The sequence below is a fragment of the Oceanicola granulosus HTCC2516 genome (assembly GCF_000153305.1).
Taxonomy (GTDB): Bacteria; Pseudomonadota; Alphaproteobacteria; order Rhodobacterales; family Rhodobacteraceae; genus Oceanicola; species Oceanicola granulosus.
The window spans coordinates 113,147-169,593 of record NZ_CH724108.1 but is presented as its reverse complement, the minus strand read 5'-3'; the positions used below and the strand labels follow the sequence as shown (position 1 = coordinate 169,593).

Annotated in this window: 52 protein-coding genes and 2 pseudogenes (2 of these 54 running past the window's edge); 31 read left to right on the top strand and 23 right to left on the bottom strand. The window is 68.5% G+C overall.

What is annotated here, in order from left to right; translation table 11 throughout:
- The 4 genes in view from OG2516_RS13215 to OG2516_RS13200 are tightly spaced (at most 6 nt apart) and all read right to left on the bottom strand, a layout consistent with a single transcriptional unit that may run on beyond the window.
- Positions 1-114 carry the start of an SDR family NAD(P)-dependent oxidoreductase gene (locus OG2516_RS13215; RefSeq protein WP_007256197.1) on the bottom strand. Its footprint begins 624 nt before the window's first position, so the window shows 114 of its 738 coding nt (coding positions 1-114); its start codon is at positions 112-114; its stop codon lies beyond the left edge, outside the window.
- A complete protein-coding gene (locus OG2516_RS13210) occupies positions 111-1,496 on the bottom strand; it encodes an amidase (protein WP_083788606.1) in 1,386 nt (461 codons plus the stop codon). The genes OG2516_RS13215 and OG2516_RS13210 overlap by 4 nt, the downstream gene beginning before the upstream one ends.
- Positions 1,493-2,584, bottom strand: a complete 1,092-nt coding sequence (gene atzD, locus OG2516_RS13205) for a cyanuric acid amidohydrolase (RefSeq protein WP_007256195.1) — start codon at positions 2,582-2,584, stop codon at positions 1,493-1,495. Before atzD ends, OG2516_RS13210 begins: the two co-directional genes overlap by 4 nt.
- A gap of 6 nt (positions 2,585-2,590) precedes the next feature.
- Entirely contained in the window at positions 2,591-3,268 is a 678-nt protein-coding gene (locus tag OG2516_RS13200; protein ID WP_050769179.1) for a GntR family transcriptional regulator, read from the bottom strand.
- Between the two features lie 78 nt (positions 3,269-3,346).
- Between OG2516_RS13200 and OG2516_RS13195 the strand changes: the two genes are divergently transcribed.
- The 3 genes from OG2516_RS13195 to OG2516_RS13185 are packed head-to-tail and all read left to right on the top strand — an operon-like array spanning position 3,347 to position 6,077.
- Complete coding sequence (locus OG2516_RS13195; protein WP_007256193.1) at positions 3,347-4,522, top strand: CaiB/BaiF CoA transferase family protein; 1,176 nt, start codon at positions 3,347-3,349, stop codon at positions 4,520-4,522.
- Positions 4,519-5,310 carry an enoyl-CoA hydratase gene (locus tag OG2516_RS13190; RefSeq protein WP_007256192.1) on the top strand — a complete coding sequence of 264 codons (792 nt, stop codon included), beginning with the start codon at positions 4,519-4,521 and terminating at the stop codon, positions 5,308-5,310. Before OG2516_RS13195 ends, OG2516_RS13190 begins: the two co-directional genes overlap by 4 nt.
- Complete coding sequence (locus OG2516_RS13185; protein WP_040615842.1) at positions 5,307-6,077, top strand: hypothetical protein; 771 nt, start codon at positions 5,307-5,309, stop codon at positions 6,075-6,077. Before OG2516_RS13190 ends, OG2516_RS13185 begins: the two co-directional genes overlap by 4 nt.
- 74 nt (positions 6,078-6,151) lie before the next feature.
- Here the strand turns inward: OG2516_RS13185 and OG2516_RS13180 are convergent, their stop codons facing one another.
- Genes OG2516_RS13180 through OG2516_RS13170 form a run of 3 tightly spaced genes read right to left on the bottom strand, consistent with a single transcriptional unit; the run spans position 6,152 to position 9,792 of the window.
- The gene (locus OG2516_RS13180) at positions 6,152-7,195 is read right to left on the bottom strand and encodes a substrate-binding domain-containing protein (RefSeq protein ID WP_007256190.1); all 1,044 of its coding nucleotides are present in this window, start codon (positions 7,193-7,195) and stop codon (positions 6,152-6,154) included.
- Between the two features lie 31 nt (positions 7,196-7,226).
- A complete protein-coding gene (locus tag OG2516_RS13175; RefSeq protein WP_007256189.1) occupies positions 7,227-8,243 on the bottom strand; it encodes an ABC transporter permease in 1,017 nt (338 codons plus the stop codon).
- Positions 8,244-8,271: 28 nt separating this feature from the next.
- On the bottom strand, positions 8,272-9,792 hold the full coding sequence (locus tag OG2516_RS13170) for a sugar ABC transporter ATP-binding protein (RefSeq protein ID WP_007256188.1): 1,521 nt from the start codon (positions 9,790-9,792) through the stop codon (positions 8,272-8,274).
- 128 nt (positions 9,793-9,920) lie between these two features.
- On the opposite strand from OG2516_RS13170, the gene mtnK reads away from it, so the two are divergent.
- Genes mtnK through OG2516_RS13150 form a run of 4 tightly spaced genes read left to right on the top strand, consistent with a single transcriptional unit; the run spans position 9,921 to position 15,233 of the window.
- Positions 9,921-11,156, top strand: coding sequence for an S-methyl-5-thioribose kinase (gene mtnK, locus OG2516_RS13165; protein WP_007256187.1), 1,236 nt, complete (start codon positions 9,921-9,923; stop codon positions 11,154-11,156).
- Positions 11,153-12,241, top strand: a complete 1,089-nt coding sequence (mtnA, locus tag OG2516_RS13160) for an S-methyl-5-thioribose-1-phosphate isomerase (RefSeq protein WP_007256186.1) — start codon at positions 11,153-11,155, stop codon at positions 12,239-12,241. The genes mtnK and mtnA overlap by 4 nt, the downstream gene beginning before the upstream one ends.
- Positions 12,238-14,283 (top strand): bifunctional aldolase/short-chain dehydrogenase, encoded by a 2,046-nt coding sequence (locus OG2516_RS13155; RefSeq protein WP_007256185.1) that lies wholly within the window; start codon positions 12,238-12,240, stop codon positions 14,281-14,283. The genes mtnA and OG2516_RS13155 overlap by 4 nt, the downstream gene beginning before the upstream one ends.
- Positions 14,283-15,233, top strand: coding sequence for a sugar-binding transcriptional regulator (locus OG2516_RS13150; protein WP_007256184.1), 951 nt, complete (start codon positions 14,283-14,285; stop codon positions 15,231-15,233). The genes OG2516_RS13155 and OG2516_RS13150 overlap by 1 nt, the downstream gene beginning before the upstream one ends.
- A 57-nt stretch (positions 15,234-15,290) precedes the next feature.
- On the opposite strand, the gene OG2516_RS13145 is transcribed toward OG2516_RS13150, so the two are convergent.
- Entirely contained in the window at positions 15,291-16,235 is a 945-nt protein-coding gene (locus tag OG2516_RS13145) for a hydrogen peroxide-inducible genes activator (RefSeq protein WP_007256183.1), read from the bottom strand.
- An 89-nt stretch (positions 16,236-16,324) separates the two neighbouring features.
- On the opposite strand from OG2516_RS13145, the gene OG2516_RS13140 reads away from it, so the two are divergent.
- Positions 16,325-17,296 carry a sodium-dependent bicarbonate transport family permease gene (locus OG2516_RS13140; protein WP_007256182.1) on the top strand — a complete coding sequence of 324 codons (972 nt, stop codon included), beginning with the start codon at positions 16,325-16,327 and terminating at the stop codon, positions 17,294-17,296.
- A 76-nt stretch (positions 17,297-17,372) separates the two neighbouring features.
- Complete coding sequence (locus OG2516_RS13135) at positions 17,373-17,789, top strand: GFA family protein (protein WP_007256181.1); 417 nt, start codon at positions 17,373-17,375, stop codon at positions 17,787-17,789.
- A gap of 30 nt (positions 17,790-17,819) precedes the next feature.
- Here the strand turns inward: OG2516_RS13135 and OG2516_RS13130 are convergent, their stop codons facing one another.
- The 6 genes from OG2516_RS13130 to OG2516_RS13105 form a co-directional block, all read right to left on the bottom strand.
- Positions 17,820-18,740: a PLP-dependent cysteine synthase family protein gene (locus tag OG2516_RS13130; RefSeq protein WP_007256180.1), complete on the bottom strand. Its 921-nt coding sequence runs from the start codon at positions 18,738-18,740 to the stop codon at positions 17,820-17,822.
- Positions 18,741-18,858: 118 nt separating this feature from the next.
- Positions 18,859-19,854: an ABC transporter ATP-binding protein gene (locus OG2516_RS13125; RefSeq protein ID WP_007256179.1), complete on the bottom strand. Its 996-nt coding sequence runs from the start codon at positions 19,852-19,854 to the stop codon at positions 18,859-18,861.
- Positions 19,855-19,871: 17 nt separating this feature from the next.
- On the bottom strand, positions 19,872-20,729 hold the full coding sequence (locus OG2516_RS13120; protein WP_007256178.1) for a carbohydrate ABC transporter permease: 858 nt from the start codon (positions 20,727-20,729) through the stop codon (positions 19,872-19,874).
- Positions 20,726-21,637, bottom strand: coding sequence for a carbohydrate ABC transporter permease (locus tag OG2516_RS13115; RefSeq protein ID WP_007256177.1), 912 nt, complete (start codon positions 21,635-21,637; stop codon positions 20,726-20,728). The genes OG2516_RS13120 and OG2516_RS13115 overlap by 4 nt, the downstream gene beginning before the upstream one ends.
- Positions 21,638-21,706: 69 nt before the next feature.
- Complete coding sequence (locus OG2516_RS13110; RefSeq protein ID WP_040615973.1) at positions 21,707-22,987, bottom strand: ABC transporter substrate-binding protein; 1,281 nt, start codon at positions 22,985-22,987, stop codon at positions 21,707-21,709.
- A gap of 29 nt (positions 22,988-23,016) precedes the next feature.
- Positions 23,017-25,359, bottom strand: coding sequence for an alpha-L-rhamnosidase (locus OG2516_RS13105; protein WP_007256175.1), 2,343 nt, complete (start codon positions 25,357-25,359; stop codon positions 23,017-23,019).
- A gap of 273 nt (positions 25,360-25,632) precedes the next feature.
- Between OG2516_RS13105 and OG2516_RS13100 the strand changes: the two genes are divergently transcribed.
- A complete protein-coding gene (locus OG2516_RS13100; RefSeq protein ID WP_007256174.1) occupies positions 25,633-26,415 on the top strand; it encodes a phytanoyl-CoA dioxygenase family protein in 783 nt (260 codons plus the stop codon).
- Positions 26,405-27,283 carry a helix-turn-helix transcriptional regulator gene (locus OG2516_RS13095; protein WP_156799380.1) on the top strand — a complete coding sequence of 293 codons (879 nt, stop codon included), beginning with the start codon at positions 26,405-26,407 and terminating at the stop codon, positions 27,281-27,283. The genes OG2516_RS13100 and OG2516_RS13095 overlap by 11 nt, the downstream gene beginning before the upstream one ends.
- A gap of 98 nt (positions 27,284-27,381) precedes the next feature.
- On the opposite strand, the gene OG2516_RS13090 is transcribed toward OG2516_RS13095, so the two are convergent.
- A complete protein-coding gene (locus tag OG2516_RS13090; RefSeq protein WP_007256172.1) occupies positions 27,382-28,278 on the bottom strand; it encodes a LysR family transcriptional regulator in 897 nt (298 codons plus the stop codon).
- A gap of 216 nt (positions 28,279-28,494) precedes the next feature.
- On the opposite strand from OG2516_RS13090, the gene OG2516_RS13085 reads away from it, so the two are divergent.
- The 4 genes from OG2516_RS13085 to OG2516_RS13070 all read left to right on the top strand — a co-directional run bounded on the left by OG2516_RS13085 (position 28,495) and on the right by OG2516_RS13070 (position 34,780).
- Positions 28,495-29,184: an isochorismatase family protein gene (locus OG2516_RS13085; RefSeq protein WP_245544321.1), complete on the top strand. Its 690-nt coding sequence runs from the start codon at positions 28,495-28,497 to the stop codon at positions 29,182-29,184.
- Between the two features lie 107 nt (positions 29,185-29,291).
- Positions 29,292-31,376 carry a hydantoinase/oxoprolinase family protein gene (locus OG2516_RS13080; protein ID WP_040615840.1) on the top strand — a complete coding sequence of 695 codons (2,085 nt, stop codon included), beginning with the start codon at positions 29,292-29,294 and terminating at the stop codon, positions 31,374-31,376.
- Between the two features lie 13 nt (positions 31,377-31,389).
- Positions 31,390-33,177, top strand: coding sequence for a hydantoinase B/oxoprolinase family protein (locus OG2516_RS13075; protein WP_007256169.1), 1,788 nt, complete (start codon positions 31,390-31,392; stop codon positions 33,175-33,177).
- Between the two features lie 91 nt (positions 33,178-33,268).
- A complete protein-coding gene (locus tag OG2516_RS13070; RefSeq protein WP_007256168.1) occupies positions 33,269-34,780 on the top strand; it encodes an NCS1 family transporter in 1,512 nt (503 codons plus the stop codon).
- Positions 34,781-34,834: 54 nt separating this feature from the next.
- On the opposite strand, the gene OG2516_RS13065 is transcribed toward OG2516_RS13070, so the two are convergent.
- Positions 34,835-35,839, bottom strand: coding sequence for a GlxA family transcriptional regulator (locus OG2516_RS13065; RefSeq protein ID WP_040615837.1), 1,005 nt, complete (start codon positions 35,837-35,839; stop codon positions 34,835-34,837).
- A gap of 104 nt (positions 35,840-35,943) precedes the next feature.
- On the opposite strand from OG2516_RS13065, the gene OG2516_RS13060 reads away from it, so the two are divergent.
- Genes OG2516_RS13060 through purU form a run of 7 tightly spaced genes read left to right on the top strand, consistent with a single transcriptional unit; the run spans position 35,944 to position 44,678 of the window.
- Entirely contained in the window at positions 35,944-37,197 is a 1,254-nt protein-coding gene (locus tag OG2516_RS13060; RefSeq protein ID WP_007256166.1) for a sarcosine oxidase subunit beta family protein, read from the top strand.
- 25 nt (positions 37,198-37,222) lie between these two features.
- A complete protein-coding gene (locus OG2516_RS13055; RefSeq protein WP_007256165.1) occupies positions 37,223-37,525 on the top strand; it encodes a sarcosine oxidase subunit delta in 303 nt (100 codons plus the stop codon).
- The gene (locus OG2516_RS13050) at positions 37,522-40,512 is read left to right on the top strand and encodes a sarcosine oxidase subunit alpha (protein ID WP_007256164.1); all 2,991 of its coding nucleotides are present in this window, start codon (positions 37,522-37,524) and stop codon (positions 40,510-40,512) included. The genes OG2516_RS13055 and OG2516_RS13050 overlap by 4 nt, the downstream gene beginning before the upstream one ends.
- A gap of 10 nt (positions 40,513-40,522) precedes the next feature.
- A complete protein-coding gene (locus OG2516_RS13045; protein ID WP_007256163.1) occupies positions 40,523-41,086 on the top strand; it encodes a sarcosine oxidase subunit gamma in 564 nt (187 codons plus the stop codon).
- A 20-nt stretch (positions 41,087-41,106) separates the two neighbouring features.
- A complete protein-coding gene (gene glyA / locus OG2516_RS13040; protein WP_007256162.1) occupies positions 41,107-42,375 on the top strand; it encodes a serine hydroxymethyltransferase in 1,269 nt (422 codons plus the stop codon).
- Positions 42,376-42,378: 3 nt separating this feature from the next.
- A complete protein-coding gene (locus tag OG2516_RS13035) occupies positions 42,379-43,785 on the top strand; it encodes an L-serine ammonia-lyase (RefSeq protein ID WP_007256161.1) in 1,407 nt (468 codons plus the stop codon).
- Positions 43,786-43,799: 14 nt separating this feature from the next.
- Positions 43,800-44,678 (top strand): formyltetrahydrofolate deformylase, encoded by an 879-nt coding sequence (gene purU, locus OG2516_RS13030; RefSeq protein ID WP_007256160.1) that lies wholly within the window; start codon positions 43,800-43,802, stop codon positions 44,676-44,678.
- 94 nt (positions 44,679-44,772) lie between these two features.
- On the opposite strand, the gene OG2516_RS13025 is transcribed toward purU, so the two are convergent.
- The 3 genes from OG2516_RS13025 to OG2516_RS13015 all read right to left on the bottom strand — a co-directional run bounded on the left by OG2516_RS13025 (position 44,773) and on the right by OG2516_RS13015 (position 46,861).
- Positions 44,773-45,333, bottom strand: a complete 561-nt coding sequence (locus OG2516_RS13025) for an NADPH-dependent FMN reductase (RefSeq protein ID WP_040615835.1) — start codon at positions 45,331-45,333, stop codon at positions 44,773-44,775.
- 552 nt (positions 45,334-45,885) lie between these two features.
- Positions 45,886-46,326, bottom strand: a complete 441-nt coding sequence (gene rnk, locus OG2516_RS13020; RefSeq protein WP_040615833.1) for a nucleoside diphosphate kinase regulator — start codon at positions 46,324-46,326, stop codon at positions 45,886-45,888.
- Positions 46,327-46,393: 67 nt separating this feature from the next.
- Complete coding sequence (locus OG2516_RS13015; RefSeq protein ID WP_007256157.1) at positions 46,394-46,861, bottom strand: hypothetical protein; 468 nt, start codon at positions 46,859-46,861, stop codon at positions 46,394-46,396.
- A gap of 253 nt (positions 46,862-47,114) precedes the next feature.
- Between OG2516_RS13015 and OG2516_RS20445 the strand changes: the two genes are divergently transcribed.
- The 6 genes and pseudogenes from OG2516_RS20445 (at position 47,115) to ugpC (ending at position 52,000) form a co-directional block, all read left to right on the top strand.
- Complete coding sequence (locus OG2516_RS20445) at positions 47,115-47,252, top strand: hypothetical protein (protein WP_007256156.1); 138 nt, start codon at positions 47,115-47,117, stop codon at positions 47,250-47,252.
- A pseudogene (locus OG2516_RS20995) lies at positions 47,249-47,587 on the top strand (extracellular solute-binding protein); the annotation flags it as partial. The gene OG2516_RS20445 and the pseudogene OG2516_RS20995, both read left to right, overlap by 4 nt.
- An 89-nt stretch (positions 47,588-47,676) precedes the next feature.
- Complete coding sequence (locus tag OG2516_RS20785) at positions 47,677-48,105, top strand: type 2 periplasmic-binding domain-containing protein (protein WP_342626096.1); 429 nt, start codon at positions 47,677-47,679, stop codon at positions 48,103-48,105.
- A 34-nt stretch (positions 48,106-48,139) separates the two neighbouring features.
- Positions 48,140-48,886, top strand: coding sequence for a carbohydrate ABC transporter permease (locus tag OG2516_RS13005; RefSeq protein WP_156799379.1), 747 nt, complete (start codon positions 48,140-48,142; stop codon positions 48,884-48,886).
- A 384-nt stretch (positions 48,887-49,270) separates the two neighbouring features.
- Positions 49,271-49,867 (top strand): ABC transporter permease subunit, encoded by a 597-nt coding sequence (locus OG2516_RS19070; protein WP_083788603.1) that lies wholly within the window; start codon positions 49,271-49,273, stop codon positions 49,865-49,867.
- On the top strand, positions 49,868-52,000 hold the full coding sequence (gene ugpC, locus OG2516_RS20780; protein WP_245544320.1) for a sn-glycerol-3-phosphate ABC transporter ATP-binding protein UgpC: 2,133 nt from the start codon (positions 49,868-49,870) through the stop codon (positions 51,998-52,000).
- Positions 52,001-52,019: 19 nt separating this feature from the next.
- Here ugpC and OG2516_RS20895 read toward each other — a convergent pair whose 3' ends face one another.
- Positions 52,020-52,148, bottom strand: a complete 129-nt coding sequence (locus tag OG2516_RS20895; RefSeq protein ID WP_281004393.1) for a hypothetical protein — start codon at positions 52,146-52,148, stop codon at positions 52,020-52,022.
- An 87-nt stretch (positions 52,149-52,235) separates the two neighbouring features.
- Here OG2516_RS20895 and OG2516_RS20990 point away from each other — a divergent pair, with 87 nt between their 5' ends.
- Entirely contained in the window at positions 52,236-52,556 is a 321-nt protein-coding gene (locus OG2516_RS20990) for a transposase (RefSeq protein WP_425357551.1), read from the top strand.
- Positions 52,557-53,128: 572 nt separating this feature from the next.
- Here OG2516_RS20990 and OG2516_RS12990 read toward each other — a convergent pair.
- From OG2516_RS12990 to OG2516_RS20775, 3 genes and pseudogenes are all read right to left on the bottom strand, one after another.
- A pseudogene (locus OG2516_RS12990) lies at positions 53,129-53,434 on the bottom strand (hypothetical protein); the annotation flags it as partial.
- 353 nt (positions 53,435-53,787) lie between these two features.
- On the bottom strand, positions 53,788-54,093 hold the full coding sequence (locus OG2516_RS20545) for a hypothetical protein (protein ID WP_202795421.1): 306 nt from the start codon (positions 54,091-54,093) through the stop codon (positions 53,788-53,790).
- 548 nt (positions 54,094-54,641) lie between these two features.
- Positions 54,642-54,869 carry a hypothetical protein gene (locus OG2516_RS20775; protein WP_245544319.1) on the bottom strand — a complete coding sequence of 76 codons (228 nt, stop codon included), beginning with the start codon at positions 54,867-54,869 and terminating at the stop codon, positions 54,642-54,644.
- Positions 54,870-54,878: 9 nt separating this feature from the next.
- On the opposite strand from OG2516_RS20775, the gene OG2516_RS20985 reads away from it, so the two are divergent.
- Positions 54,879-56,321: a DEAD/DEAH box helicase gene (locus OG2516_RS20985; RefSeq protein ID WP_425357550.1), complete on the top strand. Its 1,443-nt coding sequence runs from the start codon at positions 54,879-54,881 to the stop codon at positions 56,319-56,321.
- Positions 56,322-56,409: 88 nt separating this feature from the next.
- Positions 56,410-56,447 carry the 5' end (the start) of a UvrD-helicase domain-containing protein gene (locus OG2516_RS20980; protein WP_007256147.1) on the top strand. The gene runs 859 nt beyond the window's last position, so only the first 38 of its 897 coding nucleotides appear in the window; it begins with the start codon at positions 56,410-56,412; its stop codon lies off the right edge, out of view.

Here is a 56,447-nt window from a genome sequence, read left to right as displayed (position 1 = left end):
GTCCACCAGCACGAGGTGCGCGCCGGCCTCGGCGAACAGCCGCGCCGCGGCCCGTCCGATGCCGTCGCCCGCGCCCGTGACGAGGATGCATTTGCCAGCGAGGTCGTCGGTCATGGGATCTCCTTCTCCGGATCGTGGGCCGCGAGGGCGGCGAGCGCGGGGTGGGTGATCATCAGGTCGAGCAGCGCGTGGTCGCGCCCCGGCGGGGTGATGAGCTGTGCGCCAATGCCGCCGGCGTCCGGCGTCTCCCCGAGCGGGACGGACGCGGCGGGCAGGCCGGCGATGTTGACCCACGTGGTGAACAGGGCGTGGCCCCTGGCATCGGCGGGACGTCCGGCGATGATCGGCGGATAGATTCCGGTGGCGGGCCAGGCGAGGGCGGCGGTGGTTGGGCAGAGCAGCAGGTCGCAGGCCTCGAACGCCGCCCGCGCCTGCCAGCGCATCGCATGACAGGCCGCCATCGCCGCATAGACCTGCGCGCCGGTGAGCGCCGCGCCGGCGCGCGCCATCTCGGCCAGCGGAGCGCCGACCTGCGCCTCCCAGCCGTCCACGCCGTCCAGGTGCCAGGCCAGCCCGGCCTGCGCGATGGTGCCGAAGGCGGCATTCATGCTCTCGGGCTCGAAGGGCGCCGCCACGGGCGTCACCTCGGCCCCGGCCGCCGCGAAGGCCTCTGCGAGCCGCTCGACGGCCGCGGCGATGCGCGGCTCGACCGGCCGGCCGCCGGCGGCGGTGAAGAGCCCGATGCGCAGGGGTTGGGCGAAGCGGTCCGTCCGGGGCAGGCCGATGTCGCTCAGCAGGTCGATCGCCGGCAGGAGGTCGGCGGCGGCGCGGGCGAGCGCGCCGATGACCTCGAAATCGGCGAGGATCTGGGGAAACCCGCCCCGGCGCGACGTGAGGCCGACCGACGGCTTGAAGCCCCACAGCCCGCAATGCGCCGCGGGCCGCCGCGTCGAGCCGCCGCCGTCGGTGCCGATAGCGATGGCTCCGATCCCCGCCGCGCAGCCCGCCGCGCCGCCGCCCGTCGATCCGCCCGGCGTCAGCGCCGGCGCGAGGGGATTGCGGCTCGGGCCGAAGAGGGGGTTGTCGGTGTAGCCGTGCAGCGTGAACTCGGGGACGTTCGTCTTGCCCAAGAAGACCGCGCCGCGCTCCCGCAGTCGGGCCAGCGCGGGCTCGTCGGCTTGGGGCCGGTGGCCGTCGTGGAGACGGCTGCCCCACGTCGCGGGGAGGCCGGCGGCGTGGAGGTTGTCCTTGATCGTGATCGGCACCCCGTCGAGCAGGGAGAGCGGCGCCTGCGCCGCCCAGCGCTCCGTGGCGCGTCCGGCCTGCTCCGCCGCGAGCGCGCGATCCTCGGCGACGAGCGCGGTGAGGCGTCCGTTCACCTCGTCGGTGCGCGCGTGACAGGCCTCGAGCGCGTCGAGCGGTGTGAAATCGCCTGCGGCGTAGCCGGCGCGCAGGGCATGGGCGGGCAAGGCCCAGAGGGGACGGGAGCCACTCACGTCCGCTCCGCGATCACGGCGACGAGCCCGCCGCCGGCCGGTCCCTGGTGCTCGGCGCCGCCGGAGACGAAGAGCTGCGTCTCGCCCAGCGTCGCCGCCACCACGGCCCCGAGTGCGGCACGGATGTGGCGCTGCTGGTCGATGTCGCCGTCGTTGAGCATCGTGTGGCCGCGCCCCCGGATCAGCCCCGACCGGGCCGCTTCCCCCTTCACGAACACCGCGCGCAGCCGAGCGGCGTCACCCGCCGCGAGCTGCGGCGCCGCCGCGAGCCCCACTCCCGCGAGGGCATGGTGGACGGCAGCGACGTCGAGCGCGTCGGCCATCGGCGCGTGGGCGATGGCCAGCGGCCCGCTCCAGCCGGGGGCCATGCCGATCACGATGACTTCGTTGCACGAGACCTCCAACCCCGCGGAGCAGCTCGCGACGTTGGAGCGGACGGAGAAATCCCGCAGCACCGCAGCTTCGTTCGCCTCCGCGGCAGGCACCTCGCCCAGCGCCCGGGCGACCCCTATGGCGGATGCCGCCCGGCAGAATCCCATCAGCTTGCCCGGATCGTCGGAGGCCAGGCCATCTGCCGCGCCGGCCAAGTCCGCCTGTGCGAAGGCCGGCCCCTTCACCTGCACGAAGTGCACGTCGTCCGGCGAGTGGATGTCGGCGCGGGCCATCGCCTCCTCCACGGCCGCGGCGGTCAGGTCGATCTGGCGCTGGCGGCCCAGGTCCTCGGGGCCGAGCGGCGGCGTCATCGCCGTCGCGACCGCGAGCCCGGGCTCGGTGGGCGCATCCTCGTCGTCATGCACCGCGAAGACGATGAAGTGCGGCGACAGCACCCCTTCGACACCGCCGGAGAACACCATCGGGATCCGGGCCTGCAGACCGGCCTCCGCCTCGCCCGTCCGGGCGGCGAGGAGCTTCAGCAGCGACTGCGTCAGGTAGCCCCGCGTGTAGTCGTTCACCAGGCCGTTGCCGTGCGTCTTGCCGATGATCGCGACGATGCGCCCCGGATCGACGCGCCCGGCGTCGATGGCCCCGGCCAGCGCGGAGACGTCGCCCGGGTCGGGCAGGTCGAACCTGATGACGTCCGCGCGCATGGCCGCCTACTCCTCCGCCCGGCTTCGCTCGAGCGCCCGCCGCATGGCATCGGCTGCCGTGACGCTCAGGTGCTCCCGCAGCAGCTGCCCGGCGCTCTGCGCGTCGCGCGCCTCGAGCGCGCAGACGATCCGCTCGTGCTCCGCAACGGCCCTGTCCCAGTCGGCCGGCGCCTTCGACAGGATGAAGCGCGCGGCGTGGATGCGCCGGTGCAGTTGCTCGTAATAGTCCCGCAGCGCGCCGTTGTCGGCGAGGTCGACAAGCCGGGCGTGGAAGGTCCGGTTGGTCCGCCGATAGGCGACCTCATCGCCTCGCGCATGCTCGGCGCGCATCGTCTCGTGCAGGTCCCGCAGCGCCGCGATGTCCTCGGCGCTTGCCGTCGCGCAGGCCAGCTCCGCCGCCAGCGCCTCGAGAGCGCCGATGATCGGAAAAAGCTCGCCGATCTCCGCCTCGGTCAGCACCGCGACCACCGCGCCCCGGTTCGGCCGCAGGACGAGGAGGCCCTCCGCGCCGAGGGTCTTCAGCGCCTCGCGCAGCGGGGTCCGGGAGATCCCCATCTGCCCGGCGAGCGCCTGCTCCGGCACCTTCTGACCCGGCTGCAGCGTGCCGTCCTCGATCATGGTCCGGAGCCGCGCGACGATCTCGTCGTGCAGGCTCTTGCGGTGGATCGTCTGCGTCACGTGCACGGCCAAGCGTCCGTTCCCGAATCCGTTGCCTGATCCTGCATACTGTGTATTGTATTCAAAATGCAAAGGGAGATTGCGATGCCGGGTTCGGAAGAGGCGGCGCGCCTGCCGCTGGAGGGGCTGCGCGTGCTCGACGTCAGCCAGGTCATGGCGGGGCCGTTCTGCTGCATGATGCTCGGCGACATGGGCGCCGACGTCATAAAGGTCGAGCCGCCGGGCGGCGGCGACCAGACCCGCCGGGCCATGGGCTTCAAGATGAAGGGCGACGACAGCTTCGGCTTCCTCAACATGAACCGGAACAAGCGCTCCGTGGTTCTCGATCTGAAGTCGGAGGAGGGGCGCGAGGCGTTCCTCCGGCTCGCCGAGACGGCGGACATCATCGTCGAGAACTACCGCCCCGGCGTCGTCGCCAAGCTCGGCATCGACTACGCCAGCGTCCGGGCCCGCAATCCCCGGATCGTCTATGCCAGCATTTCCGGCTTCGGGCAGACCGGGCCGTGGGCGGACCGCCCCGGCTTCGATCTCATCGCGCAGGCCGCCTCGGGGATCATGAGCATCACCGGCCATTCCGACGGCCCGCCGGCGAAGTCGGGCGTCCCGGTGACGGACATCGGCTGCGCCCTATTCACGCTCTATGCCATCCTCTCCGCGATCATCGGTCGGCAGGCCTCGGGGGAGGGCCAGTACATCGACGCCTCCCTGCACGAGGCCGGCTTCGCCTTCGCCATCTGGGACATCTCCGAGTACTGGGGCACGGGCCGCGTGCCCGGCCGGATCGGAACGGCCAACCGCATGGCCGCGCCCTACCAGGCGGTCCGGGCGTCGGACGGGCACTTCGTCTTCGGCGCCAACAACGACAGGCTGTTCGCGCGGCTCTGCGCGGTCATCGAGCGGCCCGATCTGCCCGAGGACGCGATGTTCGCCACGAACGCGCTGCGCATGGAGCACCGCGAGCGGCTGATCGGCCATCTCGAGGCGACGTTCATGGGCCGGACCCGCGCGCACTGGGTCGAGCGCCTGCTCGCCGCCGGCGTTCCGGCGGGGCCGATCAGCGACTACGGCGAGGCGCTCGACAGCCCGCAGGCGCAGGCGCGCGGCGTGGTGATGGAGGTCGAGCACCCGGTGGAAGGGCGCTACAAGTCCATCGGCTTCCCCGTCCACATGAGCGGCACCCCGCAGCGGGTCCGCCTGCCGCCGCCGCTGCTGGGCGAGCATACCGACGCGATCCTCGCCGAGCTGGGGCTGCGCCCGTGAGCGCCGAACCGGGGCAGGTGACGCTGGCCGTGGCTGACGGGATCGCGCGCATCACCCTCGACCGGCCGAGCGCGCGCAACGCGCTGTCCTTCGCCATGTACGACGAGCTCGCCGCCCACTGCGCGGCCCTCGCCGGCCGCTCCGACGTCACCAGCGTCTGGCTGACGGGCGCGGCGGGCGCCTTCGCCGCCGGAACGGACATGGCGGACCTCGCCAGCGTCACCGACGGCCCCGGCGGCCTCGCCTACGAGGCGCGGGTCGAGGAGGTCGTCGCTGCGCTCGAGGCGTTGCCCGCGCCGACGGTCGCGCTCGTCGATGGACCGGCGGTCGGCGGCGGCCTGATCCTCGCGGCGGCGTGCGACTTCCGGCTCGTCACCCCCGCGGCACGGCTCGGGGTGCCGGTGGCCCGGACGCTTGGCAACATGCTGTCGGCGCGCAACCTGGCGCGGCTGGAGCGCGAGTTCGGCGTCAACCGCGTGCGGCGCATGTTGCTGCTGTCGGAGTTGATCGGCGCCGACGAGGCCCGCGCCTGCGGCTTCGCGCTCGATCTCGTCGAGGCCGACGCGCTGGAGGGCGCCGCCCGCGACCTCTCCGCCCGCCTCGCCGTCGGCGCACCGGCCACGCTCGCCGCGACCCGCACCCTGTTGCGGCGTCTGGCCCCGGGCGAGGCCGAGGACACGGACCTGGTCGCCCAGACCTACGGAGGGCCGGATTTCGCCGAAGGCATCGCCGCGTTCCGGGCCCGCCGACGTCCCGTCTGGCCGCGCCGCCGCGAGGGCCGGTCGTGAGCCGCGATCCTGCCGCCCTGGCGGCAAGGCTCGTGGCCGCACGCCGCACGCGCACCGCGCTGCGCCTTTCGCGGAACGAGATCCCGACCGATCTCTCGGACGCCTACGCGGTGCAGGACCTGACGCTGCGGGAGGCCACGCCCGCCGCGTGGAAGGTCGGCTACGTGCAGCCCGATCGCCGTTTCGGTCTGCCGCTCGAGCGCTTCTGCGGGCCGACCCCCGCGCTGTTGCAGGCGCCCTCGCACGAGCTGTCGTTCGACCCGATCCCCGGAGGCTTCGCCGCCATCGAGGCGGAGATCGTCCTGCGGCTCGCCCGGGACTTCGTGCCGGACGAGCCACCCGATGGCGCCGCGGACCTGCGGGCCATGGTCGACGGCCAGTTCGCCGGCGTCGAAATCGCCGGCAGCCCGTGCTCCGAAATTCTCGCCCTCGGCCCCCTCGGCGCCATCTGCGACCACGGCAACAGCCTCGCCGTCGGCGTCGGGCCGCCGCTCCCGGACGCGGTTCTCGACGCCCCCGCACGGCCCGAGGTTACGGTCGCCGTCGGGGAGAGGAGCTACCCATCCGGTTCCCCCGCCTGCCTGCCCGGCGGGCCGCTGGCGTCGCTCGCCTTCCTGTTCGCGAACCTCGCCGCCCGCGGCCGGTCCCTCCCGGCGGGCACCTGGGTCGCGACCGGTGCGCTGACCGGCGTTCACCCGATCGCGCCGGGCGAGCAAGCCACGGTCACCTTCTCGGGCCACCCGCCGTTGCGCGTGCGCTGCGCCTGAGCGCGCTAGTGGCCGCTCGGATTACTGCCGGAGGCCCCGCGGCCGGGGCCTCCGGTCGTGCTGTCCGCGCGGGATCAGTTCCGCGGGGGCAGGGGCATCCAGTCCGGTACCGACACGTCGGAATGGGCGAACTGCGGCATCATCGCGGCCAGCTCGTCCATGTTCGAGATGTCGTTCTCGTTCAGGAAGTCCTGCGTGATCAGCGTCGGCGGCACCACGACGCTCTCGCCCGGCTCCTCCCCGGCGAGCATCATCGCCAGCGTCCGCACCGAGACCTCGCCCACCACGGCGGGGTTGGTGGCCACGGTCGCGACCCAGGCGCTGCCCGGCTCGCGCATGGCCGAGATGTCGGCGGTGGAGACGTCGGCGGAGTAGATGTCGATCTGGTCGCTCATCCCGCTTTCATCCACGGCGATCTTCACACCCTTGGCGAACTCGTCGTAGGGGGCGAAAACAACGGTGATGTCGGGGTTGGCCTGCAGGACCGAGCGCGCCTGGTTGGCGACGGAGTTGGCGATCGGGTTGTCGAGCGTGCCGAACTGCGCGACCTCCTCGATGCCGGGGTTGGCCTCGCGCACGTCCTGCCACGCGACGTCGCGCCGGTCGAGCGGCGCGATGCCAGGCACGTATACATACGCGGCGCGGAAGGCGTCGCCGTTGTCGGCGATGGCCTGCTCGAGCGCGAGGCTGCCCAGCATGTAGTCCGACTGCTCGATCTGCGGGATCGCCTCGTTCTCCACGTCCACGTCGAAGGCCACGACGGGAATGCCGGCATCGACCGCGCGCTGGGCTGCGGCCTGCATGGACTCGGTCAGGCCGTGCTGGATGATGATGCCGTCCACGCCCAGCGCGATCGCCTGGTCGACCATGTCGGATTGCAGCGCCGCGTCCTGCCGGCTGTCGAGCACGCGCAGGTTCACGCCCAGAGCCTCGGCCTGCGCCTCCACGCCGCCGAGATAGGCCTGGAAGAAGTCCCCCGTGGACAGGTAGCGCACCAGCGCGATCTCCACGTCGTCGGGGTTGTCGAACGGAGCGGGCATGTCCTGCGCCGAAGCGGCGCCTCCGGCGAAGATCGCGCCGGTGGTGAGGGCCAGCAGGGCCCGTCTGGAAAGTGTCATCGCTTTACCTCCTGTTGCGATTCGTGGTCGTTCAGTGGCCACCCGACTTCTTCCGCTCGGACAGGGCGAAGGTAAACATCAGCGCGATGACGAGCACCGCGCCCTTCACGAAGTCCTGCGTGTAGTAGGGCGCGTTCATCATGGTCAGCCCCTGCAGCAGCACGCCCACGAAGAGCGCGCCGATGGCGGTGCCGAAGGCATTTGGCTTGGCCGCACCCAGCACGGCGAAGCCGATCAGCGCGGCGGCGACGCTGTCGAGCAGCAGGTTGTTGCCGCTCGCGATATCGCCCCGGCCCAGGCGCGCGGCCAGGAGGATGCCGCCGATCGAGGCGGTGACGCCCGAGATCATGTAGGCGGCGATCTTGTAGCGGTTCACGTTGGCGCCGGCGAGGCCCGCGGCCCGCTCGTTCGAGCCGATCGCGTACATCAGGCGCCCGTGCTTGGTCAGTTCGAGGAACACCCAGATCGCCAGCGCCACGACGAGGAAGACCACGACGGGTGCGGGCAGCAGGTTCTCGATGAACAGGTCGAACCGGTGGCGGCCGAGCTGCAAGAAACCGGGCGAGAAGGTGCCTTCCGCGGTCCCGCCGCCGGGAAGCGTCATGCCCGTGGCGATGGAGCGTCCTTCGGTCGGAATGCGCTGCAGGCCGATCAGCAGGAACATCATGCCCAGCGTGGCGAGGAGGTCCGGCACCTTGAAGCGCACGATCAGGATGCCGTTCACCAGCCCGACGACGGCCCCCATGACGAGGCAGAGGATCACCGCCGTCACGGCCGACATCTCCAGCACGACCATCGCGTAGGCCGAGAGCATCAGCGAGCTGGTGGCGACCGAGCCGATCGACAGGTCGAAACCGCCGACGACGAGGGTGCAGGTCACGCCGAGGGCCAGGATGCCGGTGATCGCCACGGACTGGAAGATGAACACCGCTGAGTAGGCCCCGGCGAAGCCCGGGGCCACGACGGAGAACAGCACGACGAGGCCCGCGAGCAGCACGAGAAAGCCGTAGCGGATGGCAAGGTCGATCAGGCGGCTCTCGGACTTCATGCGGGGGCGCCTTCGTGTTGTGCGGTGTTCATACGGTGTGGGTGCCTTCGGCTGCTTCGGGGGCGGGGCGGCCGGAGACGGCGGCGAGCACGGCGCCGAGATCCAGGCCTTCGTTGCGGTAATCTGCGACGATGGTGAAGTCGTGCAGGACGAGGATGCGGTCGGCGATCTCGACCGCCTCGTCGAGCTCCGCGACCAGCACCAGCGTCGCGCGTTCGGGCGCGGTCTCGCGGATATGGGCGCCGATGTCGCGGCGGGCGCGGATGTCGACGCCTTGGAACGGCTCATCGAGGATCAGCACTTCGCTGACCTGCGACAGCCAGCGGCCGACCATGACCTTCTGCTGGTTGCCGCCCGACAGCGACAGGATCGCATCCCGCGGCCCCTGGCAGACGATGCCGAGCCGGTCGATCATGTCGCGCGTCGCCGCCAGCTCCGACCTGCGGCGCAGCATCCAGCCGGTGGAGTGGCGCGCGGTGAAGGGCAGGGTGAGGTTCCGGGTGATGTCGAAATCCGGCACGACGCCGTTGCTGGCCCGGTCGCGCGCGCAGAGGAACACCCCCGACCGGATCGCCTCCGCCGTGCTCTCGGGGGCGTAGGGCGTGTCGTTGAGCACGATCTCGCCCGCATCGGGCCGTTCCAGCCCGTAGAGGACCGAGGCCAGGCGCGACTTGCCCGACCCCACGAGTCCGACGACCGCGACGACTTCTCCCTTCGCGAGCGTCAGATCGAAGGGGGCCGCGTCGGGGGCGAGGCGCAAGCCGGTCGCGGTCAGCACCGGGGCGCCGGGAGTCGCGGGCTCCAGGTCGAGATCGGTCATGGACACGCCGAGCATCGCGGTGACCGCGCCTTCGGTGTCGAGCGGCTTCTCGGTGAAGGTGCCGGTGATGACGCCGTCGCGCATCGCCACGATCCGGTCGGCGATGCGGCGAATGTCCGACATGCGATGCGAGATGTAGAGGATCGCCACGCCCTGGTCGCGCACCCGGTCGATCAGGGCGAAGAGACGCTCCGCCTCGCGTGCGGAGAGCGAGGAGGTCGGCTCGTCGAGGATCAGCACCTTCGGTTCGCGCGTCATGGCCCGCGCGATGGCGATGAGCTGGCGTTCGGCAAGGGTCAGGTCGCGCACCGGGCGGGAGACGTCGAGGTCGAGCTGCATGGTGTCCGCGATGGCGCGGGCCTCGGCGCGCATCCGCCGCCCGCGCAGCCACAGCGCGGCACCGGGCTCGGCCATGCGGTCGAGCATCAGGTTCGAGGCCACGTCGAGGTCCGGGATCACCCCGTCGTCGATCGACTGGTGGACCGTCGCGATCCCGGCGCGCATCGCGGCTGAGGGACTTTGTGGCGCGAAGGGTGCGCCGTCGAGCGTGACGGTCCCGCCGCCGGCCGCGTGGATGCCGCTGAGCACCTTGACCAGTGTCGACTTGCCCGCCCCGTTCGCGCCCATCAGCACCGTGACCGCGCCCGCGACGAGATCGAGGTCGACGCCGCGCAGTACGCGGTTCGGCCCGAAATCCTTGGTCAGATGTCGTATTTCGCAGACTGCCATGAGTGTGCGGCTCCCCCTCGCCTGCGACCCTGCAGCGACATTTCGCCTGTTGTCAACCGCCTTGACTTATGGCGAATGAGCCCTGACCCTCCGGTCCGAATTCGACCGCGTTCGGGGAGGGACAGTTGATGCAGGACGACCGCTACGAGGCTCTGACGCCGGAAACGCTTCCCGACCGGCTGGGCGGGCTGGACGCGCTGATCTCGCGGGTCGGGTCGGCTGCGGGCTGGCAGGTGCAGGAAGTGGGGGACGGCAATCTCAACCTCGTCTTCATCGTGCGCGGGCAGGGGGCGGCGGTCATCGTCAAGCAGGCGCTGCCCTACGTGCGGCTGGTGGGCGACTCATGGCCCCTGCCGCTGACCCGCGCCTTCTTCGAGCACGAGGCTCTCGTTCGGCAGGCCGCGCGCGATCCGGGCCGGGTGCCCGAGGTGCTGCATTTCGACAAGGCCCAGGCGCTGATCGTGATGGAGTTCCTGTCGCCCCACACCATCCTGCGCGGCAAGCTGATCGCCGGCGAGCGGGTGGAGGGGCTGGCGGAGGCCATGGGCCGCTTCTGCGCCCGCACGGCCTTCCGCGGCTCCGACCTGTCGATGGAAGCTGGGGAGAAGAAGGCCGACGCCGCCCTGTTCCTCGACAACGTCGCGCTCTGCGACATCACCGAGCAGCTCATCTTCACCGACCCTTACTGCGAGGCGGAGCGCAACCACCACACGCCGGAACTCGCCCCCATCGTCGCCAGCCTGCGCGCCGACGAGGCCGTCCGCGATGCCGCGCAGGCCATGCTGATGCGCTTCACCGCCGGCGCCGAGACGCTGTGCCACGGGGACCTGCACACCGGCTCGATCATGTGTACCGACACCGAGACCCGGGTGATCGACCCCGAGTTCGGCTTCTACGGGCCGATGGGTTTCGACCTGGGGATGCTGCTCGCCAATTTCCTGATGGCCTTCTTCAGCCAGCCTGCCCATCGCGACGAGCCCGGCGAGATGCAGGATTGGCTCCTGTCCGTGGTGACCGAAACCTGCGCGGCCTTCGAGGCGGAGTTCGCGCGGCTCTGGGCCGAGGAGCGGGCCGGCATCCTCTATCCCGCGCGGCTGGGTCACGGGGACGCTGCGCTGCGCGGGCTGATGGCGCATATCTGGAACGACGCCCTGGGCTTCTGCGGCTGCGAGATGCATCGCCGCTGCCTGTCCCTGGCGCACAACGCCGATTTCGAGACGATCTCCGACACGGGCCTTCGCGCCCGGCTGGAGGCACGCAACATTGAGATGGGGCGGCAACTGCTCGTCGCGCGGGGGCAGGTGCCCGACGCGTCGGCGTTGGCCGAGCTCGCTCGCGAACACGACGGAAAGGACTTCCTGTGAAGGTCAACGGCACCGATTACCGCTCCATCTGGGACCGCGACGGTCAGGTGGAGATCATCGACCAGCGCTGGCTGCCGCATGACTTCCGGACGGTGGCCATCGACAGCCTCGACGAGTTCGCGGTCGCGATCCGCGACATGTGGGTGCGCGGCGCGCCGCTGATCGGCGTGACGGCGGCCTACGGCATCGCCCGCCAGATGTCGCGCGATCCCTCCGACGGGGCGCTGCAGGACGCGTACGAGACGCTCGACGCCACGCGGCCTACGGCGATCAACCTGCGCTGGGCGCTCGACCGGGCGCGGGCGGACCTGATGCCGCTGGCCCCCGGCGAGCGGGCCGAGGCGGCGCTGGCGCTCGCGCGGCGGCTGGCCGACGAGGACGTGGAATGCAACCGCCTGATCGGCGTGCACGGGCTGAAGCTGATCCGCGAGATCGCTGCGAAGAAGCCCGAGGGCGAGCCGGTGCGCCTGCTCACGCATTGCAACGCGGGCTGGCTGGCCACGGTTGACTGGGGCACCGCGACGAGCCCCATGTTCCACGCCAAGGATGCCGGCATCCCGATCCATGTCTGGGTCGACGAGACGCGTCCCCGCAACCAGGGCGGCCTGACGGCGTGGGAGCTGGGCGCGCATGGCGTGCCGCACACCTACATCACCGACAACGCGGGTGGGCACCTGATGCAGGAGGGGATGGTCGACCTGGTGATCACCGGCACCGACCGCACGACCTCCCAGGGCGACGTCTGCAACAAGATCGGCACCTACCTCAAGGCACTGGCCGCCAAGGACAACGGCGTGCCGTTCTACGTCGGCCTGCCGTCCTCCACCATCGACTGGACGGTGCGCGACGGGCTGAAGGAGATCCCGATCGAGGATCGCGGCGGGCGCGAGGTTACGCATATCCAGGGCACGCTGGACGATGGCTCCATCGGCTGGGTGCGGGTGACGCCCGAGGGGACCGAAGGCGGCAACCCGGCCTTCGACGTGACGCCCGCGCGGCTCGTGACCGGTCTGATCACCGAGCACGGCATCTGCGAGGCGAGCACGGAAGGGCTGGCGTCGATGTTCCCGGAGCGGGCCGCATGAGCGAGCAGCCGGGCATGATCGCGAACCGCTGGTCCGACGCCGACTGCGCGGCGTGGGTGAACGAGGCCGGAGACGATCCCGCCGACCGCACCCTGGCCGAGCGGGTCTATTCCAGCCGCATCATCGGGGCGGACCCCGATCTCGTCATGCACGGGGGCGGCAATACCTCGGTCAAGGTGACGCGGCGCGACCTCTTCGGCGACGAGATCCGCGTGCTGCACGTCAAGGGATCCGGCTGGGACCTCGACACCCTGCGCGCGCCGGGCCTGCCGGGCGTCCGGCTGGCGCCGCTCGACCGGCTGCGCGGCCTCGACGCACTGTCCGACGAGGCGATGGTCAACGTGCAGCGCAGCAACCTGCTCGACAGCACGGCACCCAACCCCTCGGTCGAGACGCTGCTGCACGCCTGGCTGCCGCAGACCTTCGTCGATCACACCCACGCCACGCCGTTCCTCGTGCTGGCCAACCTGCCCGACGCGGAGAGGGTCGCGCGCGAGATCTTCGGCGACCGGCTGGCCATCGTGCCCTACATCATGCCGGGCTTCGCACTGGCGCGCGCCGCGGCGGAGGCATACGCGGCCAACCCGGACGTCGAGGGGTTGCTGCTGCTGAACCACGGCCATTTCACCTGGGGCGAGACGGCGCGGGAAAGCTACGACAAGGTCGTGGGGCACTCCAACGAGGTCGCGCGATACCTGGGCATCGACGGCCCCACGTCCCTGCGCGTGCGGCGACCCGCCGACACCGGCGTCCTCGCCGATCTGCGCGGCGCGCTGGGGGAGGCGAGCGGGGCGGATGCGCCCATGCCGGTGCTCGCCCTGCGCAACGGGCCGGACATCATGGCGTTCCTCGACCGCCCGGACGTGGACGACCTCGCCACCCGCGGCGTCGCCTCGCCCGACCACGTCATCCGCATCAAGGGCTGGCCGCTCGTGCTGTCGCGGGACGACCTCGCCGGCGGGCGGGAAGGCATCGCAGCGGCGATCGATCGCTATCGGGACGGGTATGTCGCCTTCTTCGACCGGCAGTCGCGGCGCGTCGGGGGCAAGACCATGCTGGCCCCGCTGCCGCAGCTCGCCTGGGTCGCGGGGCTTGGTCTCGTGGGGATCGGTGCGACGGCGGGCGCGGCCTCGGTGGCCGCCGATCTGGGCGAGCAGAACATGCGCGTGCGCGCGGCGGGCGAGGATGCGGGTGGCTTCCGTCCGATCGGGGAGGACGACCTCTTCGACATGGAATACTGGTCGCTGGAGCAGGCCAAGCTGGGCAAGGGCAAGCCGCCCGAACTCGCGGGGCGCATCGTGGCGATCACCGGCGCGGCGGGCGCCATCGGCGCGGCCACGGCGCGGGCCTTCGCGGCGAAGGGCGCCTCTGTCCTGCTGCTCGACCGCGACGCGGACGGACTGGAGCGGCTGCACGCCGATCTGGGGGAAAGCCACGCCAGCGCCGTCCTCGACGTGACGGACGAAGGCGCGGGCACGGCGCTGGTGGCCGAGGCCGTCGCGGCCTTCGGCGGGCTCGACATCCTCGTCTCCAACGCCGGCGCGGCAACCTCGGGCGCGTTGCTCGACCTCGAGGACCGGACGCTCCGCGACGCCTTCGAGCTCAACTTCTTCGCCCATCACCGCCTCGCCACAGAGGCCGCGCGCCTGATGGTGCGGCAGGGACGGGGCGGGCAGATCCTGTTCAACCTGTCCAAGCAGGCCGTCAACCCGGGCCGCGATTTCGGCGCCTACGGGCTGCCCAAGGCCACGACGATGTTCCTGATGCGTCAGCTCGCGCTGGAACTGGGGGGCGAGGGCATCCGCGTGAACGGGATCAACGCAGATCGCATCCGGTCGGGCCTGTTGACCGACGACTTCATCACCAGCCGCGCGAGATCGCGTGGGGTGGACGAAGGCACCTACATGGCGGGCAACCTCCTCCGCCGCGAGGTCGAGGCGCGGCACGTGGCGGAGGGCTTCGTCGCTCTCGCCCTGTCCGAGCGGACGACGGCGCATGTCCTGACTGTTGACGGGGGCAATATCGAGGCCGCGCTACGCTGATGGGCCAGCAGCCCCAATCCAGCATCCCGCGGCACACGCTGTCGCATGTGGCGATGCTGTATTACCGCGAGGGGCTGACACAAGGCGAGATCGCCCGCCGCGTCGGTCTCTCGCGGGCGACGGTGGTCAACTACCTGCGGCTCGCGCGGGAGACCGGGATCGTCGACATCCGCATCAACGGCGACAGCTTCGCCGACTCGCGACTGGCCCGCGATCTCGCCGCGCGCTGGGGCCTGGAGGCCGCGTTCGTAGCCCATGCGGACGAGGCCGAAAGCGGCGCGATGCTGGCGACGCTGGCGCAGATGGCCGCGCTCGCCGTGCACGATCTGTTGGCCCCTGGCGCGCGTCTGGGGGTGGCCTGGGGAGAGACGGTGCAGCGCGTCGCGCATGCGCTGGCGATCCGTCCGGTGGTGGACCTCGCGGTGCATCAGCTCGTCGGCTCGATGTACGACACGCAGTTGCAGGCCGCCGAAAACTGCACGGTGGAAATCGCGCGCAAGTGCGGCGCCGACTGCCGGACGCTGCATGCCCCGGCAATCCTCAGCTCCGCCGACCTCGCCGCCGCCCTGCGCGCCGAGCCGATCATCGCCCGTCAGCTCGCCCGGTTCGACGACCTCAGCCACGCCCTGTTCTCCGTCGGCGACGTTGGCCAGTCGACGACCATCGTTACCTCGGGCATCGCCTCCGCCGACGAAGTCGCTCGCTATGCCGCGGACGGCGCGCGCGCCGTGCTCTGCGGCCATTTCATCGACGATACGGGCAATGTGATGGAAACCCCGCTCAGCGCCCGCATGATCGGCATCACCCCCGCCCAGCTCTCTCGCGTCCCGGTGCGCCTGCTCGTGGCTGGCGGCGACGAGAAGGTCGCCCCCCTGCGCGCGCTTCTGCACGGCGGTTACGCGAGCCACCTGCTGGTCGACGAGAAGACGGCCGCGGCGCTGCTGGACTGACGCCGGGCGGAAATTTCGATGTCTAGCGGCGGTGGCGGCAGTTCAAGAGTGGGCGCCTCACGCCTTGCCGGAGCGCGCGACGGCGGCGGCCGGCTCCGCCACGGCGAGTTCGAGGGATCGCGCGGCGTCGCGTATGGCGCGGACGAGGTTCTCGTGGCTGTCGTCGACGGGCAGGTCGCGCGAGAACAGCAGGCTGATCCCCCGGATGGCGTCCGGCATGGCGAGCGGTTTGACCACGACCTCCCTGCGATGCACCGCCTGGCGGCGCGTGAACAGGTCGGGCAGGACCGCCGCGCCGGCGCCGGTCGCGGCCATGAGCAGGACGGAGTCGAGGCTCGTGCCCTCGTAATCGTCCGACACGATCCCGCCGCTGAGCCCCGCGAGGCCGTAGACGATGCGCGCCAGCCGGTGGCCCGTGTCCAGCGTCAGGAGCCGCTGGCCCGCCAGGTCGGCGGCTTCGACTCGGTCGAGCCCGGCGATCGGGTGATCGGGGCTCACCGCCACCCAGAGGGCCTCGGTGAACAGCGGGTGCTGCCAGGTGTTCGGATGGTCCTCCGGCGTGGAGATGATGGCGTCGAAGCGCCCGTGGCGGATGCCCTCGTCGAGGCTCAGGGTGTTCTCCTCGCGCACGATCACCCGCAGCTCGGGCTGGTCGCGGTGCAGCGAGCGCATCGCCTGCGGCAGAAGGTAGGGGCCGATCGAGGGCAGCACCCCCAGCCGCAGCCGCCCGCCGAAGGGCAGGGCGGAGGTCATGGAGCTGCGCAGGGCCTCGACCTCCGCCAGGACGCGCCGTGCCCGCTGGACGCATTCCAGCCCCTTCGCCGTCGCCTGCGTGCCGCCGCGCCCGCGCTTGAACAGGCGCACGCCGAAATCGGCCTCCACCGCCGCGACCTGGCTCGACAGGCTCGGCTGGCTGACGTTCAGCATCTCGGCGGCCAGGCTGAAGCTGCCGAGCTGATGCACCGCGACGATGTATTCCAGTTGTCGAAGCGTCGGGCGCATAGTCTCAGGCTATTCGTGGATCGGCTGCAAAGTATTTAAGCTATGGGACGTTCTGCGGCAATGGACGCGGACCCAAAGGAGTCCCACCCATGTCCGCCGTTCTCGATACCCTCACGGGCAACCTCATGGTGCCCACCATCCTGTTCTTCGTGCTCGGCCTGCTGGCCGCCTTCGTGCGCAGCGATTTGTCGATCCCCGAGGGGGCGGCGAAGTTCATGTCGCTCTACCTGCTCCTGGCAATCGGCTTCAAGGGCGGGCACAGCCTGGCGGAGCACGGCCTGCGAGCCGAGCTGCTGCTGGCCATCCTGGCCGGCCTGGCGCTGTCCTTCCTGATCCCGTTCCTCGCCTTCCTGCTGCTGCGGGTGATGACCCGCCTCGACCCGATGAACGCGGCGGCGGTGGCCGGCCACTACGGCTCGATCTCCATCGTGACCTTCGTCGCCGCCTCCAGCCTGCTCGAGCTCTCGGGCGTCGCCTTCGACGGCTACATGGTGGCCGTCGCCGCCGCCATGGAGGTGCCGGCGATCCTCTCGGCGCTGTGGATCGCCTCCCGCCACTCCGGCGACCGCGTTGCCAAGGCCGTTCCGGCCCGGGAGCTCTTCGCCAACGGCTCGGTCCTGCTGCTCACCGGCGCCTTCGTGATCGGCGCGGTCACGCAGGACAAGGGGATGGAGATGATCGCCCCCTTCGTCGTCACGCCCTTCGTCGGCATCCTCTGCCTGTTCCTGCTGGACATGGGGATCACCGCCGGGCGAAGCCTCTCGGCCAACCGCCACATGCTGAACGCGGGGCTGTTCTCGTTCGGCCTGGTGATGCCGGTCACCGGCGCGATGCTGGGCTGGGCGCTCGGCGCGGCGATCGGCCTGCAGACGGGGAGCCTGTTCCTGCTGATGGTCCTGGCCGCCTCGGCCTCCTACATCGCGGTGCCCGCTGCGATGCGGATCGCCCTGCCGAAAGCCGAGGCCGGCATCTACCTGACACTGTCGCTGGGCGTCACCTTCCCCTTCAACATCACCGTGGGCCTGCCGCTCTACCTGTGGCTCGCGGGATTGGGAGCTTGAGGGCAATGCAAAAAGCTTCTCACGAGGCCGTGCAACCCAGTATCATGGGGTGCGCGAGCTTGCGGAGGAGAGGCCCATGTCACGCGATGCGATCCGAAATGCGCAATGCTCCTGCGGCCAGTTCCGCCTGACGGTGCGGGGCGACCCGGAGTGGGTGAACATGTGCAACTGCTACGACTGCCAGCGGCGCAGCGGCAGCGCGTTCCACATCGCGGGCTTCTTCCGGGAGGAGCAGGTCCTCGAGAACGAGGGGGACCGCACCCTCTATCGGCGGCCCACCAACGAGGGCCGCACGCTCGACCTCGAGTTCTGCCCGGTCTGCGGCGTCTCGCTGCTGTTCCGGGTCAAGCTGCGGCCGGGCATGGTGGCGATCCACGCAGGCTGCTTCGCCGACCGCGACTTCCCCGCGCCCGACAAGATCTGGTTCGCGCATCGGGCGCACCCCTGGGTCGTCCTGCCCCCGGGCGAGAACATGACCCCGCCGCCCGAGTAGCCGGGCGGGACTGATTCACGCTCTTCGCGCTCAGCCGTAGATATGCCCGCCCAGGTACTTGGCCCCGCTATCGCACCCGAGGGTCACGACCTTCCGGCCCCGGCCAAGCTCGCGCGACAGCTCGATGGCCGCGACCACGTTCAGCCCCGTCGAGCCACCGCAGAAGACGCCGGCCTGCCGCGCGAGGGTCCGGCACATCTCGAAGGCCCGGTCCTGGTCGATCGCCCGGACCTCGGCGAGACGGCCCCGGTCCAGGAACGGCGGCGCGAAGCCCACGCCGATCCCCTCGACACGGTGGGGCCCACCCTTGCCGGTCGTCAGCAGGGGCGACTGCGCAGGTTCGAGGGCGATCAGGCGCGGGTCGATGCCGCGAGCCGCGAGACCGTCTGCCGTGCCCATCAGCGCGGCGCCCGTTCCGACGGCGGCCACGAGCACATCGACCTGCCCGAGGTCGGCGGCGATCTCGTGCCCCATCGGCTCGTACCCGGCGCGGACATCGGCGGACCCGAACTGGTCGGCGTAGAAAGAGCCCGGTTCCTCCGCCAGGGCGTAGGCACGCGCCTTCATCCGCTGGATCAGCTCGGGCGTGATCGTCCCGTCGCTCTCCTCGACGAGGACCTCCGCCCCGAACGCCTCCATCGCCAGGCGCTTGCTCGCGGAAAACGCGTCGGAGAAGACGGCGGTGAACGTCACTCCCAGCGCCGCCGAGACGAAGGCAAGGGCCGTGCCCGTGCTGCCGCCCGTGTATTCGACGACGCGATTTCCGGGCGCCAGCTCTCCCCGTTCCATGGCGCGACCGAGAACCGAGACCGCCATCCGGTCCTTGTAGGAGCCGGTGGGATTACCGGCCTCGAGCTTCAGCCAGACCTCCGCGCCCCCTGCCGGCTCGAGCCTCTCGAGCCTGATCAGCGGCGTGTTCCCGACGGCCGCAAGCACCCCCTTCGAGCACATGGACTGCCCCCCGACGATGAGCCCAGTCTAACCGTCAGCGGCCTGTTTGTCATCGGCGGGCTCGCTGAACGTCCCTGAACCCGACAGGACGACCGCGAGCGAGGCGGGATAGGGGCAGTCAGGCGAGGCGCTGGCCGGCCCGGAAGCGGTGCATGCGGTCCGGGCGGGGGGTGAGGCGGACATGATCGCCGGTGCGCACCTCGGCCTCGCCGTCGAGGCGGATGATGACGCGGCCGGCCTCGGGGGTGTCCACGTGGGCGATGGCCTCGGCGCCGAGATGCTCTATCAGGCGCACGTCGCCCGACCATGGACCGGTGGCGTCGACGACAATGTGCTCGGGGCGCAGGCCCAGCACCTCGGCGCCCTCGGCCTCAGCGACGGGACCTTCGAACAGGTTCATCTTGGGGCTGCCGATGAAGCCCGCGACGAAGGGCGAGCGGGGCGCGCGGTAGAGCTCGGTGGGGGTGCCGACCTGCTCGATGCGCCCGCCGTTGAGCACGACGATCCGGTCGGCCATCGTCATCGCCTCCACCTGGTCGTGGGTGACGTAGATCATCGTGGTGTTGAGCCGCTGGTGCAGCTCGCCGAGCTCGAGGCGCATCTGGGTGCGCAGGGCGGCGTCGAGGTTGGAGAGCGGCTCGTCGAAGAGGAAGACCTTGGGATCGCGCACGATGGCGCGGCCGATGGCGACGCGCTGGCGCTGACCGCCCGAGAGGTGCTTGGGCTTGCGCTCGAGGAGCGGGCCGAGCTGCAGGATGTTGGCGGCCTCCTCGATCTTGCGGCGCATCTCGTCCTTGGGGACGCGGGCGAGCGAGAGGCTGAAGCCGATGTTCTCGGCGACGGTGAGGTGCGGGTAGAGGGCGTAGGACTGGAACACCATCGCCACGCCACGTTCGGACGGCTCGACGCCGGTCACGTCGCGTCCGTCGATCTCGATGCTGCCGCCGCTCTCCTCCTCGAGGCCCGAGATCATGCGCAGCAGCGTGGACTTGCCGCAGCCCGACGGTCCGACGAAGACGACGAACTCGCCGGAGCGGATGTCGAGGTCGATGTCGGACATCACCTCCACCGCGCCGTAATGCTTCGACAGGTTGCGGATCGTGACGTCGGCCATGCGGGTTCCTTGTGCGCCTAGCCCTTGACCGCGCCGGCGGTCATGCCGGCGACGATCTGGCGGTTGAAGAAGACGAAGACGATCAGGGGCGGGATCGTGACCAGGAGGACGTTGGAGAACAGCAGGTTGTACTGGGTCTCGAACTGGCTCTGGAAGTTGTAGAGGGTGAGCTGCACGGTGACGTTGTCCTTGCCGGGCAGGTAGTAGAGCGGATTGACGAAGTCGTTGAAGATGGCGATCGACTGGACGACGATGTTGGTCACGGTGACGGGCTTCAGGAGCGGGAAGATCACGCGGAAGAAGGTCTGCCAGGGCTTCGCACCGTCCATTCGCGCGGCTTCGTCGAGCTCGCGCGGGATGGTGGCGACGAAGGCGCGGTAGAGCAGGATCGAGAAGGACAGGTTGTAGGCGATCTCGATCAGCACCATGCCGTGCAGCGTCTTGAACAGCTCCAGCTGCTGCAGCAGCCAGATCGTCGGGACGACGGCGGGCGGGATCATCAGGCCGGCGAGGACGAGGAAGTTGATCAGCCCGTTCCAACGGCTCTGGCGGCGCTGCAGGATGTAGCCGACCATCGAGGCGAAGACGACGAGGCCGGTGACGCTGGCGACGGTGATGACGGTCGAATTGAAGAACGCCAGCAGCAGCTGGTAGTCGCGCACCTGGATCACCGCGACGAGATTGGACCAGAGCTGCCACTCGGTCGGCCAGGAGAAGCTGAGGGTGGAGGCGTCGGCCTGGGTCTTGGAGGCCTGCAGCAGGGCGAAAAGGAACGGCAGCACGAAGACGACGCCGGTGACGAGGATCGCGACCGCTCCGCCGATCCAGCGGCGGCGCGCCTCGGCGGCGCGGAAGGTGGTGTGGGTCTGGCTCATATGTCGATCTCGCGGCGGTTCATCCACGTGGTCAGCGGCACCATCACGAGGGCGATGAGCAGGAACAGCACCACGTTGCCCGCCGTGGACAGGCCGTAGAAGCCGGACTGGTACTGCTTGTAGATGATCGAGGCGACCACGTCGGAGGAGAAGCCGGGGCCGCCGCCGGTCATGGTCCAGATCAGGTCGAACGTGCGCAGCCCGCCGATCAGGCTCAGGGTGATGACGGTGACGGTGGCCGGGCGCGACAGCGGCAGGGTGATGCGCCAGAATTGCTGGGCCTTGGTGGCGCCGTCGATGCGGGCGGCCTCGTAGTAGTCGCTCGGGATCGAGGCGATGCCGGCGATGAAGATGACGGTGGCGATCCCGACGCCCTTCCAGACGTCGACGATGATGACCGAGTAGAGCGCCAGCCAGGGCGTCGTGAGCCAGCCCGGCCCGTCGATGCCGATGGTTTCGAGGGTGACGTTGATGGCGCCGCGGGTGGGGTGCATCAGCGACACGAAGATGATGCCGACGCCGATGAAGCTGACGAGGACGGGGAAGAAGATCACCGCGCGCAGGTAGCCGCGCGCCGGGATGCGGCTGGTCAGCAGCACCGCGAGGGCGAGGCCGAGGACGACCTTCAGCGCCGAGGTGGAGATGCCGAAGATCAGCGTGTTGACGAGGCCCTGCACGAGGAACGGCTCGCGGAAGAACTGCACGAAGTTGCCGAAGCCGATGAAGTGGGAGTCGAACAGCGTCCAGCGGGTCAGGGCGAAGTAGAAGGAGGCGATGGTGGGCACGAGGAACATCACCGCGTAAATCACGCCGGCGGGGATGTAGAACGTGTAGGGGTAGGGGACCCTGCGCCGCGCCGTGCGCCGCCGGGCTGCCGGCTCCTGCCGATCGAGTGCCGCGTCGCTCACTTCAACCTCCCTCGGTGGGGTCGGGCGCCCGTCGGGGCGCCCGGCCGTTTCGCGTGGCGTGTCAGGGCCTTACCAGTTCGGCAGGCCGAGCTGCTGGGCGGCTTTCTTGACGTCTTCGTCGTAGATCGCGGCGGCCTCGGCGGCAGAGCGGATGCCCGAGCCGACCTCGACGGTCAGCTGCGGCAGCGCCGGGCCCTTGACCGGCGACAGGAACTCGAGCGCCGGCAGGTTGAGGTCGCTGTCGTTGAAGTAGGGCACCAGGTCGCGGGTGGCCTGGGGGACGTCCTCGGGAAGCTGGCAGCCTTCGATCAGGTAGGGACCGGAGACCTGGCCCGCGTCGATCTGCGCCTGGCAGCCGGCCTGGGAGGCGACGAAGGCGAGGAAGTCGACGGCCTCGTCGATGTTCTCGCTGGCCTGGGGCACGTAGAGCGCGTTGGGCAGCCAAATCGTCAGGCCGTTCTTGTCGGGATCGTCGCCCGGCTGGGCGAAGAAGCCGATGTCGGGAACGGCGTCGGGGTATTGCTCGGCGATCGGGTCGATGGCGAGCGACAGGATCGGGTAGTGCGCGGCCTCGCCGGTGGCGATCATCCGGATGCCGTCGTCATAGGTGGCGGCGCCGAAATCCTCGTTGAAGTAGCCGGCCTCGTAGGCTTCCTCGAGCCGCTCGAAGCTGCGCAGCGCGGCCGGGTCGGTCGCGAACTTGGCCTCGTTGTTGGTGTAGCGCTCGGCGAAGCCGGGGCTGTCGGCCTCGACGTTGAAGTAGTCGCCCAGCACGAGGAGCTGCGCCGACCAGGTGTCGCCGTAGGTCTGCGCGATGGGGACGTAGCCGGCCTCGTCGATCGCGGCGTTGTTGGCCATGAAGTCGTCCCAGGTCAGGGGCACTTCGAGGCCGAGCTCGTCGTAGATGGCGCGGTTGTACATGATGCCGCCCGCGAAGCCGGGGCCGATGGGCACGCCGTAGACGCCGCCGTCGGCGGTCACGACCGCTTCGAAGCTGTCGCTGACCACGTCGAGGAACGGCTGGTCGGTCAGCTCGACGATGGTGCGGGTGGGTGCGAGCGCCTGGAACAGCGAGCCGGAATTGTAGAGGAAGATGTCGGCCATCTCCTCGGTGGCGAGCCGCGTCTTGACGAGGTTGTCGCCGTCGATGCTGCCGACGCGCAGCTCGATGTCGAAGGTCACGTGCGGGTTCAGCTCGGTGTAGGCGGCGGCGAGGGCCTCGGCCTGCGCCACGGAGGGCGGGCCGTTGTCGACCAGGAAGGTCAGCTCCACCGGATCCTGGGCCCAGGCTGGCGCCGCGGCGCTCAGCGCGACGAGCGCGAGGCCCGTTCTGCGAAAGGTCGTCTTCATGTCGGTCTTCTCCTCCTCCAAGGGTACTCTCACGCGGCCGGAGCGATCCGGAACGCGATCTCGTGCCTGCCCGGCGGCAGGGTGAGCGGCGCGGTGGCCGCGGTGCCGTTCAGCGTCAGCTCCGAGCGGTCGGGGCTGGCGGGCAGGTGGCCCTCGGTGCCCTCGGGCAACGTGAGCGTATAGGCGACCCGGCCATCGGCACAGGTCCAATCCACCGCGATCTCGCCGTGCGCCGTCTCGTGGCGCGCCGAAACGGGGGAGAGTTCGGGCAGCACGAACGGATCGACGCGCACGCGGGCGAAGGCCGGGGCGTCGGGATCGGGGGCGATGCCGGCGACGCTCTCGAACAGCCACTGGCAGATCGCGCCGTAGGCGTAGTGGTTGTAGCTGTTCATCTCGGGGTCGTAGATTTCGCCGTTCGGCCCCATCGCGTCCCAGCGTTCCCAGATCGTCGTGGCGCCGAGGTCGACCTGGTAGAGCCAGCCGGGGGCGTCGCGATTGAGCAGCAGCATCGCGGCGAGGTCGCGCGCGCCGATGCGGGTCAGGGCGGGCAGGATCGCGGGGGTGCCGATGAAGCCGGTGCCGATCTTGCCGCCGGTCGCCTCGACGGCGCGGCGGAAGTAGCGGGTGGCGGCGGGGACGTGTTGCTCGGGGACGAGGCCGTGCAGGAAGGCGAGGGCGTAAGTCGTCTGGTCCGACGCGCCGATGCGGCCGGAGGGGGTGATGAACTCCTCGGCGAAGGCGGCCTTGATCTCCTCGGCGCGGGCGCGGAAGCGGGTGGCCGCGTCGCGCTCGCCGAGCACCTCTGCGGTGCGCGCGACGAGGTCTGCGGAGATGTAGTGGTAGAGCGTCGCGGCGCAGTCGTCGCCGATGGTGGGCTGAGGCTTGCGGTTGTCGCCGACGGGCTGGAGCCAATCGCCGAAGGTGAAGCCCGGATCGGCGCGGCCGCCGGAATCGACGGTGCCGGGGGGTGGCAGGATGATCGGGCCGTCCGACAGGCTCCAGAGGTAGTCCATCCAGCGCTGCATCGCCGGGAACGCCTCGGCAAGGGCGGCCTTGTCGCCGTAGTGGAGCCAGAGGGTCCAGGGCAGGACGGTGATGACGTCGCCCCAGCCCGTCGAGCCGGGCGGGATGCCGAAGCTGTCGGGGTGGAGGCGGGTCGGATCGGGCGAGAAGTTGGAGATCGCGCCATCGGGGCGCTGGTCGACGATCAGCTCGCGCAGGTACTTGCGGAAGAACGCCTGGCAATCGTGCAGCCAGCAGGCCGTCGCGGCGAAGACCTGGGCGTCGCCGGTCCAGCCGAGGCGCTCGTCGCGCTGGGGGCAGTCGGTGGGCACGTCGATGAAGTTGCCGCGCTGCGACCAGAGGGTGTTGAGCACCAGCCGGTCGATTGCCGGAACGCCGCAGGTGAAGGCGCCCTTGGGGTGGGTGACCGACGAGATCGGCACCGCCTCGATGCGCTCGAGCGTGGCGTCGCCCTCGATGGTGACGCGGGCGTAGCGGAAGCCCATGAAGGTGAAGTGGGGGCGGTAGGATTCGGGGCCGTTCCCGGCGAGCGTGTACTCGATGCGGGCGGGCGCGGAGCGGTAGTTTGAATTGTCGATCTCGCCGTCCTGCCCGCACACCTCGGCGTGTTCGATGACGAGCCGCGCGCCGGGGTCGCCGGTGACGGTGAAGGCGACGTAGCCGCCGATGTTCTGCCCGAAATCGTAGCTGGTGGCACGGGCCTCGCCCCAGCTGCGCACCGGCGAGAGCGGCGCAAGTTCCTGCACCGGCGGGCATTCCTGCGCGACGAGGATGGCGGTATCGAGCGCGACCACCTCGACGCCAGCCTCGGCGGGAACGTCGACCTCGCGGGCGTCGAAGGTCTCGCCGTAGTAGATGCCGTTGCGCAGCACCGGCGTGGGGCCGCTGGTCCAGTCGGGGCCGGTGGCGAGGAGGGTGTCGCCGTCGAGGGTGAGCTCCGCGAGGGCGGCGACGCGGGTGCCGTAGGTGTCGTGGAGCATGCTCTGCGGCCACATGAGCTGCCCGCGATACCAGCCGTCGCCGAGCCAGATCTCGAGCCGGTTGCTGCCCGGCGCGAGGGCGGCGTCGAGGTCGTAGGTCTGGTAGGCGAGGCGCGCGTCGTAATTGGTCCAGCCCGGCGCGAGCAGGTCGGGGCCGAGGCGGTGGCCGTTGAGGAAGATCGTGTAGATGCCCAGCGCGGTGACGTGGAGCTGCTCGCGGCCCGTCACCTCGTCGAGGGTGAACTCGCGCACGACGCGGTGCGCGCGGCCGTTGTGGCCGGGGTCGTCGGCGGGAGAGATGGCGCGTGCGTTCCAGGTCCGGGTGAGCGGCGCGTGCGCGTCGCGTGGGTCGACAGCCTGATCCATGTGGTACTTTTCCCCCCTGGCGCGGGGCCGGCATTCGTGCGTGGCCCGCGCAACTTGATTGCCGGGAAGTCTGGCGGGGCGCAGTTTTCAAGTCAATCATTAATGAGCGAATGCAATCATGCTACGGTGCAGCATGATGGAACTTGATCGAAGGTGATCGCTTCCATTTGTGCCGCAATCCCGGTTTCGTTCAATTCGAGAGGGCCGACCATCAAGACAGACGGGCGAATTTCGGCTAGGGGTTCCGAAACCCAGCAGAAGGACGATGTCATCATGGACGCGATTGCCCCGACCGAACGCCATCTCGATCAGACCCAGATCGACGCCTACCGCCGCAACGGGTTCACCGTCATCGAGGACATCGTTCCCGCCGACCGGCTGGCCGATCTGAAAGCGGCGGTCGAGGCGGCGGTGGAGGCCGAGAGCGTGCGCGTTCCGGACGGGGAGCTGTCGACCTACGACAAGATCTTCACGCAGAAGGTCAACATCTGGTCGCGCCACCCGGACGTGAAGGCGCACACGCTGTGGGAGCGTTTCGGTCAGGTCGCCGCCGAGCTGACGGGCGGGCCGATGCGGATCTGGCACGACCAGGCGCTGTTCAAGCAGCCGGGCTTCGCCGACAACCGGACGCCGTGGCACCACGACGCCGTGTACTGGCCGCACCGCGACCACTGGCGCGCCACGACGATCTGGATCGCGCTCGAGGATGCGACGGAAGAGAACGGGTGCATGAGCTTCCTGCCGGGCACCCACGCGCTCGGGCCGCTCGATCCGGTGGCGCTCGACGATCCCGCCGACATCTTCGCCAACGCGCCGCACCTGCGGCAGGTCGATCCGGTCGCCTGTCCGCTCAAGGCGGGGTCGTGCACGTTTCACGACGGGCTGGTCTGGCATTGCGCGGGGCCGAACCGGAGCGAACGGCCGCGCAAGGCTTACGCGATCATCTACATGCCCGATGGCACGATCTATACCGGCGCCAACCACGTGCTGACCGACACGCTCGACCTGACGACGGGTGCGCCGCTGGCTGGAGATCTGTTCCCGCGTGCCGGCTGAGCTGCCGGCGGCGACGTTCCGGGTAAGCCAGGCGGAAGTCAGGCTCTCGATGCGCCGGCCGGTGCGGGCACAGGTGCTCGAGGACCTGGACGACGTCGCTGCGCACGATCACAGCTTTCACGAGATGGGCCTCGTCGTCGCCGGGGCGGGGCGGCATCTTGCGGTGGACGGGGCGCACGAGCTGCGCCCGGGCTCGCTCTACCTGATCCCGCCGCACGAGACGCATGCGATCGAGGCGGGGGAGGGGCTGTCGATCCTCAACCTCTACTACATGGTCGAGCGGCTGGCCGAGGATCTGCCCGCGCTGTGGGAGGAGCCCGGCCTCGTGCCGCTGTTTCTCGACACCGAGACGACGCGCCGTCGGCTGCCGCGCCGCCGGCAGGTCCAGGTGCGCCGGCGGGCCGCGCTCGAGGCCGAGATCCGCTCGCTGGTGGTGGAGAGTGCCTGGGTCGATCCGTCGCCGCTGATCCTGCGCTCGGGGCTGCTGAAGGTCGGGGCGCTCGCGGCGCGGGCGTGGCGGCTGGAGGACCCGGACATCGCGCAGGGCCAGCTGCGGGCGGCGGTGCGCCGAGAGATCGCGTGGCTCGACGAGCTGGCCGCGACGGGGGCGCCGCTGAGCAACGATCCGCAGCAGGGGCTGTCGGCGGATCACCTGTCGGAGCTGTTTCGCGAGTCGATCGGGCTGACGCGGCAGGCGTATTTCCAGCAGCGGCGCATCCACAGGGCCTGCACCCGGCTGCTCGGGACGAACGACGCGATCTCGCAGATCGCCATGGACCTCGGCTATGCGGACGCACCGCACTTCTGCCGCCACTTCCGCCGCCACCGCGGTCAGTCTCCCGGCAGCTACCGGCGCAGCTTCGGGTAGGCGGGGCACGATCAGGCAAACGTCTCCCGGCAGCAATCGTCGAGCGCCGCCAGAGTGCGGAACTTGCGCGAGGCAACGCTAGCCGGTGCGCTGCGCGATCATCCAAGTCCCCTCTGCATTGCAATGGCGATGAAATCCAGAACGGCGCGAGAGCGGTTGCTGCGCTTCCAAGCGAGTATCGTTCGGCTGCGGAAGTCGGGATGGACGATGGGGCGGGTCTCCACGTTGCGGCCGAGGAAGCCGATAAGGCTTTCGGGGTAGATCGTGACTCCCAGCCCCGCCGCGACGAGACCGATCAGCGCCAGGGTGTTGGACGCCTCCAGCCTCGGCTGCAGCGGCATCCCGACCTGACTGAACAGGTCCTCCAGCCGGTAGCGGAACTCGCCCCACTGGGCCATGTCGCCGAGGATCAGGGGTTGCCCGGCGAGGTCGACCGGGTGCAGCTGGTGCTGGCGCAGAAGCGGGTGGCCGCGCGGCATCACCGCGTAGAGCAGGTCGCTCGCCAGCAATTCGGTGCGGCACTCGCTGTTGTCGTAGGGGCCGATCATGAAGCCTACGTCGATCTCGTCGTTGGCCAAGGCCAGCTTCTGGCCCTGAGTGCGCATGTATTGCAGCTCGAGCGCGATGTCGGGGTGGCGCGCGCCAAAGCGGGAGACGGTGCGGGGCATCAGTTCGGTCGCCGCGAAGGCCATGTAAGCAACGCGCACCCGCCCGGTGCGGCCTTCGGCGACGCTGCGCGCCTCACTGACGGACTGGGCCGTGCTGGCGAGGATCTCGCCGGCCCGCCGATAGAAGAGCCGGCCCGCCGGGGTCAGCATCACCTCCCGGGTGGTGCGCTCGAGCAAGCGGTAGCCCAGCACCGACTCAAGCTTCTGGATCCGGCGGCTCAGCGCCGACTGGTCGAGCGCCAGCCGCTCTGCGCTGCGACGGAAGTTCAGCTCCTGCGCGACGGTCACGAATGACTGCAACAGCGACAGCTCGGGCAGCGGGCGCACGGTGTCTCTAGCCTCCGGGATTGGTCGATGCGTTCAATGCATCAATAAAGGCCTGATCGTCAATTCTCTTCACCGCCATCCTGCTTGATCCTCTGTTCCACCGGGCAGGGACATCGGCACGAGACACCACCCCGGCGCCCCGATGATCAATAAAGCAAGCCTTACCGAACTCTTGGAGGACCCATGGCGGAGATGGACAACAAAGAACTGGACAAAATGCTTCAGGCCGCGTTCGACGCATCGAGCAAGCTGTACCAGGAGCGCGGCTTCCAGCGCCGCGTGGGCTTCGGCAAGCGTCCCGCGCTGGTCAGCGTCGACCTCGCGAACGCCTGGACGCGGCCGGGCAACCCCTTCACCTGCGACCAGGAGAAGATGGACAACGAGATCATCCCGTCGATGCAGCGGCTGCTCAAGGCGTTCCGCGCGCAGAACCTGCCCGTGGTGCACGTCACCACCGCCTACGAGATCACCGACCGCGACGCGCCGTTCACCGACATGGGCCTCTGGCACAACAAGATCCCCGTCGACGTCGTCGACCTCGCCGACAAGGATCTCTGGGCCATCGACAGCCGCATCGCCCCCGTCGAGGGCGAATACACCCTGCTGAAGAAGCGCGCCTCGTCGTTCCACGGCACCGAACTCGCCGGCATCCTGCGCGCCAACGACGTCGACACGATCCTCGTGACCGGCGTCACCGCCTGCGCCTGCGTGCGCCAGACGATCTGCGACGGCATCGCCGACGGCTTCCGCCCGATCGCGGTCCGCGAGGCGATCGGCGACCGCGTGCCGGGCGCCGTCGCGTGGAACCTCTTCGACATCGACGCCAAGTTCGGAGACGTGAAATCCACCGACGAATGCGTCGCCTACATCGATGGCCTCGCCGGGGTCGCGGCGGCGGCGGAATAACCAGCGACAGGCGCCGCACCGTGCGGCGCCTTTCCATTCCGGCCGGGCGCACGGCCGCACCGGTCCAAGACAGACGAGAACGTCACGAACAACCAGGAGGGAACAGGATGGCGAGAATCGGAGTGGACGTCGGCGGGACGAACACGGACCTCGTGCTCGAGACGGGCGCGGGGGTCTTCTACCACAAGGTTCCGACGACGCTGAAGAACCAGTCGATCGGTGTCGTCGAGGGGGTCCGCCGGATCTGCGAGATGGCCGGGATCGGGACGTCCGAGGTGGAGACCATCGTGCACGGCACCACCACGGCGACCAACATCACAATCGAGCACAACGGCTCGGAATGCGGGATGATCACGTCGAAGGGCTTCCGCGACATCCTCCACATCGGCCGCCACAAGCGCCCGCACAATTTCTCGCTGCACTTCGATGTCCCCTGGCAGAGCCAGCCGCTGGTCAAGCGGCGCAACCGGATCGCCGTGACCGAGCGCATCGTGCCCCCGACCGGCGAAATCGAGACGGCCCTCGACGAGCAGGCCGTACGCGACGCCTGCGCCCTGTTCAGGAAGCGCGGCATCGACTCGGTCGTCATCGGCTTCATGTTTGCCTTCCTCAACGACGCCCACGAGCGTCGCGCCCGCGAGATCGTGCTCGAGGAGATGCCCGGCGCCTACGTCACGCTTTCCTCCGAGGTCGCCAACGTGATGCGCGAGTACGAGCGCTTCTCGACGGCGGCGATGAACTCCTATGTGGGCCCCAAGACGGCCTTCTACCTGCGCGACCTCGAGGCCCGCCTGCGCGACGCCGGTGTCGGCTCGAAGCTGCGGATCATCCAGTCCAACGGCGGCGTCTCGACCGTGGACGCCTGCGCCAAGCGGCCGGTGCGGATCCTGATGTCCGGCCCCGCCGGCGGCGTCATCGGCGGCGCGGCCGAGGGCGAGATGGCCGGCACCGGCAACGTCATCACCGTCGATATCGGCGGCACCTCGGCCGACATCAGCACCATTCCCGACAACCAGATCAAGATCATGAACCCCCGAGACACCTACGTCTCGGGCCATCCTGTCCTGACGCCGATGATCGACCTCGTCACCATCGGCGCCGGCGGCGGGTCGATCGCCTACATCGACGAGGCCGGCGGCTTCAACGTCGGACCGCGCTCCGCCGGTTCCGAGCCGGGGCCGGCCTGCTACGGGCGCGGCGGCACCGAGCCGACCGTAACCGATGCGCAGATCGTGCTGGGCCGGCTCGATCCCGACATGGCCCTCGGCGGCGATCTCGAGCTCGATGCCGAACTGGCGCGGAAGGCAGTCGAGGAGAAAATCGCCAAGCCGCTGGGCCTGTCGGTCACCGACGCCGCGCTCGGCATCATCAAGATCATCAACAACAACATGGCGCTCGCGATCCGCTCGAACTCCGTCGCGCGCGGCGTCGATCCCCGGCAATTCTCGATCATGCCGTTCGGCGGCGCCGGTCCGCTGCACGGCGTCGCGCTGGCCGAGGCGGTTTCGGCCAAGGACGTGCTGGTGCCGGTCGCGCCCGGCATCACCGCCGCCGTGGGCCTGCTCAAGACCGACCTGCAATACGAGCACACCGAGGCCGTCGTGATCGAACTCAACGCCTCCGGAGAGGCCGAGCACGCCCGCATCAACGCGGCGGTCGAGACGCTGAAGGGATGCGTCGCCGACGAGTTGGCCGCCGACGGCATCGCCGCCGCCGACCAGTGCATCGAGGTGGTGGCCGAATGCCGCTACCACGGCCAGGGCTTCGAGCTGCGCGCCACCATGCCCGACGGTCCGGTGACGGCCGACAACGTGAAGTCGATCACCGACTCCTTCCACGATCAGCACCAGATGGACTACGGCTACAGCTACCGCGACGCCGAGGTGGAGCTCATCACCCTGCGCGCCATCGGCTCGGCCAGCTCAAGGAAGATCGAGATCCCCCGGGTGCAAAAGACCGACGGCTCCAGCATCGACCGGGCGCTGATGTTCGTGCGCACCACCACCTTCGACAACGGGCAGACTCTGGAGACCCCGCGCTACGACCGCATGAAGCTCTATTGCGGCGATATCGTGCCCGGCCCGGCGATCCTGATCCAGCACAACTCCACGACGCTGGTCCCGCCCGGCTACGTCGCCGAGACCCTCGACTACGGCAACACCCGCGTTCGGCTCGCCGGCGACGGCCAATAAGAGAAAGATGCAGATGAACGTCATGACCGAAACCCGCGCCGAAGTCGATCCGATCACCCTCCAGGTGATCCGCGGCTCCTTCGAAACCATCGCCGAGGAGATGGGGCATGTCCTCTACCGCATGTCATTCTCCTCGATCATCCGCGAGAGTCAGGATCTCGGCGCGGGCCTGTTCGACACCGCGTACAACACCCTCTGCGAGAGTGAATCGACGCCGATGCACATCGGTTCGATCCCGGGCTATCTGCGCGGTATCGAGGAGACGCTGGAGGACGGCGAGTGGTACGAGGGCGACGTCGTCGTCCACAACCACCCCTACCACGGCGCCTCTCACACGCCCGACCTCGCGATCGTCGTGCCCGTCTTCTACCAGGGCCGGCTCGTCGGCTTCGCGGGCAACACCGCACACCATGTCGACATCGGCGCGGCGACGCCGGGCCTCATCATCGACGTGCCCGACGTGTTCGCCGAGGGGATGTTGCTGGCCGGGGTGAAGCTCTGCCGCAAGGGCGAGCCCAACACCGCCATATGGAACTTCATCCGCAACAACAGCCGCGCGGCGCAGCAGCTGGTGAGCGACATCGAGGCGCAGGTCGCCTCGGCGCGGCTCGGGGCGAAGCGGTTCGTGGAGCTGATCGAGAAGTACGGCGAGGAGATGGTGTTCGGCGCGGCCAACCAGCTCATGGCCTATTCCGAGCGGATGACCCGCCAGCGCATCTCCGAGATCCCCGACGGCGAGTACGAGGCCGAAGGCTGGCTCGACGACGACGGGCGCAACCGCGACCGGCAGCTCAAGGTCAAGGTGACGGTGCGGGTCGCGGGCGACGAGGTGGAGGTCGACCTGACCGGCTCCGCCGACCAGACACCCACCGCCTACAACGTCCCTTTCGAGGGCTCGACGAAGGTGGCCGCCTACGCCGCCTTCCGCAAGCTGCTGCTCGACGCCGCGACCTCCGACATGCGGGTGCCGTCCAACGAGGGCTCGTTCCGTCCGATCAAGGTCACGGCGCCGCTCGGCTCGATCTTCAACCCGAAGTTCCCGGCCTCCGCCGAGGCCCGCTTCACCCAGTGCAACCGCATGATCGATCTCATCATCCGCGCCCTCGCGCCGGTGATGCCCGACACGGTGATCGCGGGCAGCTCCGCCTCGATCAGCTTCGCCGCCTATTCCGGCGTGCGGCCGTCGGGGGATTACTGGGTGTTCCTCGAGGTCAACGAGGGGGCCTACGGCGGCCGGCCGCGCTCGGACGGGCCCGACAGCATCGACAACCTCATGGCCAACACCCGCAACAACCCGCTCGAAGACCTCGCGATGCACATCCCGATGATCTGCGATCGCTACGAGCTGCGCGACGACATGCCGCCCGGCGCGGGCGAGTACCGCGGCGGCATCGGCGTGGTGAAGTCGCAGCGGGTGCTGACCCCGGCCTTCATCACCCACGAGAGCGAGCGCCACAGCGAAGCGCCGTGGGGCATCTTCGGCGGTCACGAGGGTGCGGTCGGCAGGTGCCTCGTCTACAACGCCGACAGCCCCGACGACGTGACGGAGATGCACTCCAAGTTTTCCGGCCTCGAGGTCAAGGCGGGGGACGTCATGGCCTACTACAGCCCCAACGGCGGCGGCTTTGGTGACCCTCTAAAGCGCCCTGAGATGAAGGTGCTGGAGGACGTGCTCGACGGGTTCTGCAGTGTCGACCATGCCCGCAGCGCCTACGGGGTGGTGGTCGACCTCGACAGCGAGACGGTCGACATGGGGGCGACCAACGCCCTGCGCGAGCGGATGCGCTCCGCCGCTGACTGAGACGAGGGGGTGCCGCGAAAGCGGCGCCCCTCCTCCTTTCCTGGCGCGACGTCCGGGTAAGAACCAACAACAGGGAACAGGGACAAGAGAGATGACGACAACGGAGCTCTACACCACCGACAGGAAGCGCGAGTCGCTGATCGAGGAATCGATCCTGCCCACGCTCATCACCCAGCGCCCCATCGGCTGGCTCGGCTACGCCTGGATCTGGATCGGCATCGCGGTCATCATCGCCACCTACTCGCTCGGCGCCGCCGGCATCGGCGGCGGCGTGGACCTCGCGACGGTGATCGTGGTGATCGCGCTCGCCAACCTCGCCATCGGGGCGCTGATGCTGCTGACCGCCGACATCGGCACCGAGCACGGCCTGTCCTTCGCCGTCTATCTTCGCGCGCCCTTCGGCATCCACGGCACCCACATCCCCGCCGTCTCGCGCGGGATCGTCGCTGCGGCGTGGTTCGGCATCCAGACCTACCTCGGCGCGCTCGCGCTCAACGGCATCGGCGCATACTTCCTCGGCTTCGAGAACTGGGTGCTCTGGTACGTCCTGTTCGCCATCGTTCAGGTGGTCAACACCGCCATGGGCATCAAGTCGGTCGAGCGCATGGCCTCGCTCGCCGCGCCGGCCATCATCGCGATCTCGGTCTGGATGTACTTCACCCTCGAAGGCGTGGCCCAGACCGAGGGCATCAACATCTGGACCTTCGAGGCCACCGGCGAGATGACCCTGCTGGTGCTGTTCATCGCCAACATGAGCTTCTGGTCGACGCTCGCCGTCGACATCCCCAACCTGACCCGCTTCGTGAAGGTCGAGCCCGGCGCGAGGAGCTTCTTCAAGCGCAACCGCAACGTGCTCGTTGCCCAGCTCGTCGCGCTCCCGGTGATGCAGGCGCTGGTCGCCGGCCTCGGCGCGGTGTCGTTCATCGCCACCGGCAACTGGAACCCGATCGAGGTCATCCAGGGGGAGGGGCAGGGGCTGTCGCTGGTGCTTCTCCTGGCGCTGGTGGTGCTGGCGCAATGGTCGACGAACAACTCCGCCAACCTGATCCCCTCGGCACTGACCTTCATCAACCTCGCGCCGCGGCTGATCAACTACAAGATCGCCGTCGTCCTCGCCGGCGTCGTCGGAACGCTGTGCTTTCCCTGGCAGATCCTGAACAACCTGTTCGTCTTCCTGGGCTACTACGGCGCGTTCCTGTCGGCGCTCGGCGGCATCATGGTGGCCGACTACTACATCCTGCGCCGCCGCCGGCTCAACGTCCCCGAGCTCTACAAGACCGACGGCCAATACCGCTACGCCGGCGGCTTCAACTGGGCCGGCCTAGCCTCGTGGTTCATCGCCGGCGGCGTCGCGGCCTACTTCTCGCAGTATGCCTTCATCATCGGCTTCCCGCTAGGCCTCGTGCTGCACCTGGCGCTGATGAAGATGGCGGTACTGAAGGCTCACCCGCAAGCCGAGATCGAGGCCGGCGAGGCCGGCGAGGGCGGCGACTACCTCGCCACCTCGGAAGGACTGAGCTGGGTCTACGCCGGCGACGGCCGGTTCGCCCGGATGACGCCCGAGCAGGCGCAGGGCCGGGCGGTCGGCCGCGAAGACCTCTGAGCCTCCGGACCTGACGGCCACCAAGCGCGCGCCCTCGGGCGCGCGCTTTTCGTTTCACACCAGCGCCGGCGCGGTCTTCGACTGGCGCTCGCGCCAGACCTCGGGCGTCATGCCTTCGCGGGCGCGGAAGACGCGGATCAGGTGGGACAGGTCGCAGAAGCCGGTCTGGGTGGCGATCTCGGTGATGGTCAGCTGGGGTCGCGTCAGCATCCAGCGGGCCTGCGCGAGGCGCAGCCGCATGAACGCCTCTGCGGGCGACAGGCCGAGCGCGGCGGTAAAATGCCGCTCGAGCTTGCGGCGGCTGACGCCGAGCCCTCCCGCCACCTCCGCCACCGTCGGCGCGGTTTCCATGTTCTGCTGCACCCGCAGCAACGCCTTGCGCACCAGCGGATCGCGGCTCTTCAGCTCGACAGGCAGGCCGGGCTGCGGGTTGTCGGCGGCCATCGCCTCGTCGATGATCATGATGTGCAGGCTCTTGCGCGCCGTCGCCCGCCCGATGTGGCGGTCCACGAGGAAGGCCGCGAGATGCGCCGAACTCGCCCCGCCCGAGCAGGTCAGCCGGTCGCGGTCGACGACGTAGATCTTGTCGGAGACCGGGTGCAGCCCGTCGAATTGCTCGAGAAAGTCGTCGTGGTGAAACCAGCTGACGCAGCATTGATAGCCGCGCATCAGCCCGGCCCGGTGCAGGATGAACGCCCCGGTGCAGACCCCGACGAGCGGCACCCCGGCTTCGGCGGCGCGCCTGAGATAGTGCGTGTAGGCCGGCTCGAGCCGCTCGATCTCGTCGATCAGCCCGCCGACGACGACGATGTAGTCGAACTGCGCCGGATCTCCGAGCCGCTCGTCGGGCTGCACCGTCAGACCGCAGCTCGAGCGCACCGGGTTCATCGACGCCGACAGCACCTTCCAGCCGCAGTGAATCGGCCGCGACCGGTCGCCCTCGTCGGCGGCGAGCCGCAGGACATCGACGAAATTGGCGAACGCCGAGAGGGTGAATCGCCGCGCGAGGATGAAACCGACGTTCAACCTTCTGCGGTTGGGTGTGAGGGGCATGGTCATGGCGCAATCCTACCACCCAAGTGGCGCATATATCCAGTACCGCGCGCGCGTCGCGTGCGAGGGTCCGAGCCACCGGACACTCGCCGACACGGAGCGGTCGCCACATGACGAAGTTCTCAGCCGTCAGCCTCCTGAAGAACGCCCTCACCGGCCACAGGAACTGGACCGAGCAATGGCCCGACAGCCAGCCGAAGGAGGAGTACGACGTTGTCATCGTCGGCGCCGGCGGCCACGGGCTGGGCGCGGCCTACTACCTCGCCAAGGAGCACGGCATCACCAACGTCGCGGTGATCGACAAGGGCTGGCTCGGCGGCGGCAACACCGGCCGCAACACCACGATCATCCGCTCCAACTACCTCTACGACGAGAGCGCCCGGCTGTTCGACCACGCGCTCGACCTCTGGCAGGATCTCAGCCAGGAGCTGAACTACAACGTCATGTACTCCAATCGCGGCGTGCTGATGCTGGCCCACAACGTCCACGACGTGCAGAGCTTCAAGCGCCACGTCCACGCCAACCGGCTCAACGGCGTCGACAACCAGTGGCTGACGCCCGAGGAGTGCAAGGAGGTCTGCCCGCCGCTGAGCCTGCGCAAGGACGCCCGCTACCCGGTCATGGGCGGCGCGCTGCAGCGCCGCGCCGGCACCGCCCGCCACGACGCGGTTGCCTGGGGCTACGCGCGCGGCGCGGCGGCGCGCGGCGTCGACATCATCCAGAACTGCCCCGTCACCGCCATCCGCCGCCACCCCGACGGGTCGGTCGCCGGCGTCGAGACGGCGCGGGGCTTCATCCGCGCCAGGAAGGTCGCGGTCTCGGCGGCCGGGCACACCTCGGTCGTGATGGACAGCGCCGGCGTGCGGCTGCCGCTCGAGAGCTACCCGCTGCAGGCGCTGGTCAGCGAGCCGGTCAAGCCGGTCTTCCCCTGCGTTGTCATGTCGAACGCGGTCCATGCCTACATCAGCCAGTCCGACAAGGGCGAGCTGGTGATCGGCTCGGGGACCGACCAGTATACCAGCTACTCCCAGCGCGGCGGCCTGCCCCTGATCGAGCACACCGTCGCGGCGATCTGCGAGGTGTTCCCGGTGTTCAACCGGATGCGGATGCTGCGCAAGTGGGCCGGCATCGTCGACGTCACGCCCGACCGCTCGGCGATCCTCGGCAAGACGCCGGTCAAGGGGCTCTACGTCAATTGCGGCTGGGGCACCGGTGGCTTCAAGGCCACCCCCGGCGCGGCGCACACCCTCGCCTGGACCGTCGCCAAGGACGAGCCGCACCCGATCAACGCGCCCTTCACGCTGGAGCGGTTCCGCACCGGCCGGCTGATCGACGAGGCCGCCGCCGCCGCCGTCGCGCACTGACACCGCTGCCCACCGAGGTTTCCCGATGCTCCTGATCCACTGTCCCTATTGCGACGAGACGCTGCCCGAGGCCGAATTCACCTACGCCGGGCAGGCCCACGTGGTGCGTCCCGCCGACCCGTCCGGCGAGAGCGACGCCGACTGGGAGGCGTTCCTGTTCCTCCGCGACAACGCCAAGGGCCCGCACTTCGAGCGCTGGCGTCACCTGCACGGCTGCGGGCGCTTCTTCAACGCGGTGCGCGACACCGTCAGCGACAGGTTCCTCACCACCTACGAGGCGGGCCTGCCCCGCCCCGACCTCTCGACCCTGACGGAGGACCAGCCATGAGCAGCCATCGCGTCGCCGGCAAGGGCCGCATCGACACCACGCGGCCCGTCAGCTTCACCTTCGACGGCCGCCGCTACAGCGGCGCGGCGGGCGACACCGTCGCCTCGGCGCTGCTCGCGCACGGGGTCCACCTGATGGGCCGCTCGTTCAAGTACCACCGCCCGCGCGGCCCGGTGACGGCCGGCTCCGAGGAGCCCAACGCCCTGATCGGCACCCGGCGCGGCCCCGGCCGCTTCGAGCCCAATACCCGCGCCACGGTGCAGGAGATCTGGCAGGGCCTCGAGACCACCTCGCAGAACAAGTATCCGAGCCTGAAATGGGACGTCGGCGCGGTCAACGACGCGGGCTACATGCTGTTCTCGGCCGGCTTCTACTACAAGACGTTCATGTGGCCGAAAAGCTTCTGGGACAAGGTCTACGAGCCGTTCATCCGCGCCGCCGCCGGCCTCGGCGTCAGCCCCTCCGAGGACGACCCCGACCGCTACGCCTCGCGCAACATGCACTGCGACGTGCTCGTCGTCGGCGCCGGCCCGACCGGCCTCGCCGCCGCCCACAGCGCGGCGCTCGCCGGGGCGAAGGTGGTGCTCGTCGACGAGCACGCCGAGATGGGCGGGGCGCTGCTCTCCGACCCTGACGTGCAGATCGACGGCGCGGGCGCATGGACATGGCTCGCCTCGCGGCTGGCCGAGCTGCGTGCCCTCGGCGTGCGCACCATGACGCGCACCACCGCCATCGGCTACTACCATCAGAACCTCGTCGGCCTCTGCGAAAAGCTGACCGACCACCTCCCCGACCTGCCCGCCGACACCCCGCGCGAGCGCATGTGGCGGGTGCGCGCGAAGCGGGTCGTGCTGGCGCAGGGGGCGCTGGAGAAGCCGCTCGTCTTCCACGGCAACGACCGCCCCGGCGTGATGCTCGCCGGCTCCGCGCAGACCTACCTCAACCGCTTCGGCGTGCTCGTCGGCAAGGCTCCCGTCGTGCTCACCTCCCACGATTCCGCGTGGTTCGCCGCCTTCGACCTCGCCGACGCCGGGGCGAAGGTACAGGCCATCGTCGACACCCGCGACAGCGTCCGCGACGACCTGCGCGCCGGCGCGTCGGCGCGCGGCATCGAGGTCCGCCTGTCGCACACCGCCACCGGCACCTCCGGGCGGCTGCGGGTCAAGTCCCTGCGGGTCGCCCCGCTGCGCGCGGACCAGGTCGGCGCGGCCACCGAGATCGCCTGCGACGCGGTGCTCATGTCGGGCGGCTGGACCCCGTCGCTGCACCTCTTCTCCCACACCAAGGGCTCGCTGACGTGGGACGACACACAGACCACGTTCCTGCCCAAGGACACCCCCGAAGATTGCCACATCGCCGGCGCGAGCAGGGGCCTCTGGGGCTACGAGGCCGCGCTCGTCGACGGCGACAAGGCCGGGCGCGAGGCCGCGCAGGCGCTCGGGCTGAAGATCGCGGCGGGCCGCTTCGAGGTCGCGCAGGACCGCACCGGCAGCGGCGTCAGCCACCGCGAGCTGCCGAGCGACCGCAGCCCGGCCCGCTCCAAGGCGTTCGTCGACTTCCAGAACGACGTCACCGCAAAGGATCTCCGCCTCGCCGTGCGCGAGGGGATGCGCTCGATCGAGCACGTCAAGCGCTACACCACCAACGGCATGGCCACCGACCAGGGCAAGATGTCCAACATCAACGGCCTCAACATCGCCGCCGACGCCCTCGGCAAGCCGCAGCCGCAGGTCGGCCTCACCACCTTCCGGCCGCCCTACACCCCGACGACCTTCGGCTGTTTCGCCGGCTACCACCGGGGCAGCCACTTCGAGGTGACGCGCAAGACCCCCATCGACGGCTGGGCCGAGGCGCACGGCGCGGCATTCGAGCCGGTCGGCCAGTGGCGGCGCGCATGGTACTTCCCGCAACCCGGCGAAAGCATGGACGACGCGGTGCGGCGCGAGTGCAGGGCGACCCGCGAGAGCGTCGGGATCTTCGACGCCTCCACGCTCGGCAAGATCGAGGTCATGGGCCCCGGTGCCGTCGAGTTCATGAACCGCATGTACACCAACCCCTGGACCAAGCTCGGCATCGGCCGCTGCCGCTACGGCCTGCTGCTCGGCGACGACGGCTACATCCGCGACGACGGCGTCATCGGCCGGCTCGGGCAGGACCGCTTCCACGTCACCACCACCACCGGCGGCGCGGCGCGCGTGCTGAACACGATGGAGGATTACCTCCAGACCGAGTGGCCCGATCTCGACGTCTGGCTCACCTCCACCACCGAGCAATGGGCCACCGTCGCGCTCAACGGCCCCAATGCGGCCGCGCTGCTCGCGCCGCTGGTCGAGGGCGTGACGCTCAGCGACGACGACTTCCCGCACATGTCCTGCGCCGAGTGCACCGTCGCCGGGATGCCCGCGCGGCTGTTCCGCATCAGCTTCACCGGCGAGGTCGGCTTCGAGGTCAACGTCCCCGCCCCGATGGGCCTCAGGCTCTGGGAGCTGCTCTGGGAGCGGGGCCGGCAATACGGCATCACGCCCTACGGCACCGAGGCGATGCACGTGCTGCGCGCCGAGAAGGGCTACATCATCGTCGGGCAGGACACCGACGGCACCGTGACCCCCTACGACACCGGCATGAGCTGGGCCATCGGCAAGAAGAAGCCCGACTTCGTCGGCATGCGCGGCCTCGCCCGGCCCGACCTTCAGGCACCGGGGCGCAAGCAGCTCGTCGGCCTGCTGAGCGAGGATCGCTCCAAGCTCGAGGAAGGCGCGCAGATCGTGTTCGACCCGAACCAGCCGGTGCCGATGAAGATGGTGGGCCACGTCACCTCTTCCTACGACGTCGGCACCTCGGGGCGGCCCATCGCCCTCGCGCTTGTCGAGGGGGGGCACGACCGGATGGGGGAGATCGTCCACATCCCCATGCCCGACCGCACCATCGCCGCGAAGATCACCCCCACCGTCTTCGTCGACCCCGACAACGCGCGCCTGAAGCTTTGAGGAGACCGCCATGAACGCTCCCGTATCCGCCCTGACCCCCGGCCCGCTCGTCGAGACCGACGTGGTGCGCGTCTCGCTCGAAGCCCCGCGCGGCCGGCTTTCGCTGCGCGCCCGCGGCGAACTCGCCCCGTTCGACGTCGCGCTCGGCCTGACGCTGCCGCGCAAGATCGGCCAGCGCGCCGCGGGCGACGGCATCGAGGCGCTCTGCCTCGGCCCCGACGAGTGGATGATCCACGCCCCCGAGGCGCAGGTCGGCGCGCTCCTGTCCGCCTGCGCCACGCTCTACGAACGTCACCCGCACAGCCTCGTCGATGTCTCGGGCCGCGAGACCACCTACGTCGTCGACGGCCCGGGCGCGCTCGACCTGCTGAGCGTCGGCTGCCCGCGCGACCTCGACCGCATCCTCCCCGGCGAGGGCCGCCGCACCGTCTTCGACGGCGTCACCGTCATCCTGTGGCGCGACGGCGAGACCACCGCCCGCCTCGACGTCTGGCACAGCTTCGCGCCCTACCTGTCCGAGCTGCTCGAGACGGGAAGCCGCGAGCTCGCCGCCGACGCCGCGGCCGCCCGCTGAGACCCAACAAGGAGCTCCCCATGTTCGACCAACTCCCCCCCACCGACATCTCCGACCGCGCCGTCTCCGACGCCATCGCCGAGGAACTCGACCGTCAGAAGAGCCAGATCGAGCTGATCGCCTCCGAGAACATCGTCTCGCCGGCGGTCATGGCGGCGCAGGGCTCGGTGCTGACCAACAAGTACGCCGAGGGCTACCCCGGCCGGCGCTACTACGGCGGCTGCGAGTTCGTCGACAAGGTCGAGGCGCTCGCCATCGACCGGCTCAAGCAGCTCTTCGGAGCCGGCTTCGCCAACGTCCAGCCGCACTCGGGCGCGCAGGCCAACCAGGCGGTGTTCCTCGCGCTCCTCGCGCCGGGCGACCGGATCATGGGCATGTCGCTCGCGCATGGCGGCCACCTGACCCACGGCTCGCCCGTCACCATGTCGGGCAAGTGGTTCGACGTGGTCTCCTACGAGGTCGATCCTGAAACCCACCTGATCGACATGGACGAGGTCCGCGCCCGCGCCCTCGAGACCCGGCCCAAGCTGATCCTCGCCGGCGCCTCCGCCTACCCCCGCCGGATCGACTTCGCCGCGTTCCGCGAGATCGCCGACGAGGTCGGTGCCTACCTGATGGTCGACATGGCGCACTATGCCGGCCTGATCGCCGCCGGCCACTATCCGAACCCGGTGCCGCACGCCCACGTCGTCACCTCCACCACCCACAAGACCCTGCGCGGCCCGCGCGGCGGCGTCATCCTCAGCAACGACGAGGCGCTGGCGAAGAAGTTCAACTCCGCCGTCTTCCCGGGCAACCAGGGCGGTCCGCTGATGCACGTGATCGCCGCCAAGGCCGTCGCCTTCGGCGAGGCGCTGGAGCCGTCGTTCCGCGACTACGCCGCCGCCGTGATCGACAATGCGCGGGCGCTCTCCCAGGTGCTGCTCGCGGGCGGGCTCGGCATCGTGTCGGGCGGCACCGACAGCCACATGGTCCTCGTCGACCTGCGCCCCAAGGGCGTCACCGGCAAGGTCGCCGAGATCGCGCTCGAGCGCGCCGGGCTGACCTGCAACAAGAACGCCATCCCCAACGACCCCGAGAAGCCCTTCGTCACCTCCGGCGTCCGCCTCGGCTCGTCGGCCGGGACCACGCGCGGCTTCGGCAGGGCCGAGTTCGAGACGATCGGCCGGTTGATCCTGCAGGTGCTCGACGCCCTCGCCGACAGCCCCGAGGGCGACGCCGCCGTCGAGGCCGAGGTGCGCGCCGAGGTGCGGGCGCTCTGCGACGCCTTCCCGATCTACGGCGGCTGAGCCATGTTCCTGTCGGTCTTCGACATCTTCAAGATCGGCATCGGCCCGTCGTCGTCGCACACGATGGGGCCGATGCTCGCCGCGGCGCGCTTCCTCGACGACCTGCGCGGCGGTGCCGAGAAGACGCCGGGCGCGGGGGAATTGCACCGGCTCGGAGCGCGTCTCTACGGCTCGCTCGCCTGGACCGGCAAGGGCCACGCCACCGATCGCGCGGTGATCCTCGGCCTCTGCGGCCTGCTCCCCGAGACGCTCGACCCGGCCGAGGCCGAGGCGCTGGAGGCACAGGTCCGACGCGAGCGCATCGTGCGGCCCGAGGGGCTGGGCGAGCTGCGCTTCGACCCGGAGCGCGATCTCGTCTTCGACTTCGGCCCGCCGCTCGAGGGCCACGCCAACGGCATGGTGCTGAAGGCCTACGACCGCGCCGGCAACGGCTACCACACCCAGACCTACTATTCCGTCGGCGGCGGCTTCGTCGTCACCGCCGCCGAACTCGCCGCCCGCGACGAGGCTCCCGGCCCGCAGCCCGACGCCACCGGCCCCGCCTTTCCCTATCCCTTCACGACCGCGCGCGAGATGCTGGCGATGGCCGCCCGCTCGGGCAAGAGCATCGCCGCCATGAAGCGCGCCAACGAGACGGTGCTGCACGGCGACCGGCTCGACACCCGCATCGACGCCATCCTCGCCGCGATGGATTCCTGCATCGAGCGCGGCCTGTCGCAGGACGGCATCCTGCCCGGCGGGCTGCAGGTGCGCCGCCGCGCCAAGGCGATCCACGACCAGCTCCTCGCCGAGGAGGGCCGCAACCTCGCCCAGCCCCACCAGGCGAACGACTGGATGAGCGTCTACGCGATGGCGGTCAACGAGGAGAACGCCGCGGGCGGCAAGGTGGTCACCTCGCCCACCAACGGCGCCGCCGGCGTGGTGCCCGCGGTGCTGCGCTACTACCGCGACCACTGCATCGGCGCGACCACCGACGGCGCGCGCGACCTGCTGCTGGTCGCGGCGGCCATCGGCGGGCTGATCAAGCACAACGCCTCGATCTCGGGCGCCGAGGTCGGCTGCCAGGGCGAGGTCGGCTCGGCCTCCGCGATGGGAGCCGCCGGGCTGTGCGCCGCGCTCGGGGGCAGCGACGCGCAGGTCGAGAACGCCGCCGAGATCGCGCTCGAGCACCATCTCGGCATGACCTGCGACCCCGCCGCCGGTCTCGTCCAGGTACCTTGTATCGAGCGCAACGCCCTCGGCGCGATCAAGGCCGTCTCCGCCGCCTCCATCGCCCTGCGCGGCGACGGAACTCACTTCATGCCGCTCGACAACTGCATCCGCGTGATGCGCGAGACGGGGCGCGACATGGACGTGAAGTACAAGGAAACCTCGCAAGGCGGCATCGCCGTCAACCTGCCCGAGTGCTGACGGAGGCGGCCGCTTTGGCGCATTACAACCTGACCCTGTCCTGCCCGACCGCCCCCGGCATCGTCGCCGCTATTTCCGGCGAGCTCGCCCGGCGCGAAGGCAACATCGTCGACAGCGCCCAGTTCAACGACGCCGAGGCCGGCCGCTTCTTCATGCGCCTGTCCTTCACCACCGACACGCCCCGCGCCGCGCTCGAGGCGGGGCTGGCGGACATCGCCGCGCCGCTCGGGATCGACTGGACGCTGCGCGCGCGCACCGAGAAGCTCGGCATCGTCATCCTGGTCTCGCGCTTCGGCCACTGCCTCAACGACTTGCTCTACCGCGCCCGCATCGGTGCGCTGCCCGTCGAGATCCGCGCGGTGATCTCCAACCATCGCGACTACGCCCGCGCCGTCGAGAACGAGGGCATCCCGTTCCACCACATCCCCGTCACCCCCGAGACCAAGGCCGACGCCGAGGCCGCGACCCTGCGCGTGGTCGAGGAGACCGAAGCCGGGCTGGTGGTGCTGGCGCGCTACATGCAGGTGCTCTCGGAGGAGATGTGCCGCAGGATGTCGGGCCGGATCATCAACATCCATCACTCATTCCTGCCGTCCTTCAAGGGTGCCAACCCCTACCGGCAAGCGCACCGGAAGGGCGTGCGCCTGATCGGGGCGACGGCGCACTACGTCACCGCCGACCTGGATGAGGGGCCGATCATCGAGCAGGACACTGTCCGCGTCACGCATGCGCAGAGCCCGCAGGACTACGTCGCGCTCGGACGGGACGTCGAGGCACAGGTGCTCGCTCGCGCGGTGCAGGCCCACGCCCACGGGCGCGTCCTGCTGAACGGTGATCGAACGGTGGTCTTCCCGGCCGGTCCTGGCGAACACGCTTCGGAACGTATGGGATAGACCGATACTTTCGTTCTATGCGGGGACTTGGCTGCCCTCCTCACCGCTTCCAAAAAGCAGAGCCCACCGCGCGCCCGGTCCGAGCGGGGCGCGCTTATCCCCGCTGCGCGCTCGCGAAGGCGACGAACCCGGCGAGGAACTTCTCCAATTTCGCCTGCATGTCTTCGTCGGTCATCCGGCCGTCGTCATCGAAGACGCTGCCTGCCCTGGCCACCATCAGCCGCCCCTCGAACCAAGGCCGGGTCCCGAGGGTGCGCAGGACGCCGAGCCAGCTGCTCTGCGCCAGCGTCGTGCCGAAGCCGCCGGGCGTCGCCCCCATGATCGCGACCGGCTTGCCGCCATAGACACGGCCGATGTCGTTGCCGGGGCGGGTGGTCCAGTCGATGGCGTTCTTGAAGACGCCGGGCATCGAGTTGTTGTATTCCGGCGTGATCAGCAGCAGCCCGTCGGCGGCGACGATTTGCTCCTTCAGCGTCACGACCGCCTCCGGCAGCCCGTGCTCGTTCTCGTCGTCGGCGTTGTAGAGCGGGATGCCCGCGATGCTCCCCTCGATCAGTTCCGCCCCGGCCGGCATCACCCGCTGCGCTGCGCGAAGCAGCGCCGTGTTGAACGACCCACGCCGCAGGCTTCCGGAAATTCCGAGGATACGGGTCATGGTCAGTTCTCCTGTGACTTGGCCGAGCCGCGGAGGACCGTCGCACGACCCTTCCGCCTGTCGAGGTAATGTCACGTGGCGATGAAGGGTTCCTGGAGAGCGCGAGGTGCGGCGGCGGATAGGGACATCATTGCTCTTGCGCGGCGGATCGGGGGACGCAGACCGCCCGCAGCCGCCCGCGGGTGGTCTGAAGGTCTGCGCCTCAGCAGCCTTGCTCCTCCAGTCGCGAGGGCCTTCGGGCGCGACATTGCGGGCAGGTCAGGGCCGCGCCCGCGCGGTGCTCGAGCGCCATGCCGCAGCGACGGCAGACGATGTGGGTGACCGGGAGGTCCCCGCCAAGGGCGTGTCGGCAGGTGGGGCAGCGGTGAACGGCGGCACGGGGCAGCGACATGTCGCAGGACGGGCAAGTGCGTGGGGCGTGACAGGTCATGGCTCTTGGTGGAAATGACGTTGGTGCGGCGGACCGCGATGCCCCGGAAGGAGCGTCAGCGCCTCGGGCGGCTCCTTCCGGATGGGACATGGGCTTCGGCAGGAGCCGAAGCGGCGCCGCCATCAGGCCTCCAGCCCTTCGGCGGCATCCTGCGACGTCACACTGAGCACGCTCAGCACCCGGCGGCTCCCGTCCCTCGTCTCCCAGGGGATTGCGGCTCCCTCGGCGAGACCGATGAGGGCGACTCCGATCGGCGTCAGGACGGAGATCCGGCCCCGCGCGATATCGGCGTCCTCGGGAAAAACCGGAACGACCGATTTCGCGAGCCCGGTGGTCTCGTCGCGGTAGGTGACGGCGCGGCCGATGGCGACGACGTTCGCCGGGAGCCTGGCCGGCGGCACGATGCGTGCCCGGCCGAGCTCTCCGAGCAGCCGGTCGGCGAGGTCCGGGTTGCGCTGGAGCGCGCCCTCGGCGAGCGACTCGAGACGGTCGAGCGTGTCGGAACAGATAACAACCTTCGGCCGCCTGCCGAAGCCGCGGGAGGACTTGCGTAGTTGGGTCATGTGACTCTCCATCGCGCACCTGAGAGAGGCGCGGATCGTTTTGAGGTTCTCTCGGCCGAGCGAGGCGTCAGGCGGCGTCGAATTCCGGCGGCGGCGCGACATCGAGCACCACCAGGGTGTCGATTTCGCCGGTGTCGCGCAGGAGCGGCACCTTCTGCATCTTGCGCATCCCCAGCAGCGTCGCGCCCAGCAGGGTGGCGACGAGCAGCCGCCCCGGCACCGGCACCGAGCTCATCACGAGCGTTCCCGAGCGCGCGCCCTCGCCGCTGATCATGTAGGTCACATGACAGCCGGCGACGACGAGCGTCGGCGGGACCGGCTCGGGGGCCGGTTGAGAAATGCGCAACTTGTGGCGCAGCAGCCCGTTGAGCAGCGCCGGATTGGGCGCGTGCTTGGTGCCGCGATGGCGCAGCATCCGCTCGACGCCGCTTCGGTCGTTGGCGGTGAGCAGAAAGCCCGTCTCGGCGGCGGTGCGCGCGAAGATCGAGCGGAAGTCACCGCCGGTGGGCGGCTGTGCGAGATTGACGATGGTCATGGTGTATCTCCCGGGGCGGCAAGGCCCGCGTTCTCAGGTCTGGAATTTGAGAAAGCCCCGGGTGGTCGTGGACACGCCTCAGGCGCGGACCGCCCGGGGAACCGGGCGGTTCAGAAGCAGAAACCGGAAAAGGTTCTCGTGCATGACCATCAGGAGAACGTAGTCACTGATGCCCTGATGTCAATGGCAGGCCGGGCCCGCCGGAACAGGGTGGGCGGGTGTCGCGTTCGCCGGTGCAAAAGGAGGTGACATCGTGGGCAAATTCTCAAAGGGCGATCATGTGAGCTGGAGTTCCGAAGCCTGGCGCGTCAGCGGGCACGAGATCGAGAGCGATCAGAGCGATCACATCTCGGCGCACAAGGAGGACGCGCTCACCAAGTTGCGCTCGTGAGCGGCGGGTTCGCCACCATCGGCCAGGCCGAAGAGCACCCCGATGTCTCGGTCGAATGGCTCAAGGTGCCAGATGTGCCAAACGAGTCACGCCAAATTTATGTCACGAATCTCATGGGCGAGAGCGCCACACCGGATGTCTTCGCGGTGGATGTGATCTGGGTGGGCGAATTTGCCCGCCGCGGCTGGTTGGAGCCGCTCACCGGATTGGTCTCCGAGGACCTGATCGCTGACTACAACGAGTCGTTCATGGAGGCTGCAACCGTCGATGGTACGCCCTATGCGGCCCCGCTCTACCTCGACGGAACGCACCTATTCTACCGAACTGACTTGCTGGAGAAATATGACTGTTTCAGCAGGGTCGCGCCGCGTTCCTTATGGTTCAGGACTTCGTCTTTGCGCCGCTCACCTCCGAAGACAGTCCAGTGCGCGAGAACGTCGCCTTCAGGCGGAATCCGGTCTTTGAGGGGCAGCCCGACGCGCATTCGACTGCGCTCGGCGGCTGGCTGCTTGGGATCGATCCCCACTCAGACAACAAGGAGGCAGCCGGCGAGCTCATCGAGGTTATGACCTCGCCTGAGATCCAGATCTGGGCGGCTACCAATGACAATCGCGCCCCCGGCAATCAGGCGGTCTACAACTCGGAGGAGCTATCGTCGATGTATCCGCTCAGCGGATTTCTGACGGACTTCGAGTACGGCGTCGTCCGTCCATCTGCCGAGGCCGGACAGAACTATCCGCGGATTTCCGAGATCATGCAGGCAGAGCTGACGGAAGCCCTGCACCAGGAGAAAACGCCGGAGGAGGCGCTGTCCGACGCCGCGGAACAGATCAGGATGGTAACGGGCGAATGACAGCTGCGACCCTTTTGAGCTGGGGCAGGGCCAGATGGTCGTGACCACTTCCGAAGCGGCCAATGCTCGGGCGAGAACCCCAAGGTTCTCGCTCGAGCTCAGGAGGCATTTGGTTGGCTGGTCGATGATCGCTCCGACCTTGGCGATCATCCTGCTGATCCTGGTCTACCCGATCCTACAATCCGGCGTTCTATCCGTCACCAACGAGGCAGGTACCTTCGTGGGCTTTCGGCACTACGAGCGCCTGATTGGAACCGAACGGTTCTGGTCTTCACTCGGGGTCACACTTACCTTCACCGCGCTGTCGATCCCTCTGGAGCTCGTCTTTGGTATCGCCCTCGCGGTGCTGCTTAACGAGCACTTTCGCGGCAAAGGCGTCGCTCGCCTCGCGGTCCTGTTCCCATGGGCTCTGCCGACTGCGCTCAATGCGCTGATGTGGCGCTGGATGTACAACACCGACTACGGCGTCTTCAATTTAATCATGATGGATGCCGGAATGGTCGACGGACCGATCAACTGGCTCGGCGACACTACCCTGGCGATGGCATCCATGGTGATCGTTGCGGTTTGGAAGACCTCGTCCTTCATGGCGCTTATCGTGCTTGCCGGGCTGCAATCCATTCCAAGGGACCTCTACGAGGCGGGGCGCCTCGACGGCATGTCGCGTTGGCAGGAGTTCCGCCAAATTACCCTTCCCCTCTTGAAGGGACCTATAATCGTGGCGCTCATCTTGCGATCGATGGACGCACTGAGAATATATTCGAACTGGCATTCAACCTAACGGATGGAGGGCCCGTCGGCTCCACGGAAACGCTATCGCTCTATGCTTACGAGGTGCTATTCGGATATGTCGAGTTCAACTTAGGCGCGGCGATTGTTGTAGTGCAGTTTGCAGTTATCTTCGCAATGAGCCTATTCTACATTTTCATGAGCCGGGAGCGGACATGAGGGCGCGCGTCGGGATCTATTCTGTCGCGGTGGCCGCGACAGTCATATCTTTCTTTCCAATTATCTGGCTTGTGCTTACTTCGCTCAAGACCTCTGCTGGCATTTATGCATACCCGCCACAGTATATACCAGATCCATTCACGCTTGAGCACTACGTCTCGGTCTTGAAGAATTCACCGATCCTGCTGCGCTACATCCTCAATAGCATGATAGTCGGATTGGCACCACAGCGCTTGTACTGACGATAGGCGGGCTTACAGCCTATGCTATTTCGCGCCTCCGGCTACGGTTCGCGACAGCGATTATGCTCGGCATACTCGCCGTCTCAATGTTCCCTCCGGTTTCGCTGCTGCCCGCGATGTTTCAGCTCTTCCGGGATCTTGGTCTGCTGAACACCTATTTCGGTCTTATTGTGGCCCATACAGGCCTGTTTTTGCCGATTCCGGTCTGGATCCTCTCTGGCTTCTTCGCGTCGCTGCCAGTCGAACTGGAAGAGGCCGGGCGGCTGGACGGCATGGGCTTCTTCCGAATATTTTGGACGATAATCATACCGCTCTCGCGGCCAGGGTATGTGGCAACCGGTCTGATTGTCTTCATCTTTTCTTGGAACGAGTTTCCCTTGGCGCTGGTGCTGATGCCCGCAGATCACATGCGAACGGCGCCGGTTGGGATCTCCCTCTATCCAGGGGAGTATGCCTTCCCTTGGGAAACGGTCTCCACGGCTACCGTATTGGCGATCATCCCGATTTTAGCGATCACGGCGCTCTTCCAGCGCCAGATTGTCGGCGGCCTGACAGCAGGAATTGGAAAGTAGATGGCACAGGTGCAGCTTGATGGTATCGAAAAGAGCTACGGCGCGGTCCGGGCGGTCGAGGCCGTGGATCTCGACGTTGCGGATGGTGAACTTGTCGTTCTTCTTGGGCCATCCGGTTGCGGCAAATCGACGACGCTCCGCATGGTTGCAGGCCTTGAAACAGTAGGCCGCGGAGTTGTGCGTATTGGTGGTCGCGACGTGACTCGTATCGATCCTAAGGATCGCGGTGTTGCCATGGTCTTCCAGAATTACGCCCTCTATCCGCACAAGAGCGTGGCCGAAAACATGGGTATGGCGCTCAAGATGCGCGGCGATTCCCGCCACTATATCGAGGGGCGAGTTCGCGATGTTGCTGAGATGCTGGGTCTCACTCCTCTGCTTGATCGACGGCCGGCGGCACTGTCCGGTGGCCAACGGCAGCGGGTCGCAATCGGCCGCGCGATCGTGCGGACGCCTGATGTTTTCTTGTTTGACGAACCCTTATCCAACCTTGACGCTAAGCTTCGAGTTCGGACTCGAGGAGAATTGCAGCGCTTGCACGAACAACTGGGGATCACATCACTCTACGTCACTCACGATCAGATTGAAGCAATGACCCTGGCCGACCGCATCGTCATCATGAATGAAGGTAAAATTGCACAGATCGGAAGCCCGTCAGAAGTCTATGCTCAACCGGCGAACCTTTTTGTCGCCGATTTTATTGGTTCGCCCGCGATGAACTTGATCAAACTTGACCCGCCCAGGGATGCTCTCTTCGCATTGCCTGAAGTCGATCTTAGTGGGGACCCTGTCGTGATTGGAGTAAGGCCCGAATGTCTGCATCTTTCACCACGACGAATGAGCCCGGCCGAAGGCACCTGGAGTTTGCAAGGGCGCGTCACTCTGGTCGAACTGCTCGGTGCGGAAGGTCTTGCGACAGTCGAAATTGGTCGGCGCGAAGGTGAGCCGATCGAGCTTGTTGCGCGAATGCCGGCAGAAAACCTTCCTGAGGACGGTGCCGAAATCTTCAAGTGGTGTGCGGCTTATCAGGCAGTAAGTAGGTTTCTATTTCGGGGAGCTGCACGAGCCCAGCGCGACCCGCACGTCTCATGTCTCGCCAAAGCCGCCCTGCCGGACCTGCCGCGCCAGAACGTGCTCGACGTGGTCGCCGCCTGCGGCAGCAAGCGGCCGGACGTGATCGTCGGGCTCGGCGGCGGCTCCTGCATGGACCTCGCCAAGGCGGCCTCGGCGGTGCTCGCCCATGGCGGCGACGTGCGCGACTATTTCGGCGAGTTCGCGGTGCCCGGCCCCTGCGTGCCGCTGATCACCATCCCCACCACCGGCGGCACCGGCGCCGAGGTCACCAGCCTCGCCATCGTCTACGACGACGTGGCGCGGATGAAGATGGCGATCGCCGACGCCCATATCGCGCCGGCGGTGGCGCTGATCGACCCCGAGCTGACGCTCACCTGCCCGCCCGGGCTCACCGCCGCCACCGCCGCCGATGCGCTCTCGCACCTGGTCGAGGGCTTTACCGTCAAGCCCAAGAACCCGAGCGCCGACGAGCTCGACCGCGAGATCTACGTCGGCAAGAACCGCATCACCGACATGTTCTGCCGCGAGGGGCTGCGGCTGATGGATCGATCGCTGGCGCGGGTGGTCGAGGTGCCCTCCAACCTCGCCGCGCGCAGCGACGTGATGTTCGCCGCCTATTGCGCGGGGATGGCGATCAACACCACCGGCACCGCCGCCGCCCACGCCATCCAGAGCCCGATGGCCGCCTTCAGCCACGCGCCGCACGGCTTCGGGGTCGGCGCGCTGCTGCCCTACGTGATGCGCTTAAACCTGCCCCACTGCACCAAAGAATTCGCCGAGATTAGCGCGGTGCTGAGCGTCGCCGATCCCGACGCGCCGGTCGCGGACCGGGCCCGGGCCGGGATCGCGCGGGTGGAGGCGCTGCTCGAGGCGGCGCGTAGCCCGCTCGACATCGCTGCGCTGGGGGTGACCGAGGCCGACCTCGACGAGATCGCCGCCTCCTCGGTCAAGGCGGTCCGGCTGGTGCGCAACAACCCCGCGCCGATGACGCCCGAGAGCGTCAAGGTCGTGCTCCGCCGCGCCCTCGCCGGCGACCGGAGCTGGTGGACCAGCCCCTGAGCCGCGGGGGCAACTGTGTTCAGATCCGTAGCGGCTGCGCGGTTTTAAGCATCGCGTTGAGGATGACGAGCAGCTGGCGGGCGGCGGCGATGAGGATGGTCTTGGGCGCCTTTCCCGCGTTCTTCCATGAGGGCCTGAAGTCCGCCATCACAGGCGCGACATCCTCGCCCGCATCGCCGCGCTCGACAGTCGCATTCGGGCAGTTGCCAGGCGGAATGCGACGGTCCGCCTGCTGATGACTGTACCCGGCGTGGGACCGATCACGGCGATGGCGGTTATCGCGACCTTCAATGACGCATCCCGCTTTCGTCGATCATCCAGCGCGGGTGCCTATCTCGGGCTGACGCCGAGACGCTACGAGTCCGGCGAGATCAGCAGGAACGGGCGGGTGTCCAAGCGGGGCGACGGCTTCACCAGGAGATGCCTGTCCGAGCCGCGAACGTCATATTCTGCCGAAGTCCGGGTGGCCCGCGGCTACGGGACTGGGAAAAGGCGGTTGCCGAGAGAACCGGACCGCGCAAGGCCAAGGTCGCGCTGGCCCGGAAGCTGGCGGTGATCCTGCACGCCATGTGGGGCACCATCACGCCCTTGCAGGAGGTCGCAATGACATAGAGCCCGAAACCAGCCGACACCGATCTTCAGCGCGACGGAATGCGTCCAGCCGAGACGCGCGGCGAGGGTGAGATCGCCCACACGGCTGCGGCAACGACCGCGCACAGCACTTCGATCCACCCGACCCTGAACGCAAACATGCGGCGTCCCGTGCGGCGACCGCGGAGGGAACCAAGGAGCCCGGCACGCAGGGTGAGCGCAGAAAGATCAGCTGTCGACGGAGGCGATTAGGAAAGGTCGTGTGACGTACGTCACCGCGTCTTGGGCGATATAAGGTATCGATCAATGCCACGCGAACCGAGCCCTAGGTGCGGCCGGTGACCGCGATGTCCTCCTGCCATGCCTGAATGCCCCCAAGGGCTGAGCGCCGGGCTGTCGCTCCCCCGGCGGCCTGTTGGTGGATCATCCAATCCCGAACAGTGTGCGCAAGCCCTCGGGCAGCGCCTCCGGCAGGTCGAGTCGCACAGTGATTGGGGCCTCGCCTTCCCAACCGTCAAATCGGACTGGCCCGGCATATCGCCTGGTGCTGGGGAAGACCTCATCGAGCGCCTTCCAGAACCCGAGCGCGCCGTCGCCGACAGCGATTTCCGGCGCGCAGGTCAGGCCGCGCGCCTTCTCGCGCTCGGGGCCGTAGCCATGCCGAACCACGCGCTGGCGCCCATCTGGCAAACGGGTTTCGACAAGCTCTGCGACGAAGGTATCCGCCTCCGCCCGCAAGGCCGCAGCCAGCATCCGGCGCGCCCCCTCACGGGCGATCTCGGTCAGGGGATCGTCCAGCGAATGGGGCTGACGAAGCGGGATCATGTCGGTATCGTTCTTCATGGCGTATCGCTCCTTCGGGAGGTTCTGGCAGGCTTCAGCACCCGCTACGATACGCCGCCTTCTCAGACCGCATCACCCATTTTCAGCCATAGCTCGTGGTGGGGACACCCAACCGGATATGGAAGTGTTCGGCGGTTTCAATAAGCTTGACTGGTGCCGGGCCACCGTCCTCCTCCAAGAGAGCCTGGGCTGGCGTGATGCGCGCAATAAGGGCGGCGTGGGGCGAGAATAATGCCCATGCCATCTTGGACCAGGATGGTCTGCGCATCGCACTCGACAATCTTCTCGATGGATGGCGCGCAGCACGGGCAGGATGTTTTTGGCTCAGGTAGGGTAAGCTCGGAGGGCGCTCGTCAGGTTTTTCTCATCAAGGCATTGAGCCAAAGGTCGTCTTTTCTATCCGGACGGCGGTCTTCAGTCCGCCAAGTTTCAACCTGCCGGAGCGACGGGCATTCGTCCAGGAGCGCCGCAAAGGGTTCCTCGGTCATGTCGGTGAAATGTCGCGCCGCCTCTTGCCGCTCGCCGTCTCCAATCTTGAACGAGGCATACAGGGCCCCCGCAGAGACCAGATGGTCTGCCAGCCTTCGCATGACTTCCGACAAGTCGTCGCGCGGGACGTGTAGAAGAGAAGCGCAGGCCCAGATGCAGGGTGTTCCCATTCGAAATCTCCGAAGCGCATCTGCCGGACGGGAAGATCGGAAAAAGCGGTCGCCGCCCGCACCATGGAAGGCGAGGCGTCAAACGCCTCAGTCTGGTATTCTGCGAGGTGAAATGAGCGCGCGTCGCGACCGGATCCTGTCCCCGCATCAAGGATGCGAGCGCTGCCGGTATAGGTTTGCGGAACTGCGGCAAGAAATAGATCGCGAAGGGACGACATGTCGACGTATTGAGTGTCTTGCAGGAATTTCTCAGCGTTCGTGTCGTAAAATACGTTCATATAAATTATCTGGCAATTCTGTTTTGCCGCGGTCTTTTCGCTGTGGTTTCTGAGGGTTATCGGTTTCGCACCATTTATTGACGGTCGGTTTGGAGTATTCGCGAGGCCTTTATCGGCTCGACAACGCTTAGTTTTTGCCATTCTGAGTAAGTGCTTTTTGACCACAGGCGTTGCGGTCGGGCGACATCAAATACTCTGTCATGCTTGACCACGCCAGGCCAAGCGTTTCAGATATGTTGTTGATATAAATAGCTCCACCGGTGCCCCCTGCTACAGGCCGTCAACCAACCTGATCCATTCCTGGCGCGATGCCTGTCTGTCGATCTTGAGGTCGATCCAAAAACGGCGCGCGTATTTGACCTGGCGGCGGTGCGCTGTGATGACAGGCCTGCATTGCGATGCCAGAAAGGGGCGGTCGCGCTGGATCGGTTGGAGTCCGACCTTGGCGATGTCCGGCATCTCATTGGACATAACATCCTGCGCCATGATCTGCCGCATCTGGCAGCCATGCGACCGAGGCTGGCGCAGCTTGCCGAAGCGCCGATCGACACCCTCTGGCTCAATCCGTTGGCCTTCCCGCGCAACCCGTATCACCACCTCGTCAAGCACTACCATGACGGGCGGCTTCTGTCGGGCCATGTCAACGATCCAGAGGCAGACGCGCGGCTTGTGTTCGACGTGCTGGAGAATCAACTCGGCGCCTTCCGCGCATTGAACACGAAGGCGCCGGATACCGTCGCCGCCTACCATTACCTGACGACGCGTGGCGAACAGGATCAGGGTTTCGGCGCCGTGTTCGGGCATGTCCGTGGCGCGGGCGTGCCCTCTGTTGATCAAGCCCGACAGGCGCTGTCGAGGTTGCTGGAGGGTGAGGCTTGCCGCACAGCGGTGCGGCATGTGCTGGATCAGTTTGGCGCGCCGCAGACGGGGTGGCCGATGGCGTATGCGTTGGCGTGGATCTCGGTCGCCGGTGGCGACTCCGTCATGCCCCCCTGGGTTAGGATGCAGTTTCCGGATGCCGCGCGTATGGTGAAACGCCTACGCGACACGGCCTGCGATGCGGCGGACTGCTCTTGGTGCCGCGACAAGAGCGATCCCGTGAAGGCGCTCTCACGCTGGTTCGGCTTCGATGGTTTCCGGCCCACGCCCACCGATGCCGATGGCCGTCCACTGCAGGAGCGCATCGTCGACGAGGGCATGCGCGGCAACAGCCTGCTGGGCATCCTTCCCACCGGGACGGGCAAATCTGTCTGCTACCAGATTCCGGCACTGGCAAAGTTCGATCGGACCGGTGCGCTGACGGTCGTAATCTCGCCGCTTGTCGCGCTGATGGCCGACCAGGTGGCGGGGATGGTACGGACAGGCATTTCCTCCGCGGTCACCGTGAACGGGATGCTATCGCTGCCTGAACGTCAGGACGCACTCGACAAGGTCCGCATCGGCGAGGCCGCGATGCTTCTGATCTCGCCCGAGCAGTTGCGGAGTGTCTCTGTGCGCTCCGTTCTCAAGCAACGCGAAATCGGCCTCTGGGTTCTGGACGAGGCGCATTGTGTATCGAAATGGGGGCATGATTTCCGGCCTGACTATCGCTACATCTCGCGTTTCATTCGTGAAACAGCGGGCGATGAAGATCCGGCCCCGGTGATCTGCCTGACCGCCACTGCCAAGCCGGAGGTGGTGCGCGATATTCGCGACCATTTCCATCAGAGGCTTGGGACCGAGCTGTTGCTGCTGGACGGCGGGGCATCGCGCACGAACCTGAGTTTCGAGGTGCGATCGACCGGCAAGCGGACGAAGCTGGCCGACATTCTGGATGTCATCGAACAGCGTCTTCCGGCCGAGGGAGCCTCCGGCGCCGTGATCTACTGCGCGACGCGTAAGGCGACAGAGGAGACAGGCCACACAGCTGGGAACAGCCCTGATCGCGGTCATGAGAGAAGAAGCGCCTGACGCGGAAGATGCGGCCAGCACCCCCTTCAACCTGCAATTGGCCAGCCAGAAGCTGCGCGATTAGGGTCATAGCCACGTCCGCCCCGACGTGGTCGAGAAATTGCTGCGCGGCATGGCGCGCGACGG

Coding starts and splice junctions, on each gene's coding strand:
- OG2516_RS13130 (WP_007256180.1), bottom strand. CDS start 18,740: ATGTGCTCGAAGGGGGTGCTTGCGGCCGTCGGGAACACGCCGCTGATC.
- OG2516_RS13085 (WP_245544321.1), top strand. CDS start 28,495: ATGCTTCAGGCCGCGTTCGACGCATCGAGCAAGCTGTACCAGGAGCGC.
- OG2516_RS13080 (WP_040615840.1), top strand. CDS start 29,292: ATGGCGAGAATCGGAGTGGACGTCGGCGGGACGAACACGGACCTCGTG.
- OG2516_RS13025 (WP_040615835.1), bottom strand. CDS start 45,333: ATGACCCGTATCCTCGGAATTTCCGGAAGCCTGCGGCGTGGGTCGTTC.
- OG2516_RS13060 (WP_007256166.1), top strand. CDS start 35,944: ATGACGAAGTTCTCAGCCGTCAGCCTCCTGAAGAACGCCCTCACCGGC.
- OG2516_RS13110 (WP_040615973.1), bottom strand. CDS start 22,987: ATGAAGACGACCTTTCGCAGAACGGGCCTCGCGCTCGTCGCGCTGAGC.
- OG2516_RS13070 (WP_007256168.1), top strand. CDS start 33,269: ATGACGACAACGGAGCTCTACACCACCGACAGGAAGCGCGAGTCGCTG.
- OG2516_RS13065 (WP_040615837.1), bottom strand. CDS start 35,839: ATGACCATGCCCCTCACACCCAACCGCAGAAGGTTGAACGTCGGTTTC.
- OG2516_RS20985 (WP_425357550.1), top strand. CDS start 54,879: ATGCGACCGAGGCTGGCGCAGCTTGCCGAAGCGCCGATCGACACCCTC.
- OG2516_RS13155 (WP_007256185.1), top strand. CDS start 12,238: ATGAGCGAGCAGCCGGGCATGATCGCGAACCGCTGGTCCGACGCCGAC.
- OG2516_RS20545 (WP_202795421.1), bottom strand. CDS start 54,093: ATGGGAACACCCTGCATCTGGGCCTGCGCTTCTCTTCTACACGTCCCG.
- OG2516_RS13140 (WP_007256182.1), top strand. CDS start 16,325: ATGTCCGCCGTTCTCGATACCCTCACGGGCAACCTCATGGTGCCCACC.
- rnk (WP_040615833.1), bottom strand. CDS start 46,326: ATGACCCAACTACGCAAGTCCTCCCGCGGCTTCGGCAGGCGGCCGAAG.
- OG2516_RS20990 (WP_425357551.1), top strand. CDS start 52,236: ATGACTGTACCCGGCGTGGGACCGATCACGGCGATGGCGGTTATCGCG.
- OG2516_RS13055 (WP_007256165.1), top strand. CDS start 37,223: ATGCTCCTGATCCACTGTCCCTATTGCGACGAGACGCTGCCCGAGGCC.
- glyA (WP_007256162.1), top strand. CDS start 41,107: ATGTTCGACCAACTCCCCCCCACCGACATCTCCGACCGCGCCGTCTCC.
- OG2516_RS13135 (WP_007256181.1), top strand. CDS start 17,373: ATGTCACGCGATGCGATCCGAAATGCGCAATGCTCCTGCGGCCAGTTC.
- OG2516_RS13075 (WP_007256169.1), top strand. CDS start 31,390: ATGAACGTCATGACCGAAACCCGCGCCGAAGTCGATCCGATCACCCTC.
- OG2516_RS13170 (WP_007256188.1), bottom strand. CDS start 9,792: ATGGCAGTCTGCGAAATACGACATCTGACCAAGGATTTCGGGCCGAAC.
- OG2516_RS13195 (WP_007256193.1), top strand. CDS start 3,347: ATGCCGGGTTCGGAAGAGGCGGCGCGCCTGCCGCTGGAGGGGCTGCGC.
- OG2516_RS13150 (WP_007256184.1), top strand. CDS start 14,283: ATGGGCCAGCAGCCCCAATCCAGCATCCCGCGGCACACGCTGTCGCAT.
- OG2516_RS20895 (WP_281004393.1), bottom strand. CDS start 52,148: ATGGCGGACTTCAGGCCCTCATGGAAGAACGCGGGAAAGGCGCCCAAG.
- OG2516_RS13100 (WP_007256174.1), top strand. CDS start 25,633: ATGGACGCGATTGCCCCGACCGAACGCCATCTCGATCAGACCCAGATC.
- OG2516_RS13050 (WP_007256164.1), top strand. CDS start 37,522: ATGAGCAGCCATCGCGTCGCCGGCAAGGGCCGCATCGACACCACGCGG.
- OG2516_RS13145 (WP_007256183.1), bottom strand. CDS start 16,235: ATGCGCCCGACGCTTCGACAACTGGAATACATCGTCGCGGTGCATCAG.
- OG2516_RS13125 (WP_007256179.1), bottom strand. CDS start 19,854: ATGGCCGACGTCACGATCCGCAACCTGTCGAAGCATTACGGCGCGGTG.
- OG2516_RS13120 (WP_007256178.1), bottom strand. CDS start 20,729: ATGAGCCAGACCCACACCACCTTCCGCGCCGCCGAGGCGCGCCGCCGC.
- OG2516_RS13015 (WP_007256157.1), bottom strand. CDS start 46,861: ATGACCATCGTCAATCTCGCACAGCCGCCCACCGGCGGTGACTTCCGC.
- OG2516_RS20775 (WP_245544319.1), bottom strand. CDS start 54,869: ATGCGGCAGATCATGGCGCAGGATGTTATGTCCAATGAGATGCCGGAC.
- OG2516_RS13035 (WP_007256161.1), top strand. CDS start 42,379: ATGTTCCTGTCGGTCTTCGACATCTTCAAGATCGGCATCGGCCCGTCG.
- atzD (WP_007256195.1), bottom strand. CDS start 2,584: ATGCGCGCGGACGTCATCAGGTTCGACCTGCCCGACCCGGGCGACGTC.
- OG2516_RS13005 (WP_156799379.1), top strand. CDS start 48,140: ATGGTCGTGACCACTTCCGAAGCGGCCAATGCTCGGGCGAGAACCCCA.
- OG2516_RS13105 (WP_007256175.1), bottom strand. CDS start 25,359: ATGGATCAGGCTGTCGACCCACGCGACGCGCACGCGCCGCTCACCCGG.
- OG2516_RS13180 (WP_007256190.1), bottom strand. CDS start 7,195: ATGACACTTTCCAGACGGGCCCTGCTGGCCCTCACCACCGGCGCGATC.
- OG2516_RS13175 (WP_007256189.1), bottom strand. CDS start 8,243: ATGAAGTCCGAGAGCCGCCTGATCGACCTTGCCATCCGCTACGGCTTT.
- ugpC (WP_245544320.1), top strand. CDS start 49,868: ATGGCACAGGTGCAGCTTGATGGTATCGAAAAGAGCTACGGCGCGGTC.
- OG2516_RS13045 (WP_007256163.1), top strand. CDS start 40,523: ATGAACGCTCCCGTATCCGCCCTGACCCCCGGCCCGCTCGTCGAGACC.
- mtnK (WP_007256187.1), top strand. CDS start 9,921: ATGCAGGACGACCGCTACGAGGCTCTGACGCCGGAAACGCTTCCCGAC.